Here is a 54864-nt window from a genome sequence, read left to right as displayed (position 1 = left end):
CTCCTCCATTTGCTTGATATATTGGTTGGCGAACCACATATATCGTAGCATCACGAAGGAGTTTTTTTCATACCTCGCTGGAAGCTTTCCGGAACCCTAGGCCTAGCCTAGGGTTTTCTTTTTACAACAAAAGAAGATGCCTCAAAAAGGCTTTATCACCTTTTTGAGGCATCTTCCGCAGTAATCGGCCAAACCCGCCGAGCATGTCCATTTTTTCTTCTAGCTGCTATTCGCTTTCAATTAGCTTTTGCTTTAACAGCTTGTTTCTCAGCTCATATTGCGCAAAAAGTTCGGTCAGCAATTGACTGATTTGTTCTTCATCCCGTTTCTTCACCGCTTCAAGAAACGACTTCTGCAGCTTCTCATGTTGAGCCGCCCATTCTTTTTGCTTTGATTCGGCGAGGAGCTCCCGCTTTTGCGCTTCATTGATCGCTTTCAGCAAAAGATCGCGCTCTTTTTTGATATTCTGCCAGCGCTCCACCTCATGCGGCCGATTTTTTTCAGCAAGCAGCTCATAATAATAATCGATATGATCATTGATTCCTTCCGCACATGGCCACGGTCTCTCTTCTTCATTCTGTGCTTTCTCCGCCTCAGCCTGAACGAAACCGGACAAGCTTACAACGGTCAGTGCTGCGGTGATGCCGACTATTTGCAGCACGAGAAACAGCCTCCAAAAATGTTTCACAGATGATCATTCCTTCCACCTTTTAGTAGTAGAATAACCATCATTGTGCAAAACATGCATCTATTCTAGGCGTTCCCGTCCGCATCGCCGTTAATAAAGCGAGAGTGTCGCGCTATTCATCTGCTCAAGTCTTTGCTTCACACTTGCCAGAAATCTGCCGCATACTAAGCCGTCAAGGATCCGGTGATCAAGGGACAGGCAGAGATTAACCATGCTTCTGATCGCGATCATATCTCCACTATCTGTTTCGATCACGACAGGGCGTTTAACGATCGATTCAACGGATAAAATCGCGGCTTGCGGATGGTTAATGATCGGCGTAGATAAAATCGAACCGAATGAGCCGGTGTTATTAATTGTAAATGTACCACCCTGCATATCGCTCTGCGCCAGCTTGCCGGAACGGACCTTTGCGGCCAGCTGATTCACCTCACGCGCCAGGCCTTTAATCGACTTTTCATCAGCATGCTTAATTACCGGCACAAATAACGCATCCTCCGTCGCCACGGCCAAAGAAATATTGATATCCTTTTTCTGAATAATTTTATCCTCAGCCCACATCGCATTCAGCTGTGGATATTCCTTCAAAGCTTCCACTGCTGCTTTAATAAAGAACGGGAGAAAGGTCAGGTTATGCCCTTCCTTTTCTTTGAATGCCGCTTTGTGCTGGTCACGATAACGGACTAGATCTGTCACATCGACTTCGACCGTCATCCAGGCGTGTGGCATCTCCCGCTTGCTTTTCACCATGTTGGCCGCGATCGCCCGGCGCACTCCGGAAATCGGGATCTCAAGATCACCTTCGACACTGCGGGCCGGCTCCGTCATCCGCTGCTTCGGTGCAGAATCAGTCTCTGCCTGAAGCGCAGCTTCCGCCTTCGCCGCCGGCGCCGGGATCGTCCCTTCATCAATCAGCTTCTGGATATCTTTCCGGGTAATCCGGCCACCTTTACCGGAGCCTGTTACTTGACTCAGATCAATTCCGTGCTCCTGCGACATTTTTAACACAGCAGGTGAATAACGGTGCTCCTTCTGCGATGGCGCAGCCGGCTCGCTTTCCGTTTTTTTCGTCTCGGGCTGCGAGATGTCAGCGCTTTGCTGTTCGGCCTTTGGCTCTGTGCCTTCGACGTCAATTGTGCAGATGACGACGCCAACCTCCACCGTTTCATCCTCCTGAACAAGCAGTTCTTTAATGACCCCTGCGTAGGAGGAAGGTACTTCAGCATTGACTTTATCGGTCATCACTTCAGCAATGGGATCATACTTGTTCACATGGTCTCCCGGGCTAACCAGCCACTTGCTGATCGTCCCTTCCGTTACACTTTCCCCAAGCTGAGGCATTTTCATTTCAGTTGCCACGTCTCTCACCTCATTTCTAAAATTCAGCCAGTTCACGCATTGCTTTTTCTACTTTGTCCGGATTAATCATGAAAAATTTCTCCATTGTCGGAGCATATGGCATCGCCGGAATATCCGGGCCTGCTAATCGCTGAATCGGCGCATCAAGCTCGAACAAACAATGCTCGGCAATGACCGCGGCCACCTCGCTCATGATGCTGCCTTCTTTATTAGCCTCTGTCACAAGCAGTACTTTCCCGGTCTTGCGCGCCGCCTCAATAATCGCTTCCTGATCAAGCGGGTAGACGGTGCGCAAATCAAGAATATGGGCCTGAATCCCGTCTTTTTCAAGCCGTTCCGCCGCCTGCAGGGCAAAGTGAACCGCCAGGCCGTACGTAATGACGGTAATATCGTCCCCTTCCCGCTTTACATCGGCTTTTCCAATCGGCAGCGTGTATTCCTCAGACGGAACTTCGCCTTTAATCAGGCGGTAAGCCCGTTTATGCTCAAAAAACAGAACCGGATCATCAGAGCGAATCGCCGCCTTCAGCAGTCCTTTCACGTCATAAGGAGTCGACGGCATGACAATTTTCAAACCCGGTACATTGGCAAAAATCGCTTCGACTGATTGCGAATGATAGAGGGCGCCATGGACACCGCCTCCATATGGAGCGCGGATCGTGATTGGACATTGCCAATCATTATTGGAGCGGTAACGGATTTTAGCCGCTTCTGAAATAATCTGATTCACCGCCGGCATAATAAAATCGGCAAATTGCATTTCGGCAACCGGACGCATCCCGTACATCGCCGCGCCGACCCCGACGCCGGCGATCGCTGATTCGGCAAGCGGCGTATCAATTACCCGCTCTTCGCCAAACTGTTCGTATAAGCCATTCGTTGCCCGGAAAACACCGCCGCGTGCACCGACATCCTCCCCTAAAATGAATACATCCTGATCGCGTTCCATCTCCTCGCGGAGAGCTTGCGTCACTGCTTCGATATATGAAATTACTGGCATTGCCTCGTTTCCCCCTTCCTAATCTGCATAGACATAGCGCAGCGCATCCTCCGGATCAGCATACGGCGCCTGTTCGGCATACTCTGTCGCCTCATCAATCACCTTAATCATCCGCGCCTCCATGTCGTTCATCAGTTCATCTGTCAGCAGGCCGACCTCGCGCAAATAAGTCGCAAAGGTAAAAATGGAATCAAGCTTCTTCGCTTCTTCGACTTCCTCCCGTGTACGGTAGGCGCGGTCGTCATCATCGCTGGAATGAGGCGTCAACCGATAGGAAACGGTCTCGATCAATGTCGGTCCTTCACCATTTCTTGCCCGGTCAGCTGCCGCTTTGACAGCTTCATAGACTGCTAATGGATCATTCCCGTCGACTGTGAAACCAGGCATCCCGTAGCCAATCGCACGGTCCGATACCTGTTTGCAGGCAAGCTGCTTTTCAATCGGCACGGAGATCGCATATTTATTATTTTCACACATAAAGATCACAGGCAGCTTGTGAACACCGGCAAAGTTCGCTCCTTCATGAAAATCTCCCTGATTGGATGAGCCTTCCCCAAAGGTGGTGAAAGTGATAAAATCCTCGCCTTTCATTTTTCCGGCAAGCGCGATGCCAACCGCGTGAGGGACTTGCGTCGTCACCGGTGAGGAGCCTGTTACAATCCGGTTTTTTCTTTGGCCAAAATGCCCTGGCATTTGCCTTCCGCCCGAATTCGGGTCCTCCGCTTTAGCAAAGCCTGACAGCATTAAATCACGGGCCGTCATACCGAATGTCAATACGACGCCGATATCACGGTAATACGGCAAAATATAATCCTTCTCGCGATTGAGCGCAAAGGCGGCTCCGACCTGGGCCGCTTCCTGTCCTTGACATGAAATAACGAAAGGAATCTTGCCGGCGCGGTTTAAGAGCCACATCCGCTCATCAATGCGGCGTGCCAGCAGCATTGTTTCAAACATTTCCAGTACCTTATCATCGCTAAGTCCTAAAGCTTTATGGCGATTATCAGTCATGCTTGCGTCCTCCTTTTTCTTGCTTATCCTTGAACTGCTTTTCCACGTTATAAATGAATCGCCTTTCCTTCAACAGCGAGCGCCGCTTCGCCTATAATTTCAGAAAGCGTCGGATGAGGATGAATCGTATCGGCGATTTCAAGATGAGACGCATCGACGACCTTCGCCAATGCCGCCTCCGAAATCATGTCAGTGACATGAGGGCCAATCATATGAATCCCCAGCACATCGTCATTAGACGCATCGACGATCATTTTCGCAAAGCCGTCTGTTTCGCCGTAGACGAGCGCTTTTCCAATCGCTTTAAACGGAAACGATGCTGTTTTGACCGAGAAGCCTTGCCGCACCGCTTCGGCTTCTGTGAAGCCGACACTCGCCATTTCAGGCTGACTGTAAATACATTTGGCAACGGTCTGATAGTTCAGTGGCGCCGGCTGCTTTCCCGCCAGATGATCGACGGCGATGATGCCTTCATGCGAGGCAACATGGGCGAGCTGCAAGCCGCCAATAACATCACCAATCGCATAAATATGTGACTCTTTCGTTTGATACCATTCATTGACGGCAATCACCCCATCTTCCACGGCGATTTCAGTGTTCTCGAGTCCGATATCTTTCACATTTGCCGCTCGCCCGATTGAGACAAGCAGCTGATCGGCTGTCAAACTTAGCTCCTTGCCCTGATGATCTGCCTTTATTTGAACGCCTGCGTCTTTTTTCAAGGTTTCCGGCATGATCTTCGCGTTTGTGTAAAGCTTAATCCCCTTTTTTTGCAGCAGTCTCGCCGCTTCGTTAGCAATATCAGCGTCCTCGGTCGGCAGGATTTTGGCGGCAAATTCGACGACTGTCACCTCGACTCCGAAATCATGCAAAAGTGAGGCCCACTCGATTCCAATCACTCCGCCACCGACAATGATGATCGAGGAAGGCAGCTCCGTCAACGCGAGCGCTTCATCTGAAGTGAGGACATATTTTCCGTCCGGTTCGAGTCCGGGTAATGTTTTTGGAGCGGAGCCGGTCGCAATGATCACGTTTTTCGGAATAAGCATCGTATTTTCCTGTCCGTCGCTCCGTTCGACTGAAATTGTCCCCGGGGTCGGCGAGAAGATCGAAGGACCGAGAATCCGGCCTTTTCCTTCATAGACGGCAATCTTCCCTTTTTTCATCAAATGCTGGACGCCACGGTAAAGCTGATCGACAATTTGCTCCTTGCGCTTCTGGACCTTCGCAAAGTTAAATGTCACTTCACCTGTTTCTACGCCAAACTCATCCGCTCTTTTAGCGGTAGTAAGCACTTCTGCGCTTCTTAGCAGCGCTTTGCTTGGAATACAGCCTTTATGAAGGCATGTGCCACCCAGCTTTTCTTTTTCGACAACAGCGACTTTCAAGCCGTACTGCGCCGCTCTGATCGCCGCCACATAGCCTCCCGTACCTGCTCCTAACACGACAAGATCATATTCTTCAGCCACTTGCTTCCCCTCCTGCTCCTAATCACGTCTTGATAAAATATGGCGCTCCCTCTGCAAAAATTGTCTGCGCGACCGTCTCAGCCGGGCGATTCGCTCTTCAGCCATCCGGTCGGCCGCCTGATACGTTGGAATTGCATCGCGGTTTGAAATCTCAAATACCTTCGCAACATTTTGGTAAATACCTTCAACTTTTTTTAAAGCGCGGTCACGGTTATAGCCGTTCAGTTCATCAGCGACATTAATAACCCCGCCAGCATTTATGACATAATCGGGCACATATAAAATACCCATTTCCTGAACAACATTCCCGTGCCGGTCTTCTTTAAGCTGATTATTGGCGGCACCAGCAATGACCTTTGCCTTTAGCTGCGGAATCGTCTGATCATTGATCACTGCGCCAAGGGCACACGGGGCAAAAATGTCACAGTCCACCCCGTAGATCTCATCAATGTCCACAGCCCGTGCGCCAAATTCGCTGACCGCCCGCTGGACCGCTTCACGATTAAGATCGGTGACGATCAGCTGCGCCCCCTCTTCATGAAGATGCCTGCACAAATGATAGGCAACATTTCCAACTCCTTGGACAGCGACTGTTTTACCGTGCAGCTGATCAGAGCCAAACGCTTCCTTCGCCGCTGCCTTTATCCCGACATACACGCCATACGCCGTGACGGGGGAGGGATTTCCTGAAGCTCCGAATGCCGGTGAGATGCCGGTCACATAGTCTGTCTCCTCATGAATCGTATCCATATCCTCAACGGTTGTGCCGACGTCCTCGGCCGTAATGTAGCGGCCATTCAGCCCCTCGATATAGCGACCAAAAGCGCGAAACATTTCTTCGTTCTTATCTGTTCGCGGGTCGCCGATGATGACCGTCTTCCCCCCGCCGAGATTCAACCCGGCGGCGGCGTTTTTATACGTCATTCCTTTCGCCAGGCGCAACGCATCTTCCAAGGCCTCCTCCTCGCTCTGATAGTTCCACATCCGCGTTCCACCGAGCGCCGGGCCGAGCGTCGTATCATGTATCGCAATGATTGCTTTCAATCCGGATAATTGGTCCTGACAAATGATAACTTGCTCATAATCATATTTTTCCATATAAGAGAATAGCTTCATGCTCTTTCCTCCTTAGTTCTCCGTGAAGAACCTTAGTTGCTACTATTCACGCAAGTTCTATGCCAATCCAATATCCGCTAGAGAAATTGCCATTTCTTCACATTTACCGTCTTTATCTCCGTTATCCATACTGCAAAAATATGCATACCACGCAACTAATTGCATGCAAATTTATGCAAGGTCATATTTGTGAAGCTTATAATATAAGGTCCGTAACGAAATCCCTAGCTCCTTCGCCGTCTTTGTCCGGTTGCCATTAAACTGCTTTAACGAGTGCAGAAGAATTTGCTTTTCATGCTGTGCCATTTTCTCCTCAAGATTCATCCCGTCCGTGCTGACGTTCATCCGGCTTGCCGCTTCCAACGGTCTCTCATAGAGCGGCGGGAGATCCTTTCGCTCAATGACTTTTCGCGATGGTTCCATATAAATCATCGTTCTGCCAAGCACATTCTCAAGCTCCCGAACATTTCCCGGCCAATGATACGCCTTCCATTCATCAAGCGCTTCATCCGAGACGGATTGAACAAAGCGGCCGTAATCGTGATTAAGCTTTGTCAGCAAATGGGCGACAAGCTGCTCCAGATCCTCCATCCGCTCCCGCAAAGGCGGAATATGGATTGGCATCTTATTAATGCGATAATACAAGTCTTCACGAAAACGCTGCTCGGCAACCGCTTTTTCTACATTCATATTTGTCGCGGCGATCACTCGGACATCAATCGCGATCGGCTTCGTCCCGCCGACTCTCACAATTTCCTGTTCTTGCAGCACGCGGAGCAGCTTGGCCTGCATCGCCGCAGACAGCTCACCGAGTTCATCCAGAAAAATGCTGCCTTGATCGGCTTCTTCAAACAATCCCCGCTTTCCGCCCCGTTTTGCTCCTGAAAACGCCCCTTCTTCATAGCCGAACAGCTCACTTTCAAGCAGCTGCTCCGATAAGGCCGCACAGTTGACCCTGACAAAAGAATGCCCTCTTCTCTGACTCTGATTATGTATCGCGTGGGCAAAAAGCTCCTTGCCCGTGCCGGACTCCCCGCGCAGCAAAATCGTCACGGGGGTAGCTGCTGCCAGCTTTGCCTGCTCAATTGCCAGCTGCATTTCCGCGGACGTGCCGACAATATCGGCAAAGGAATATTTCGCTTCCAGCGAGCGGATACGCCGTTTCGCTTTTTCGAGCTGAACATGCAAGGAATTCAGCTCGGAAACATCATGAATGACGCCGACACTCCCGCGTGTTTTTTGATCAACGATGATCGGAGCGACATTGACGATTACATCTCTTTTTTTCGGGCCAACCTTTAAAGGCACCCCTCTTACCGGCTTGCCTGTTTTTAGCACCTGGAAATGCATGCTCTCCCCTTCAGAAATGTCCGCAGTCGCCGGATGACCGATGACTTCCTCCGGCAAAAGTCCGGTTAAACGCGTATATGCCGGATTAATCATTAAGCCGTTCCCATTCTCATCGACGACCGAAATCGCATCATCCGAGGACTGAATAATCGCTTCAAGCATCGTCTGAATTTCTTTCAAATTGCTCACCTGATCCGTCATTGCTACAAGATCGGTGACATCCTTGAATACGCCGAGGGCGCCGATACAATGCGAGCCTTCAAATAACGGAACGCGGGTCGTCACGATGACCGTGCCGTTGCTCAGCTGCTGGCGCCGGTTATATTCCACCTCCATCGTCTGTACCACCCGCGGCAGGCCACTTGAAGGAAGCACGGTAGTGACCGGCTTGCCGATCGCCTGCTCCGCGTCGAAGCCGACAATTTTTGCCGCGGCCTGATTAAAAATCAAAATCCGTTCATTACGGTCAATCGCGATCATTCCGTCATGAGTCGCATTTAGGATCGTTTCTTGAAGGGAGGTTTGCTGATTCAATTGCTGAATCAATCTATCCTTTTCCCTCAATAGCGAGAAAAACAAACGCGACAGTTCAGATGGAACGATAAGTGTCCGACCGGCAAAGTCAGCCTGTAGGGAAGCAGCAACGTCTGGATCGCCCGTCACTTCGAAAATAAAATCAAACCGCTCCCCGCGTAATCCGTGCCACGTCGCCGCGGTCACAAGCTGATGCTCTCGGGCCAGCACCAGCCCGGGCGCGTCAGGATCACGGTCAACAACAGCTACGACGTGAATATGCTCCATCTTCATCAGCATTTGAAAGAGCGCCACGCCTCCTTGTCCTCCGCCAACAATCATTGCTCGCTGCATGAAAAGAATCCCCTCCTAAAAAATTAAGACCGGGTCCTAATTGCTGCTAATAATTTTCTCTATCTTCACTATTACGCAAATGTCACAAAGATGCAACTCCTAAGATTGTACATCAGTAAAAAATTCCGCTAAACTTATAAATAAACAAGAAAAAAAGCAATGATAATTTTTATTTTTGCAAACTGGTACAGAAGGACAACCGGGAAGGAATTTATACATGAAAGAGGAATGAAAATGGGACGCTTTATCGCATTGATGATTATGATCATCCCGATCATTGTCGCCGGCTACGGCATTAAACAGATGAGGGATACAATTTTTCAAATTAGCAACTCGCCTTATCCTAATTTAACGTTACAATTCGCGGCGGGATTTGTTCTTTTTCTCGCAGGACTCAGCTTTATCGGCGGATTTATCTTTTACCGTGATCGCAAAAACGGCAAAATTGCTCCGCGCTTTCAAAAAAGAAGCAAGCCATCCCCTGAGCGCGAGTAACTGCCGCAAAAGCCCTCTTCGTCATACCGGCTGTAAGCCAGGACAAACCGCTCCTGGCTTATTTTAGTTTTTGCAGCGCTTCTGGCTATTCTCCTACTTTTTTGACACCCCGAGCTGGTCAAGCCGCTTCAGCACGGACCAGCGCTCAATGACCCCCGATAGCGAGATTTTCTCAGACAAAACAATAATCGCCAACACAAAAAGCAGGATTCCGAATTGCAGCGTGACTTCACTATGATGAATCAAAATAACAGCGAAAATGGCGCCTGTGACAGTTGCTCCATTATCGCCGAGCATCACTTTCCGGTGCCCTTCCAGCACGAACGAAATATAGAAGACAGCCAGCACCGTTACGACAAATAAAAGCGGAGGTAAAGGAAGAAGGTAAAATAAAAGAACGGTGAAGCAAAGCGCCACTTTCCAGACGCGCAACGGCCTTGTATCAAACAAATTCATCACATGCGGCAGACCAGTCAGCAAAAAAAACGCCAGCAGATTTTGCACGAAGGTCATCGGCTGCTTTGACCAGAGGTAAAGCAGGGCAACCATGATCGTTCCTCCCGCTTTTAACAGCCCTGTCGTTACTTTGCGGTGCTTCCTCGCGAATGCGAGATGACCTTTTAACCCTTTTGGATAGCTAGTGCCAAGACGGTCATCAATGAAGCCAAGCAACCAGATACTAAAAATAAAAAGAAAGGCCTGAAAAGAAAAGATTTCATCAGGAAAAGGAGGAAAGGAATACAAGACACAGTAGCTGTAAAAAATCACGACCCCGAGACTGTAAGGGACAAGCTGACATTGGTAATTTCGCACCGCGAGCTGCATCGATTGAAAGGCGATCATACTCAAATAGGCGATCAGCGGCAGCGTGGCTAATAAAATAATCATTGGTGCTGAACCTCTCGCAGCTGCCGTTCGATTTCAAGCCATTGCTTCAGGCGGTGGAGAAATCCCCGCATATTTTTCCCCATTTCCCGGTGGGTCATCTGCGTCGTAATTTCCGCGCATGTTGCTCCGGCCCGAAGCAAATCGAGCGTCATTTGCGCCTCTACCCCAAAGCGTTTATAGTCCTTTTCCAGCAAAACAGGGAGCCATTTTCTCCGAAAAACCCGCTGACCTGAAAGCGGCGATGCAAGCTTTACTCCCGTCTCGCGGTAAATAATCGCTTGAACCCTTCGTTTCACCAGGCCGAAGCCGGCCCGCTTCCCCGGCTTCATCACTGAAATGACAAGGTCGGCCTCTTCCCTTTCGAGCGTAGCGATCAACAATTCAATCTCCCGGGCGCTTTCCCCAAGGTCGGCGTCGAGGCAAATGATGACCTCTCCTCTTGCTGCTCGCCAGCCTGCCTGAAGCGCAAAGCCTTTTCCTTTGTTTTCGGCAAAGCTGATCAGCTTGTCTGCGTATTGCCCGGCAATTATTTTCGTGTTGTCATCGCTACCGTCATCGATGACAATGATTTCTGCTTGGTCCGTCAATTGCTGAACAGCAAGAAGTGTCCTCTCGAGGTAGTTCTCTTCATTGTATGCAGGAATGACAAAAGAGCGTTTAATCATGATGAAGAGCCTCCTTCTTTTTCCATTCGTTGATCCGCTCTTGAAGCATGTGATACAAGCTCCTGCCGTATGTTTGCAGCTTTGCCTGTAACGCATTCGGGAAAGCGCGCACAGGGTTGTCATATAAAGTATGAATCCCTTTTAAGTCTGTAATTTTCTCTCCGGCCTGAATGCGCGCCAGCCAGGTTGACCCCATTCCCGCTCGTCCTTTTTCAAGAAATTCAACCATTCCGATTCGACAGCCGATCAAATACATATGCTCGGCTCCGGCCCAGAAGGCAGCAGAAATGGCGACATCCTCACTAGTGCCGACAAAGCAAATCGTCTCCGCCTGTAATCCTAAGGCTTCAACGCGTAATTTCCCCGGCGAATGACCGTCCGGATGCTGATGACAGAGCAAGGCCGCGCCACAGGTTAACGCCTGGCCACTAACTGAATCCATATCACCAATAATAAAATGCGGACACACACCTTGCCGCAGCAAACCGTCTGCCGCCCCGTCAACAGCCATGACGATCGATGATTTCTTCAGCAATTTGGAGCGGATGACGCGCAAATCCTTCTCATAATTTGTATTTCGGGCGACGATGAAGACGTTCTTTCCCTTTATTGACTGAAGACTGCCCGGCAGGCAGAATGCGGATTGAAACCAGTCGCTTTCTCGTTCAGCATAATGAAGGGTGTTTTTGACAAACCCGGCAAATGTAGCGGAGAAATGGCCATCTGCCTGCTCCAGCTTATCCTCAAGCATTTGCTGATTGTAACGAAGCAGCTTAGCTGCCAGCACCGGACGGGTATCTGCCGCTGTAAATAACTCATCGCCGACAATCGCCGCCATTTCTCCGTTGAACGGAGACGCTCTTTTTTCATGCCACAGCACGTCAAATACGACGATCCCGGCGGCCAGCAGTGTCATGACGTGCTTTTGCCGGTACTTCCCACTCATCGACGGCTTGCCGTTAATGACCGCTTTTACGTTCGCTTTCACCAGGCTGTCAGCGGCGACGCCATCCAAATCCTCATGCCACAAAAAAACGATCGCCTGCTTTGGAACATATTGGAGCAGCTCTTTTGTTTTTTCATGCTCATAAATCGGCCCTTTAATGATTTCTGCCATCGCGATCCCTCTCTACATCGTTTGTTCATAATATAAGCAGTTTCAGCAGAATTATTAGCCGATAAGAAAACATGAGCGCTTCTTGGCGGCAATTTTTGCAGCTGATCAAGGCTGACCGCTGACGAAGAATCCAGAGTTTAGAAATCAAGACAAAAAGATCCTTGCAAATCCAAGGATCCCTGTGACATGATTCATTTACCCGGCTACCTTTGTTACGTTTAAGCGTCCAAAATGGCCACTGCTGCGATCTATTACGCTTAGCATGCTGGCTGATTTTTCGTCCTGTGGTCGTTGCTCTGATGTACACGGAAACCAATCTCTCCAGCCAAAAGTCGGAGACGCTCGTACGGTTTCTCTCCAACGGGAGCGTTGCGCCAATAGCAAGCACTGGTTTCCTCAGTTCTCTATACGCCGACTAATTTCTACTCGATTATGACCGCCCGGGCCGGGGCCCCTTCAAATCCTTCGAGCTTCAGCGGCAGACAAATAAACTGAACACGCTGCTTCGTCACTTGTGAAAGATTGCACAAATATTCGATTAAGAGAATGCCGTTCTTCAAAAGCAGTTCATGTGTCGGCATATCCTTCACTTGAAACGGATTTTCACTGTCTATCAGCTTCAACGGATAGTCCTGTGGGAAATCAAATGCCACGGCTTCCGGCTTTTTCTCATGCAGCCATTGAGCCGCTTCCATTGTCACATAAGGAGCCTTTGACCAGAATTCGCGCGTATCATAGCCTCAAGTGGTATTTCCCTTCTCGCGTGTCGGCTTTATACTCATCAATCGCAATCACAGGAGGAAGGTGGTTCACCTCTTTGACAAGCGGAGCTGCTAGGTCATCGAAGCGACGCATCGCTGTTGGGGGAGACGTGTGACATTGCCTGGCGGTATCCCGGAAATTCTTCCCCTCAATCAACCGCATCCGCAGGGCCTGGTTCCATTCCACCGTTTGCCTTTGGTACCTCTCCACAAACGTCACCTTTTCCGCAAACCGCTTTCCACACGGGCACGCATAACGGCGCTTGCGATAAAAAAGCGTCACCTTGCGCTCAAACCACTTCAAATGCTGGATCTTCTGCATCCGGTAATCATGGACACGGTCCGTCTTTTTCCCACATGCGGGGCACGAATGTCGCTCTTTTGGCATTTCCACATGAAGGGCAATTCCACTCTCTCGTTCCTCTATCTTTGTCACGCAAACCTCTTTTAATCCTGGGATTTTCATGATAGACTTTTGTTGCACGCAGCTCCATCCTTTCTTTGTTTCTCATCAATTCAAGGATAACAGGATCAAAGGAGCTTGCGTGTCTTTTTTTGTCCTCATTGGGCGAATACCCCAACATTTATTTTAGAGCCGGAAAAATAAAAAGCACCTTCTATTTAGAGGGAAGTCCCTAAAATAGAAGATGCTGCTCGCTTCCTGGTTAAGACACTTTATGTTCTATCCGCAGCTTGTCAGCCACCATCGCAATGAATTCACTGTTTGTCGGCTTCGCCTTCGAATGGCTCACCGTGTAGCCGAACAGGCTTGAAATCGAGTCAATATTCCCGCGGCTCCATGCGACTTCGATCGCATGCCGAATAGCCCTTTCCACCCGACTCGCAGTAGTGTTGAATTTCTTCGCAATATCCGGATAAAGAATTTTTGTAATGGAGCCGAGTAATTCAATATTGTTATACACCATCGTGATTGCTTCGCGTAAGTACATATACCCTTTAATATGCGCCGGAACGCCAATTTCGTGAATGATACTCGTAATGCTTGCATCCAAATTAAAGGAGCCGCCTCGATTTTCCGTTGCCATTTGGGAATGGACAGAAGATGAGGAATGCTGATTTTGGATAAAGGTCCGTTTTTGTCCGCTGATGTCACGAATATTCGTAATCAGCACTTCCATATCAAACGGCTTTAACACATAGTACGAAGCCCCTAAATCAACTGCCCGCTTTGTGACATCCTCCTGACCAAATGCCGTCAGCATTATAATATTCGGCTTTTTGCTCATTTTCATTTGGCCCATTCTTTCTAAAACAGCCAAGCCATCTAAATGAGGCATAATAATATCCAAAATTAAGACATCGGGCTCTTTTTCCTCAATTAAGCTCAGACATTCCTGCCCGTTAAAAGCTGTACCAATGACTTGCATGTCATTTTGAGCCGAGATGTATTCATTCAGTAAATTTACTAACTCCCGATTATCGTCCGCTATACAAACATTAACTTTTTGCACAAAAAAGTCCTCCTTGTTCCCTGTAATATGGCATAGTGTACGAATTCGACAGTGGCATGTAAATTCCTTCTAATTATTTGAATTTATTTGTTTTTTTCACATTTCCTAATGAATTCAACGATTTACTTCGATTTTCGACTTGATTCGATATTTGACAATCTCCATTGAACAACCTTTGTCGAATTTTCTTTATTATACCATAAAAAGACGACTGAAAAAGCCAAAGCGACTAACTCGCTTTGGCTTTTTCAGTCGATAATTCCGTAATTCCGGCTTCTTCCAGCATCCAGCTGATATGACAACCATAGCCTGATGTTGGATCGTTAACAAATACATGCGTGACAGCCCCGATGATTTTTCCATCTTGAATAATCGGGCTTCCGCTCATCCCCTGAACAATTCCTCCTGTCTCTTCCAACAGCTTAGGGTCTGTGACCTTAATGACCATTCCCTTAGTCGCCGGCTGTTTTTGAGGTACGGAGCTCACAATTTCGATATCAAATTCTTCCACATCTTCTCCATTAACGACCGTCAAAATCTTGGCCGGTCCCTCTTTCACATGCGTTGATAAAGCGACAGGCATTTTTTCATCATGATGATGGTTTTTTAAGTTCGTCTTTTTCAATGTCCCAAAAATACCGAAAGAGCTGTTTTTCTCAATATCGCCTAAAATATCACGCTGCCCGGTGAAACTGGCCAGCTTCTCGCCCGGGTCCCCATTGCTGCCCTTTTCAATGGAAGTCACCGAGGAACGAATAATGTGACCGTCATGGACAACAATCGGCTGATGAGTATCTACATCAGAAATGACATGTCCCAGCGCCCCGTACTTTTTCGATTCAGGTTCATAAAATGTCAATGTTCCAACTCCGGCGGCCGAATCGCGAATATAAAGGCCCATTCGATAAAAATGCTCCCCATCGGCCTTGAGCGGCTTTAGCTCTTTGTGAATCGTTTGCTTATCTCTTTTTATTTCGAGCTTTACATGACGACCAGCTTCCCCGGCGGCCTGAACATATTCCCCAACCTCGCTCATTCTCTGGATCGGTTGGTCGTCAATTTTCGTAATCATGTCACCGACTTCGATGCCGGCCTCTTCACCAGGCGATTGTTCACCTTGCCCGGTCTTAATAAGATGATGGCCGACAATGAGGACACCCTCTGTATTCAGCTTTACTCCGATTGACTGCCCTCCTGGAACGACTTCTATTTTTGGCAGCACCGAGACATCAATCGTTTTAACTGGAAATCCTGCTACTTCTAAGGATATCTGCTTGTCAGATCCGGCATCCATTCCATCCGAATTCGGCTTCGTTTCCGTCATCGTGGCCGCAGTGACCACTTCAAATGACTCGACAGCGTCTAAAATTGGGCCGTCATCCCCTTCAAACACAACCATGCTGGTGGGAATACTGATCCATTCGCGTACGCCGACAGAGAAGCCCAAGCCTACGACAACCGTTAGAAGGATTACACCTATTGTCTTTCTTACCACTTCACCTTTCACTCACTTCACTCTCCTAGCTCCTTGCCCACACCTCCATAATTGGCTGTAATACTAATGTTGCCTTGCAGCGTTACATTTATAACCGCGACAACAGAAAAAAGCTAACCACTATTGGCTAGCTTTTCAAACTCGCTTATGCTGCCGCGCTAATTCCAACAGCTCTTTTGCATGCTCTTTCGTCAGGTCCGTCACTTCGACTCCGGAAATCATCCTGGCGATTTCTTCAACCTGCTCGTCTGTTGTTAACGGTGTGACAGACGTCACCACTCTTTGGTTTGTTTCATGCTTTTCAATAAACAAATGCGTGTCCGCCATCGCGGCAACCTGCGGCAGATGAGTGATGCAAAGAACTTGCGAGCCGCTTGAAATGCCGTGAATTTTCTCGGCGATCGCCTGGGCGACACGGCCGCTTACTCCAGTATCCACCTCATCAAAAATAACCGACGTAATGCCCTGCTGGTCAGAAAAAATCGATTTCAGCGCAAGCATAATTCTGGAAATCTCACCACCTGAAGCGATTTTCGCCAATGGCTTCATCGGCTCTCCCGGGTTGGTCGATATGTAGAATTCCACCGCATCCGCTCCATCCGGTCCGAATGCCATTTCCTCCCCTTGAATGACAGCTGTATTTTTACTGCTTTCAAGCGGATCAATTTGAACCGCAAAAGATGTTTTCTCCATGTAGAGAGAGCGCAATTCATGATGAATCGCCTCCGTTAAAGCAAGTGCCGCTTCTTTCCGAATCGACCGTAACGCCTTTGCCTCGACATATAAATCATTCCAGATCGTCTGCAGCTGCTCCTGCAGCTTGATCAGGCGGTCATCCTTATGAATAATTGAGTCAAGCTCCTCTTCAATTTTCGCCGCATATTCTAATATTTCATCAACCGTCGAGCCGTACTTCCGCTTCAGCTGCTGAATATCATGAAGCCGGCTTTCAATGTATTCAAGCCGGTTTGGATCAAATTCGATTTTTTCAAGATAATCCCTCAATGAAAATGCAGCCTCTTCAAGCAAGTAGTAACTGTTGCTGACCGTTTCCTGAACGTCTTTCAGCTCTTTGTCAATCGTCGCTGCTTCCTCAAGATGTGAGACCGTATTGCTCAGAAAATCAAGCCCGCTCCCTTCCCCATACAGGCTGCGGTAGCTGTTCTCCAATAAGGAGAACAGCCGTTCAAGATGCGCAAGCTTATGACGCTCCTCGCCCAGCTCCACATCCTCATTTGGCTTAAGATCCGCTTTTTCAATTTCCTCAAGCTGATATTTAAACAGGTCGATCTTCTGCGCCATTTCCTGCTCATTTTCGCTTAAGCTGCGCACCTGTTTCTGAAGCTGCATCGCCCGGCGGTAGAGCGCCTGATATTCAAGCTGGGTCTGGCGAAGCTCCTGATGGGCGAAGCCGTCAAGCATCCCGAGGTGCTGCTCGGACTGGAGCAATGACTGATGCTCATGCTGACCGTGAATATCGACGAGTGCCTGTCCAATTTCCCGCAGGACAGCGATCGTGACGAGCTTGCCGTTAATTCGGCAAATGCTTTTCCCTTGTGACGTTATGTCACGCCGTAAAATAAACATTGAATCCCGTCCGTCAATGCCAAGCTCTTCCGCCTTCTTCATTACCGGATGATCGTCCTCGACGATAAACAGCCCCTCGATTTCCGCGCGCTTTTCCCCATATCTGACGTATTCGGCTGAGCCCCGGCCGCCTAATAAAAGTCCAATTGCGTCAATAATAATCGATTTACCGGCTCCGGTCTCTCCAGTCAGAACAGTTAAGCCTTTCTCAAATGGAATTGTCAGCTCTTCGATAATCGCGAAATGTTTGATCGATAATTCGATTAGCATATACCCTCCACCTTTATAGCATCTCTAAAAAACGATCCGTTATTTTCGGACCAGCTTCCTTCGTGCGGCAAATAATCAAAATTGTATCGTCTCCGCAGATCGTCCCAATGACATCCTCCCAGTCGAGGTTGTCAATTAAGACCGCAATCGCGTTCCCGTTTCCCGGCAATGTTTTGATCACGACAAGATTTTCTGCACAGTCAATGCTAACAAAGCTGTCCATCAAGGCCCGCTTTAATTTTTGCAATGGATTAAAGCGCTGGTCGGCAGGCAGACTGTATTTATAGCGGCCGTCGAGCATCGGCACTTTCACTAAATGAAGCTCCTTAATATCCCGTGAAACGGTCGCTTGCGTGACATTATAGCCGGAGCGGCGCAGCTGCTCAACGAGCTCGTCCTGCGTTTCCACCTCATGATTGGAAATAATTTCGCGAATTTTAATATGTCGTTGTCCCTTATTCATACCTTTCCACCCATTCCTCGCTTATCTTACCTACTATTATCTACATATTCGTTTCCTAATACAACTACGAAAAATAAGAAAACCGCCACGCGGTTTTCTTAGAAGCGGCGTGCAGAGCCGTTACAATCTTTGAAGGTGTCCGAAAACAGGCATTTTTCAGCGATCCGCATGAGCGCGAAGCTGTCGCCCTTCCCGCATCATTTCGATAATGTTTCCACTTTCTTGTCTGTTTTAAAAAAAGACTTTCCTGAAATGATTGCTTCACTTTCAAGAAAGCCTTGTCTTCATGTCAACTCACTGTGGGCCTGCTCGACAAGCTCGGTAAATGAGTTCTTTTCCAGCAGCCGTCCTTCGCCATCCCGCTGTTGCAAACGCAAATGCATCAAAAACTCGATATTCCCCTCTCCACCGGTAATCGGAGAATAGCTAAGGGCACACACATCGAACCCTTCTTTGAGAGCGAAGTCGGAAATGTGTTCAAGAACGCCAAGATGGACCTTCTTATCACGGACAATTCCTTTCTTGCCAACCTGCTCCCGCCCTGCTTCAAACTGCGGTTTCACAAGGGCGAGCACCTCGCCGCCTTCGACGAGAATCGTCTTCAGCACCGGCAAAATCAGCTTTAGCGAAATAAAGGAAACATCAATTGTCGCAAACTGGGGCAAGCCGTTAACAAAGTCAGCAGGTTTGACATAGCGGAAATTCGTCCGCTCCATCACGACGACCCGCTCGTCCTGTCTCAGCTTCCAGGCGAGCTGGTTATAGCCGACATCAAGCGCATAAACCGTTGACGCGCCATTTTGCAAGGAGCAGTCGGTAAATCCGCCGGTCGAAGCGCCGATATCAAGCACGACTTTATCAGTAAGGTCCAGGTCAAATTGCTGCAGCGCTTTTTCAAGCTTCAAGCCGCCGCGGCTGACATAGGGCAGCGGGTTTCCTTTAATCTCGAGCGGGAGATCCCGCTCGACCTTCAGACCCGGCTTGTCTATTCTCTCCGTTCCTGTAAAAACGAGTCCGGCCATAATCGAGCGCTTCGCCTTCTCACGTGTCTCCGCCAGACCCCGTTCCACAAGCAGTACATCAATCCGTTCTTTCTTTGCCATCGTTGTTACGCCCTCTGTCTTTTTTGCGGAAGCATCGACCGCATCTGCTCAGTAATCGCCGCTGAAGTCAAGCCAATCTCTTCCAATAGCTGGGAGACATTACCATGCTCGATAAATTCATCCGGAATCCCCATCCGCTTTATTTCCATATGGTGATAATCGTGATCGTGGAAAAATTCGAGTACGGCACTGCCGAAACCGCCTTGTAAAGCAGCTTCTTCAATCGTCAGAACCGGAATCTGTTCCTTCGCAAGGCTATGGAGCAGGTCTTCATCAAGCGGTTTTGCCGAGTTCGCGTTGACGAGACGAATCGAATAGCCTTGGGTCCGAAGCTGAGCGATCGCCTCTTCGGCGACCGGCAGCATCGTTCCAAACGTCAGGATGCAGGCATCGGTTCCTTCCTCAAGCTGCTCCCATTTGCCGATTGGCAACCGTTGCAGCTCTTCATCCATCTTAACGCCGTATCCATTTCCACGCGGGTAGCGGACAGCGATCGGACCATCATCATATTGCGTCGCCGTGAAAATCATATGCTGAAGCTCGTTTTCATCCTTCGGCATTAAAATTTTCATGTTTGGCAAATGGCGGAGATAGGCAATATCAAAGACACCTTGATGCGTCTCTCCATCCGCTCCGACCAATCCAGCGCGATCAATTGCAAACACAACGTTCAAATTTTGCCGGCACACATCATGGACAAGTTGGTCATAGCCGCGCTGCAAAAACGTCGAGTAAACAGCAAAGACAGGCTTCATCCCTTGCGTTGCTAGGCCACCAGCCATCGTCGTCGCATGCTGTTCGGCAATTCCGACATCAAACATCCGCTCCGGGAACTCCTTCGCGAAAACGTCCAGCTTTGTCCCGCCAGGCATCGCCGCTGTCAAAGCGACAATGCGCTTGTCCCCACGGGCGATTTTCTTGAGCGTCTCGGCAAAAACACCGCTGTAGCTCGGCGGTCCCGGCTTTTTCACCACTTCACCGGATTCAATTTTGTACGGTCCAAGACCATGCCATGTTCCTTTAGCATCATTTTCCGCCGGCTCGTAGCCCTTACCTTTTTTCGTCAAAACGTGAACGAGTACAGGCCCTTTCGTCTTCTTCGCAAAATTCAGGTTTTCCGTCAAATCATCCAGATCATGTCCATCAACCGGTCCTAAATAAGTAAAGCCAAGCTCTTCGAAGAAAATACCGGAAACGAGCAAGTATTTCAGGCTGTCCTTGACCCGCTCCGCTGTTGAGGCAATCTTGCCGCCGAAGGCCGGGATCTTCTTGATCAATTGCTCAAGCTCTTCCTTGGCCTTTTTATATTTTCCAGCCGTGCGCAGCCGCCCGAGAACATTATGCAATGCTCCGACATTTGGCGCGATCGACATTTCATTATCATTTAAGACGACGATTAAATTCGTCTGTTCATGACCAATATGGTTGAGCGCCTCCAAGGCCATTCCTCCGGTCAGTGCGCCATCGCCGATAATGGCCACGACGTGGTCGTCGGTCCCTTTTAAATCGCGCGCTGTCGCCATCCCCATCGCCGCGGAAAGCGACGTCGAGCTGTGTCCGGTTTCCCATACGTCATGCTCACTTTCATTACGCTTTGGAAAGCCGCACAATCCTTTATATTGCCGAAGCTTGTCAAACTGGTCAGCTCGTCCCGTTAAAATTTTGTGAACATAAGCCTGATGTCCGACATCCCAAATGAATTTATCCTTTGGACTGTCAAACAGCTGATGCAGAATCAGGGTTAGCTCCACAACTCCTAAATTAGGTCCAAGATGACCGCCAGTGACGGAGAGCTTTTCAATAAGAAAATGGCGTATTTCCTCGCCGAGCTCCTCCAATTGCTTCTTAGAATAGTTCTTCAGCTCGCCTGGGTCTTTCCAATCCTCTAGCTTCACGTGAGAACCCTCACTTTCGTGTCAATTTGTCTTTTTTCTTCCCTTTTCCATTTGTTGCAAACACTTTTATTTTCAAGTTTACCTCTAAAATGTACAATAATCTACCAACTTGATAAATGATTGAGGTGGAATAATGGATCGCAAACGTTTTTCCAAGCGCTTTTCCGCCAACCGTCAACGCAGCGACGACGCTTGTAAACAATACCGAGATCGCAAACTGCTGAACCGATGTTTCCCCATAGCCGAGCTGTAAAGAGAGCTGGAGCACGACATAAGCGGAAGCGGTTCCACTTACTATCCCTGAAATGTCGCCGATCACGTCATTACAGAAGTTCGCAAACCGGTCCGCGTTTCTCGTAATAAGAACCGCATGCTTTGCGCCATGAAGCCTCTCAGAAGCCATCGCATGAAAGGGCTTCTCATCGGCCGCAGTGGCTGCGACTCCTATTGTATCAAAAAACACCCCGATAAAAACAATCAGCAGAACGATGAGCATCCCGAGCGCCCATGTAACGCCGCTTAATATAAACGTTGAAATAACTGAAAAAATAGCCGCTAACACCAGAGTGATAACGGCAATTCCCAAGCTCCACTGTATTGATTTCTGAAGAGGTTTCATAAGCGCTTCTCTATCACCTTTTTTTATAAAGTCCCCGTACCTATGTAATGGAGTGGTCATTTAAAGAGTAAACTCTGTAGCTTAGGTCCAGTAGGATTTCCCAATTCAGCACCGCTGCGTCGCCGCAACGGCGGTTTCCCTTTATGCTGAATTTGGCGCTGTCGCCATACGCCAGACTGGATTACCACTTAGTCTACACTGTAATCCTCTTTAAATGTCGATCGAACAGTCTAGGAGATTTCCTCGGCGGTCCCGTGCCGTTCTTTTATCCTCTTTTGCAGAGTAGATTTCATACGGGTAAAATTCAGCAACAGTTGGCCGACTGCCGCCAAATCCTTTATCCATAATCCCCTCTAGCTCCACTCAAGGCAGGCTACGCTGCAGACAAGCTCCCTAGCTTGCCGTTGCAGGTTCATACCCTTTACCCTGGTAAAATACACGCGTATCCACCGGGTAAAAGGCCTCCACGGTAACAGGGTCATCGCCCACATGCCTTTGCGGATCGCCCTATTACCTTATCTCCCAGCTTCGACCCAAGGCTGGGCGCCTCAAGCCGAAACAAGGAGCTTCATCGATGTGCCCTTTGGCGGATTTTTAGCCCCGCCTTCAAGAACGGAGAACCGACTAGAATACTGCACCACTCTCGTTTACTATTCATTATAACATGAGCAGGGGTGTTGCTCAATGGAAAAGCCAGGTACTAGTGATCCCTGTCCGCGACATAATCCGTAAATGCCTCCAAAAGTCGGTGATCCATCCTCACATTATATAAATATTCCTTTGCTTTTTTCTTATGCGCTTCAATTTCCTGCTTTGCCCCGTCCATGCCGAGCAAACTTGGATAGGTGCTTTTATTATTGTCATGATCGCTTCCAACAGGCTTGCCGATCATCTCGGCATCGCCTTCGACATCAAGAATATCATCCTTGATTTGAAACAGCAGACCGAGTTCTTTTGCGAACAGGCGAAGATTTTCCGTATCTTCCCGGTCTGCTCCGGCAATAATCGCTCCAGAAACAATGGCACTCGTAAGCAGGTCCCCTGTCTTATGGTGGTGTATATAGGTTAGTTCCTCAAGTGTTAATTGCCGGTTTTCCCCTTCAATGTCGGCGATTTGTCCACCGACCATCCCCTCTGGACCTGAAGCTTTAGCTATTTCGGCGATAATCCGCAATTTCTGCTCAGCGGAAAGCTCTCCTTTTTCAGTGCCGGCAACAAGTTCAAAGCTGAACGTCAACAGGGCATCTCCGGCTAAAATTGCGGCAGCTTCCCCGTAAACCTTGTGATTGGTCGGCTTCCCCCTTCTCATATCATCATCATCCATTGCCGGAAGATCATCATGAATCAGGGAATAGGTGTGAATCATTTCAATCGCACAGGCAACGTCAAGACCCGCCTCGGTCGGTTTGCCAAAGCTGTGCAGCGTCGCTAATAAAAGCGCCGGTCGAATCCGTTTCCCTCCGGCATGCAAGGAGTAGAGCATCGACTTTTTTAACGTTTCAGGCGCTTGAAGTCGTTCAATGCAAGTTGGCAGCTTTTGTTCAATGACTTCCCTTTGCTTCTGTAAAAACTGATGTAGCTGTTTATCCACGGTTTACTCTTCCTCCCGGAATGTTAATTCTTCAATCTCTCCATCCGGGTGAAGAATCTGATCCATTTGCTTTTCAACTTTTATCAGCTTCTCATGGCATTGCTTGGAAAGCGCCATCCCCACCTGAAACATCGAGATCGCCTCTTCCAGCGGAACATCCCCTTCTTCGAGCTTCTCGACAACCTCTTCCAGCTCGTTCAGCGCCTCTTCAAAGCTGCGTTCTTTTTCCTCTGTCATTCCTTCTCCCCCCTGGCAATGAATTGTTTATCCTCGACGCGGCAGTTGACCTCTCCGTCCTGAAATTGAATCTGGACCGGCTGACCAAGCTCGACCTGCGCGACTGATTTAAGCAATTTGTTTTGTTCATCATACACAAGACTGTAACCACGATCCATTAAGCGCAACGGACTGAGTAGCTGCAATTCACCGAGCCTTTTCTGAAAAGCCTGCTGACCGCTCTTAAGCCGCGTCTGCATGCTTTTGATCAGAGCCTGCTCAAGCCGCTCCGTTCGTTCCTTCGCCAACATCAACTGTTGGTCGGGGTGAAGCCGCTTCAGGCGTCCGGTCGTGGTGTTTAGCCGGTTTACCGGTTCGGCGACTCGATATTTCATCGCCCGCTTCAGCCGCTCGATCAGACCGTCCAGCTCCTGTTCCTTCTGTCTCACCAGCTGACCTGGATAACGGAAAGCATAGGAGCGCTGAAGCCGGCTGAGCCGGCTCGTTTCTCTTTCAAGACGCTCCTTCATTCCACGGATAAGCTGCCGTTCCAGCGCGCTGATCATTCTTGTTAGCTCCTGTTGATCCGGCACTGCCAGCTCAGCGGCCGCAGTCGGAGTCGGTGCGCGCAAATCAGCGACAAAATCGCTGATCGTATAGTCGGTTTCATGGCCGACGGCCGATATCACGGGCACGGTTGCCGCGGCAATCGTCCTTGCCACCTGTTCATCATTGAAGGCCCAAAGCTCCTCAATCGAACCGCCGCCACGGCCGACAATCATCACATCGAAGCAACCAGCAGCCGAAGCCTGTTCAATCGCCGCAACAATGGACCCCGGCGCCTGCTCTCCTTGCACAAGGACTGGAAACAGCGTCAGCTGGGCCAGCTGATAACGCCGCTTCAGCGTCGTATAAATATCCTGAATCGCCGCTCCTGTTGGCGACGTAATAATCGCGATCCGCTTCGGATGAGCGGGAATTGCCCGCTTCCGTCCGGCGTCAAACAGCCCCTCAGCCTGCAGCTTTTCCTTCAGCTCTTCATAAGCAAGATAGAGACTGCCGATTCCATCAGGCTGCATTTCCTTTGCATAAAACTGGTACTGGCCATAAGGCTCGTACACATTGATTTCCCCGCGCAGAAGGACCTTCATGCCGTTCTCAGGCCTGAAGGCTAAGTAACGATTATGTCCGGCAAACATCACTGCCTGCATTCTGGATTGATCGTCTTTGATCGTGAAGTACAGATGACCCCGGCTATGCCATTTTACATTTGACAGCTCCCCACGCAGCCAAATGTCCTGAAGCAGCACATCCTCTTCCATCATAGCCTTTATGTATCTCGTCGCTTCTAAGATCGTATAGATGTCTTGCGCTTTCATCCAACCACCTATATCCGTTTGCGGGCGGATTGAACGGTATTTTCAAGCAGCATTGTAATCGTCATCGGACCAACCCCGCCCGGAACAGGAGTAAGATGCGAAGCTACCTCTTTAACTCCTTCAAAATCAACGTCTCCGCAAAGCTTTCCGTCGACACGGTTAATGCCGACATCGACAACGACAGCACCCGGCTTCACATCCGCGGCTTCAATAAAGTTCGGGCGACCGATCGCAACAATCAGGATATCAGCCTGCTTCGTCATCTCTCTTAAATTTTTCGTCCTTGAGTGACAGTAGGTAACGGTCGCATTCTCATTAAGCAGCAGCTGGCCAACCGGCTTTCCGACGATGTTGCTTCGACCGACGATCACGGCGTGCTTTCCGGCAATCTCGATTTTCGCTTCCTTTAACATTTCAATAACCCCATATGGCGTGCAAGGTAAAAATGTTTCTTCCCCGGTCATCATTTTCCCGATATTGATCGGATGAAAACCATCGACATCCTTATCCGGATGAATCCGCTCGATTACCGCCTGCTCGGAAATATGCTCTGGAATCGGCAGCTGCACGAGAATGCCGTCAATTTTCGGATCTTCATTCAGACGGTCAATTTCATTGAGCAGCTCTTCCTCTGAAATCGTATCATCCTTTTTGATCAACACCGAATAAATGCCGGCCTGTTCACAGGCCTTTTGCTTCGAACGGACATATGTTGTCGACGCCGGATCTTCCCCGACAAGAATCACAGCCAGTCCTGGCTGACGATGATGTTGCGTCAGTGCTTCAACGTCATGTTTCAACTGCTCTCTCTTTTTCTGAGCGAGTTCTTTACCATTCAATAACATTGCGGTCATGCTCTCCACTCCTTCACTTTTGCACATCTTCCTGAATTGTTTCCATCGCTTTCGACAGGACACCGTTAATAAAACGCCCCGACTCTTCCCCGCCAAATGCCTTGGCCAGTTCAATCCCTTCATTAAACGTAACGCTTAGAGGAACATCCTGAATGTATTTCATTTCATAAAAAGACATCCGTACAATCGCTCTGTCAACCAATCCCATTCTCTCGAGACTCCAGCCTTGCAGACTTGAAGAAATAACGGGATCAATTTCCGGCAGATGCTCAAGCGTGCCACGAATGAGTTCGTTCATAAACGGGCTTGGTTCTTCTCCCTCTTCAAGCACGCTTTCAATCGCTTCATCCACGGAGCTTTCTGCTAAATCAATTTGATAGAGCGCTTGAGCAGCTCTTAGTCTTGCTAGTCTTCGGTTCATTGTCAAACTCCTTTAAGCATGCGTTTTTTGCACAGTTATTATGTTGATAATAGCATAACATGTTTCATGAAAACAGAACAATTTAGTTTTCAATTGTGACAAAGCTTGGGCTTGCGCAGAACGGAACCGGGCCCTTCATGCAAGCCTTTCGATTTCTTCCAATAACCTAGTTTACCCAGAAAAAAGAGGATGTTTCCAAAGAAGAGTAAATTCTCTTCGGAAACATCCTCAAGCCGAATTACTGATTATTCATCGGCCTCTGCTTCAACGGACTCAAACTGGACACCGACAACATGGACATTGACAGCCTGAAGCTCAATCGCGGTCATTGTTTGCAGCGCCTGTTTAATGTTCGATTGAATAAACTTTGCCACCTCTGGTACGGCCACGCCGTATGTAATCACAACCGATACATCTACGGTAATGCCGTCCTCGCCAAGTTCCACTTTGACGCCTTTGCCGTGATTTTTACGGCCAAGCTTTTCAGCGACATCCGTCGCAAAGTTACCGCGCATCGTCGCGACGCCGTCCACTTCTGATGCGGCAATTCCAGCAATGACTTCAATTACTTCCGGTGAAATTTCAACTTTTCCCAGCTCTGACTTTTGCTCTTCAAGCTCTAAAATATGATTCTCGTTCATCATTATTCCTCCATTTTTGCACTGTTGGATTTTAGTTGGACGGACATCACATCATGCTGTTCAAGAAATTTCGTATTGAAATCGCCTGAGAGAAACGTATCATGATGCAGAAGACGGAGATGGAAAGGAATCGTCGTCTCTACCCCTTCAATTTCAAATTCCTCAAGCGCTCTTCTCATTTTCGCCACTGCCTCGTCACGCGTCGCCCCGTGCGTAATCACTTTGGCAACCATCGAATCGTAGAATGGCGAGATGACATAGCCGGGATATGCCGCAGAATCAACGCGAACTCCGTAGCCGCCCGGTGCTAAATAATTCGTGATCTTTCCCGGAGACGGCATGAAGTTTTTGCGCGGATTCTCAGCATTAATCCGGCACTCAATCGCCCAGCCTTGAAAGGTGACCTCCTCCTGCTTATGGGAGAGCACCTCTCCGCTAGCGACACGGAGCTGTTCTTTAATTAAATCGATTCCCGTCACCATTTCTGTTACAGGATGCTCAACTTGAATCCGTGTATTCATTTCCATAAAATAGAAGTTGCCATTTGTATGGTCGTAAATGAATTCAACTGTCCCTGCTCCTGAATAGTTGACGGCCTTCGCTGCGTTTACAGCTGCCAGACCCATTTCCGCCCGCTTTTCCGGTGTCAGTGCCGGAGAAGGCGTTTCTTCAACGAGCTTCTGCAGACGACGCTGAATACTGCAATCACGCTCACCTAAGTGAATGACATTCCCATGATTATCAGCAAGCACCTGAATTTCAACATGACGGAAGTCCTCGATGAATTTCTCAATGTATACACCAGGATTTCCGAATGCCGTCGCTGCCTCCTGCTGGGTCAGATTCATTCCTTTTTTCAGATCCTCTTCGGTGCGCGCTACACGAATTCCTTTTCCTCCGCCGCCGGCTGTCGCTTTTATAATGACCGGATAGCCGATCTCCTCGGCGACCTTTATCGCAGCATCGGTATCGGCGACAATCCCATCAGATCCAGGAACAATCGGTACGCCGGCCTTCTCCATCGTTTTCCGGGCAACGTCCTTCGTTCCCATTTGGTTAATCGCATAAGGACTCGGTCCGACAAACGTAATATTGCACGCTCCGCAAATTTCAGCGAAATCAGCATTCTCCGCTAAAAAGCCGTACCCCGGATGAATCGCGTCAACCTCTGTCAAAGTGGCGACGCTCATAATATTTGTGATATTAAGATAGCTCTTATTCGATGCTGTCGGCCCGATGCAATAAGCTTCGTCAGCCAGGCGGACGTGAAGTGAATCCTTATCTGCCTCTGAATAGATCGCGACTGTTTCGATATTAAGCTCCCGGCAGGCGCGGATAATCCGGACAGCAATTTCTCCTCGATTTGCAACTAATACCTTTTTTATCATCATATCTCTCCTAATTAGCTAAGCTCCACGACGAACAGAGGTTGTCCATACTCAACAAGCTCCCCGTTCTCAGCAAGAATATCGACGATTTTCCCATTGACTTCGGCTTCGATTTCATTCATTAGCTTCATTGCTTCGACGATACAGACAACGCTTTCTTCTTTGACTTGGTCCCCTGTAGCGACATACGGATCGGCATCCGGTGACGGTGCTGCATAAAATGTTCCGACCATCGGCGATGTAATCGTGTGCAGCTTGTCATCATTCGCCTTGCTTTCAGATACCGCTGCTTTTTCCGTAGTCGGTGCCGGTGTAGCGGACACTTCGCTTTCCACCTGTTTTACCGGCGGCTGGCTTACAGCAGCAGGAGCCGGTGCTGCAGCGGGTGCATGTACTTGTACAGGTACAGCCTGCTGCTTTTTCAAAACGAGCTTTGTTCCATCCTGCTCAAACTTCAGCTCATCTAAATCCGATTGATCAAGTGCTCTGATCAGTTCTTTTATTTCTTGGACTTTCAACATATATGTACACTCCTAATCTTATTTTTTCATATTATACCATACAATTCTACTGACCCTATTTATCTTCGTCAGGAATTTTCATTTCCCTTTTTTAGATTGATGATTCAGCCAAGAAAAAAATACAAAAGAAAGAAGGAGGTGCGTCAAAAGGGTTGAATCTCCTTTTAAACACACCTCTTCGGGACCGGATGCCCTGCTTTCGCAGGCTTCACTGTCCGCCTCCCACCTTCATCGTCACATTATTCTTCGCTGTCGGCTGTAATTTCTTTCTCTTCTTCTGTTTTTACGAGCGCATCCTTTTTATATTGGCGAAATACAGGAAACTCAGATAAGTTATCCGGGATCTTCCCATCCTCCAACAAAATAATTTTGACGATATTCTTATTGCGAGCCATATGGTATTTATCACCATATTCATTTTCCTGTGTGTAACGTTTTAGATTCTCATAATCCTCTTCTTGGATGGAAACCTTATAGGTGTCTTGATCTCCTGCTTCAAATTCCTGTTCGAATCCAATTTCGAATTCGACGATTTGAATATTATCATTTTTCATATTGCGTGTTTGCTCAAGTACCGCTTTCGCACCTTCAGTTAAATCCGTCCATTCCATGGCAATCTCTCCTCACGAGTAAGTTACGTTGCGTATTATATCACAGACAAATAAGGAGATGCACCTTCTGGCGAAAGATCACGATAAAAGAAGGCGTAAATGAACAAGCGGCTTCACGGTGGAAGCCTGCCACCGCAAAACCGCTTTTTTCACTATTCGCTTTATTACTGAGCCGGGGCCTGGTGCGTTACCGCCACATCCATTCCCGCTCCAAGCTGGTCAAAGGTCATATGATAAATTTCATTCGCTTCGGCCCGTGACAATTCGTCTGTCTGAACAATGACCCGGACTCTGTCTTCCTCCGTCATGACGAGAACATCCTCATAGCCTTTCGCCTTGATCAGCGTCTCTAAGGTTGCTTCATTTTGTGCCAGACGTTGAAGCTCCAGCCGCTTATCATGGGCTTCACTCTTCATCAGCGCCGAAGTATCAGCGGAAGCAACGATTTGCGTCAGCTCCTCGGCCATTCGGTCTCTTGATGCCTGAAGGTCCATCCGAATTGTCGAGAAGGTGTCATTGCCAGCCGCATTAGAGAGCGTTTCACTTGCTGCTTCTTCTTCATTTCCTGCTGCCTCTCCTTCTTCACTTGCCTCCTCCATTGCTTCTGCAAGCTCTTCCTCCATATCGACGACAGATCCCTGATCTTCATGTGGCATTTGCTCCAGTGTCATTTCACCGGTTTCTTCATCCCCCACATATGCGACCTCATCACCAGGAATTTGATTAGGAGATGTAACGTAATAGACAGACAGGACGACAATCAAGCTCAACATTGTTAACAACCAAACCGTTTGTTTCTTCAAGACCATTATGAATCCTCCCTTGTTTTTTTCGGCATGACCGATACTCGATGAGATGGAACATCCAGCACCCGACTAACAGCTTCTATCACCCAGCTTTTTATCTGAGCGTTTTCAACGCCTTTGGCGACGATTAGCACTCCGCGGACTTCTGGTTTTTCTTTTTGAATCAGGAGCGGTTCCTCTTTATCGCCATTTCGGATAATCACAACCTGCTCCTCCCTGCTGTGATCCTCCACCTGCCGTGTTCCCCCTTCACGATCCGTTTCATCGGTGTTTTGCACCTTTGTATTTGTATCCTTTTCATACACATAACGTTCTGTCTCAGCCAAGTTGATCATCACAGAAACATCCGACAAGCCAACCACCTGCTCAAGCGCCTCCTTCAGCTGATTCTCATATCGAATCTCATAATCTTCCATTGAATTCGGCTCGGCTGAGGCTCTTGATCCAAAAACGGCTTCATCCTCCTGATCTTCCTGATAGACGGGCAAGGATGGTTCTTCTTCATCTGTACTGTTTGTCAGAAGGTTGCCCGTGATCATCAGCGCGACTCCAATGCAGCCTACAAGCAGCACATAATGGAGAGGCCATTTCCGGCCCTTGCCGTTATCCGTCTTTTTGAATAACGTCGTCAGCCATTGGCGATCCTTCTGTTCATCCTGATTCATTCGGCTCGTTTCCCCCCTTCCCAGGCGATTGAAATCATTTCTTCAGGGATGTCCCAATATTCGGAGAGCAGCGGGACGATGTCGCTAAGCTCATCAGTCCGGCTCGAGGTTTGATCATCCACTGACAGAGAGGTGTCGATCCGGACAACCTCCACAGCATCAACTGCGTCGGACGGCTCAAGTTCATCTTCACGCTCAAGCTCCTGCACCTCGACATGGACCGCTTTGATCTGCTGTTCCATGAAAGGCTCATTGGCGTCCGCATCCTCCGCCAGTTCAACCTCGACTTGTGCAATGTTCACATGATGCTCCTCTTCCAGCATTTCTGCCACCTGACTCTCTAATTGGACAGCCACCTGTTCAGAAATATATGCACGCTGGCCGAGCTCTATTTCTCTTTTTTGCAAATTTATCGAATTCGTGACGTTCTGCTCGGCACGATTTGTCTCCTCGGTTGTTAAAGCAAAGAGCCAGCTGTCCACATCTTCCTGAAAAATGGAGAGAATCGGCTGGAGCATGACGACAAGAAGCATAAGGCCAACGACCATTTTGACATAGCGCTGCATCGCTGAATTCGGGATCATCAGCTCAAGAACAGTCGCAAACAAAATGAGCAAAATGATGGTCGTTAACCATTCCGTGATATATCCCATCTCCTTATCCTCCTCACCTGATCATTAACGAGACATTTCCCGCGGCAATCATAATCGTCACCGCCAGGAAGAACATCAGACAAACGACGGCCATCGCGCCAAAGACAAACATCATGGATTTGCCGATAATCGAAAGGCAATCAATAATCGGTCCTCCGCCAAGCGGCTGCAGCACCGCCGATGAAATCGAAAAAATCAAGGCGAGCGAGAGGACCTTCATCGCCGGAAAGGCGCAAAGCAATAAAAGGATCGCGAGTCCGGCGACGCCGATTGTATTTTTTAAGAGCAGTGAGGCGCTCAGCACCGTATCAGCGGCATCGGTGAACATTCGGCCGACGACAGGCACCAGATTTCCGGCAAGAAACTTAGCCGTCCGGACCGTGATGCCGTCCGTCACCGCTGTCGATGCTCCCTGCACCGATATGACCCCTAAAAATACCGTCAGAAAAACACCGAGAATGCCGACTGCCAAATTGCGGAGAAAAGTCGCCAGCTTTGTCACCTTGTAATGATCGGTCAGTGTGCTGACAATGCTCAGGATCGTTGACAAAAACAAAAGCGGCAGGACAAGGTGCTGAATAAGAAGGCCGCTCGTATTGACGAAAAAAATAATCAGCGGATGAAACAAAGCGGCCGACGTAATCGAGCCAACCGATGCCATGATCGCCAACAGCAAAGGAAGAAGGGCGATCATGAAATGAATCATGCTGCTGATCGCGTCAGAGGCGTAGCTGATCGCGACATGAAAGCTGTTCAACGCAATAATCATCAGCACGAGATAAGTGACCGCATAGGCGACTTTACTGATCGTATGCTGTTCAAAGGCGTTTTGCAGCGACTGAAGGATCATGCAGAACACCGTCAGCAAAATAAGCGAACCGAGTAGCTTGCCGCTGACTAACAGCTCATGCAGCAAAAATTTAACGGCGCCGATGCCCCACTCCTTCGGTGAGAATGTCTTTTCACCGCGAACGAATTCCAGAAATGAACCCTTTTGGCCTTCCGGCAAAAAACCACCATATTCGTTTGAAATTTTCTCCCAGTAGCTCCTTACTTCGTCAAGTTGAAGCTGCTCGAGCTGCTGCTCGACAAAGCCATGCTCGTCCATTCTCTCTTCCTCGGCCGACGCCGGCTGACATACGGCAAGGAGCAGGAGCGCAAAGCCGAGTATAAATATGACTTTCTTCATTTTGATCTCACTTCCATTCCACGTACGAAGGTGGTCATCGAGTACATCGCTAAGGAGCTTCAATTCGGAATCAAGGTAAGTACGACTTCGATCACCGCTGTCAGAATCGGAATCGCCATCACAAGAATTAAAATTTTCCCTGCCAGTTCAATCTTTGAAGCAATGGCGGCTTGTCCCGCATCCTTTGCAATTTGCGCCCCGAATTCTGCAATATAGGCAATTCCGATGATTTTCAAAATTGTTTGCAAGTACATCATGTTCATATTCGCCTGCTCGGCAATACCGGAAAGCATCTCGATAATTTTTGTAATTTCATCAATTAAAAAGAGAAAAATCAAAACGCCGACAAAGACCGTTAACATGAAAGCAAATATCGGTTTTTGCTCTTTGACAACAAGGGCTAGGAAGGTCGCAATCAGCCCTAACCCGACAATTTGAATGATGTCAATCGCAACCCACTCCTTCACCCCTGGAACAAAAAAACACCCCTGATTTTTTGAAATAAGTCATCGACCATTGTCGCCACCATGTAAAGTACAATGATAAAACCGATCAATGTCACCCAATGCGCCCAATCTTCTTTTCCCATCTGTTTTAAAACCGTATGGATCATCGCGACAACAATTCCGATTCCGGCAATTTGGAAAATCGTGTTCACATCGTACATCACAACCTCTCCTCCTTTGTCCGCCTACAACATCAGTACAACAATCAATAAGCCGCTGAGAAAGCCAAGGCTCTTGATCATCCGTTCATACCGTGTTTGTCTGTCCTTCGCCTCCAGCTCTTCTCTTTCTAAATGAGCAAGGGTCAACTTAATTTGCTTCTGCTGCTGTTCACGATCATGCTGGCCAAGCGTCGTGCCGAATTGCAGCATAATTTCCCGTTCACTGTCCAATAAAGACGTTCGCTGCCATGTTTCGTTCACGCTTTCCTTCCACGCGTCAAACGCCGTCTGCTCGTAATGGGAAAGCCGCTCCGAGAAGCTCATGAAAAAGAGTGAAAGCGGCTTTTGCAGCTGTTCAGCAATATGTCTGCTCGCCTCGGCCAACGGCGTTAGGCCATACATCATTTCAGCCTCCAATGATTGAATCGCCACCCTCAGCTGACGCAGCTGACGCGGCCGTTCGCTCAGCCGCTTCGCATATTCAAAGCCGATGCTTGTCGTCGCTAACAAAATGAAGATTGCGCCAAGCAGCTTCATCGGATGATCACATCATTTCGCTTTTGCTGATGAATCCGCTTGACGATTCCAGGCTTCGTCCGCCTTGTCAGCTCAATTTGCCGTTCAAATGCTCCCTGGGCAATCAGTTCCTGAAGCGCCGGTCTCCGCTTCACATCTTCAACGGAAAAACCGTGCGCTGTTGTCATGACGTTGACCCCGGCATGGAGCGCCTCCTGAACGGCGATGACGTCCTCTTTTCTCCCAATTTCATCAACGATGAGGACATCCGGGCTCATCGAACGAATCATCATCATCATTCCTTCGGCCTTCGGACAACCATCAAGCACGTCGACCCGGCCGCCGAGCTGAAGCTGGGGAACGCCTTTCATACTGGCGGCAATTTCAGAACGTTCATCGACAATCCCGACCTTCAATGATGGAATCTGACGCTCTGGCACCCCTTCGCTGATCAGCCGTGCCAGATCACGCAATAACGTTGTTTTTCCGGACTGGGGCGGTCCGATAATCAGCGTATTGAGCCACCTGCCCTGATAGAGTTCGGACACCAGCCGGTTCGCTGCGCCAATCGTTTCCCGCGCAATCCGGATGTTGAACGAGCTAATATCGCGCAATGTTTTAACTTGTCCTTTATCGAGGACGACCTTTCCGGCGAGACCGACCCGATGCCCTCCTTTTATCGTGATAAAGCCTCTCCGCAATTCCTCTTCGAAGGCATAAATCGAATATTGACTAAGCTGACTTAGCAAAAAAGCGGCATCATCACCTTTGACTTGATAGACACCGGCAGCACCGGAAGGATAATAGGGCTTGCCGGCAACCATAACTTCCAGTGGCCTTGAGACGCGGACCCGGATTTCTTCGATTTTATTCTGTAAAGCAGGTTCCAGGTTTTTCAGCAATTGGCGTATCGTTTCCGGCAAGATTCGCAGCACATCCTCAAGCATAGCCCTCTCTCCTTTTCCTTACTTTCTGATCCCGATTAAAATAAGCAGGACACCAGCGCCAATAAAAGCAAATTTTGAAATCGATAAACGATCCGACATCCCGATCAGGCCAACAGCAATTGATGTAATAAAGATAGTCGGACCGATAATGACAAGCATCGCATTTAAGCCAATTGCTTTTTCAACACTATTAAAACGAAGCATTAAACCGGCCGCGGTCAGTTCAATTAAGCCCGAAAGAACACGTAGCCCGACCATGACCAACAGCGTCATTTCCACCGCGTGAAACCATGTCTTCATTCCTTCACCTCGACATTCTTTCTTTGTACAACCTATGAGCGGTCAGCCTGGATTTAGAACTATAAAAAAGAGCTTAAGAAAAAAGGTTGATTTTCACCTTTTTTCTTAAGCTCACAGCAGCGCCCGAAGGCTGCCCCCGATTTGATCCAGCTTAGCAAAGCCACCGCCCTCTCCACGGTTCCCCTGCTTCCTGCTTCAGCCGCGCAAACAAAGAAAGAGGATGAGGCTGGGAAAAAAGGTTGTTTTTTAAACCTTTTGCCCAGCCTCTAAGCAATGAGCGGAACCGCCACGATCTTTTAAAGCCCGTTGTGAGTGGGTTTCTCACAACGGGCTTGTGGCGTGTGAAGCCATTGCCAGTAGGTCCAAAGCTAGTTTTGTCTCAAGCTCATCCTGTAACGCTAACTACTAGACTATATCATTTTATGCGCGTGATACGTAAGCGCCGCTGCGCGTATCAATAATGAGGACATCGCCCTGATTGATAAAGAAAGGAACCTGAACGGTTAACCCTGTTTCAAGCGTGGCCGGCTTCGTACCGCCAGACGCTGTATCCCCTTTAATACCAGGCTCCGTTTCTGTCACTTCAAGCTGTACCGTGTTCGGAACCTCAACGCCAAGAGTTTCGCCTTCATACGTAATAATTTGAACTTCCATGTTTTCTTTTAAAAATTTCAATTCCCGCTCAATTTGCCCGCCTGGCAGTTCAATTTGCTCATAAGATTCGTTATCCATAAATGTGTGCGTATCACCGCTGGCATACAAATATTGCATGCGGCGATTTTCGATATGAGCCTTCGACACCTTCTCGCCAGCGCGGAATGTTTTTTCCTGGATGGCTCCCGTTCTAAGGTTGCGCAGCTTTGAACGAACGAAGGCTGCCCCTTTACCCGGTTTTACATGTTGGAATTCGATAACCTGCCAAATCCCTCCATCCACTTCAATCGTTAAACCTGTTTTAAAGTCGTTTACTGAAATCATATTCGTTTCCTCCATCTTCCATCTGCATCACCAGATGTTCACTCACAACCATTACTATACCACAGCTTTGAAAAAGTTTCCTTCCCTATTTCGTGTCGCGGTTAAATGAATTATCCGCCGACGACAAGCAGTTCCTTCGGCGAGCGGGTGAATGAGGAGTTGCCATTCTCTGTAATGAGAATATCATCCTCAATTCGCGTTCCGCCGACCCCGGCAATATAAATACCCGGTTCGACCGTAACGATCATCCCTGGCTCAAGCACGGTGTCAGAGCGCGTTGACAGCGTCGGTCCTTCATGAATTTCCAGGCCTAACCCGTGTCCAGTTGAATGACCAAAGTACTCCCCATAGCCTTTTTCCGTAATATAATCACGTGTCAGCGCATCGGCTTCCCTGCCGGTCATTCCTGCCTTGATTCCCGCCATGCCACGAAGCTGAGCCTCGAGCACCGTATGGTAAATCGCGTGAAGCTCGTCACTGATTTGTCCGACCGCCACCGTGCGGGTAATGTCAGAACAGTAGCCCTTATAATAGGCTCCGAAATCAAGCGTGACAAGCTCTCCCGTCTGAATCACTTTTTCGCTGGCGACCCCATGTGGTAGAGCTGATCGATAGCCTGATGCGACGATAATATCAAAGGAGGAGCTTTGCGCCCCCTGCTTTCTCATAAAAAATTCGAGCTCATTGGCGACCTCAAGTTCTGCCACACCCGGCCGGATAAACGACGTAATATGGGCGAAAGCCGCGTCGGCAATATCTGCCGCCTCCTGGATGATTTTGACTTCCTCATCATCCTTCCGCAACCGGATCTCCTCGACAAGTCCGCCAACCGGGATGAGCTCTGCCGTTTTTATGACATTATTGTAAATCGAGTGTGCCTCGTATGTAAGCTGCGCCTGCTCAAAGCCGAGCTTCGTGATGCCAAGCCGCTCGACCTGTCTGGCGACTTCTTCATAAATTGGCCCGGTGTGCTGGACGATTGTAAAACCTTCCGCCTGTTCTTTCGCCTGCTCTACATAACGGAAGTCGGTAATAAACACCGCTTCCTTCGACGAAATAAGCACAACCCCTGCCGTTCCTGTGAACCGGGCGATGTAGCGGCGGTTGTAGCTGCTTGTAATTAAAAGACCTTCAATCTGATAGGTGGCGAACTGCTCTCTAAGCTTCGTTAATCGATCCATCTTCATCACTCCTCCTCAAGTAAAGCACGTAAAGCAAGGGCATAACCGTTGAAGCCGAAGCCGACAATCTGCCCCTTCGTGACTGCTGCTGTTACAGATTGATGACGAAACGGTTCACGGGCATGAACATTTGAAAGGTGGATTTCAATCACCGGAACGGTAACGCTGGATATTGCTTCGCGAATCGCGTAGCTGTAATGCGTAAAAGCTGCCGGGTTAAGCAGAATCCCGGCAGCCTGCTCATCCTCCGCCTGGTGAATCCAATTCACAATCTCTCCTTCAATATTGGATTGAAAGCACGTTACCTTGCAGCCTAAAGCCTCAGCCTCTGCTGAAACATAAGCTTCCAAATCCTCAAGCGTTTCTTTTCCGTAAACAGTCGGCTCTCTTTTTCCTAAGCGGTTTAGATTCACCCCATTAATCACATAGAAATGCTTCAATTCGTTTCCCCTCTTTCCATCATTTGTACGCTTTCATTGTAGCACAAACCAAACCGCTGATTGAATTAGTTTCGGCGCTGCTGCTCATATTCATAGGAAATCGAATAGCCGATAAACACGCCGTATAGCACATACAGGCAAAGCGACGTAATCAGCGTATTCGCGTCCAGCTGTCCGACCGGTTTAAGGCCCGGAAAAATTGGATTAAGAACATAGAACACGAGCCCCCAGAGAACAAGGCCAAAAACGGCACCAACCCACATCTTTTGCTGCTTTTGCAAGAGCAGCTTATAAACAAACGCCACCCCGATTGATAAAACAGCAATCACTGCCACTCCGACAAACTGGCCGATATACGTGTCCTTCCAGTCGCCCAATGCAAATGGCATCAATGCCAAAGCAGGTCCGACACGAATGAAATTAAAAAAGAAGGCAAAATAGCCTAAAAGCGACCAAATGATCCCACCAAATATTCCGATCAACGCCACCTTAGCCGGAAATGACATTTGCATTTCCTGCTCATTCTGTTCCAGATGCTGTTTTTCCAATCATCTCACCTCCACGGTTTAGTATGTCCGCCCGAGGGGATTTCCATAGCCTTTTATTGGCAGGCTGTTTTCTCAAAAAGTTGTCACAGCCTGCAAAAAGGATTTTTCTCCTGTTTTAGCGAAATACTATACAAACTCCGCGAATAGGATTCCCTTTTCGTCATAAAGCATATATATTATAATGAAGGGATTCTCTGTTTAAACTGTATAGAAGTTGGGAATTTACTAAGAAGAAACATGCTCTAACACAGGTGGTAACGCATCTATTTTCTACGGAGGTGGGCACATGCGTTCATTTATGAAATATATCATTCCGGTCGTTTTTCTGTTTGCTCTGCTTGGTCTTGGGTATCAGCTCATGTTTAATGCTGCCGGTTTTCTGATTAACTTGCTTGTCATTGCCGGGTTTGCCGGACTGATTTTTCTCGTGATCCGCTGGGTGATGGCTCGACGTTACGGCACCAGTCTGTTCCCCGCTCGAACGGGACCGACCCGGGCTCAGCTCCGTAAGGCGAAGCGAACGAGCTCAAAAAAAGCAGAGACCGCGCCCCCGTCCTTTCTCTCACGCGGGGCAAAAACAGCGCAAGCACCCAAATCAAAGCCAGCTCGGCTTTCGAAGCATAAAACAGCTAACCCTCATTTAACCGTCATCGAGGGAAAGAAAAATAAAAAAAAGAACCGGGCCTTGTTTTAATTGCTCCCGGTCTTTTTGTGTTAATAACTCCATTTTTTCATAAAGTCCTCCGTCTCTGTTCTCCCAAGAGTAATAAGCTGTTTCTTTTGCTCCTCGGACAGCTCAAAATCCGTCGCCTTCACATCCAGAATCGGGATAAAGACAATATTTTTCGCATGATCGGCGACAATGTACCGTGTGTCATGGGCCGAGCTCATCGTCTCAAAAAGCGCCCGATACATCGAAATCGCGTTTTTGATATCATTCGTCGGCATTTCCTTCAATTCGGGGGTCAGCTGAAAGCCGATTACCGGCCGTTTTCCTTTTCTCTTTTTCCCGTCCATGAAGAGCCACATCGGAAAGTTGCTCAGTACGCCGCCATCGACAATATAAGAACCTTTTCCGCCATCCATCCGGTTATACATTTTTACCGGTTCAAAGAAAAACGGGATGCTACAGCTCATCCGGACAGCCCGCGCCACAGGAAACTTCTCCGGAATGACGCCGTACTCTTTCAAGTCATCGGGCAGCACAAGCAACCTTCCTCTTGATAAATCCGAAGCAATAATGCGAAGCGAGCCGTGCGGCAAATCAGCAAATGTTCTGATTCCTTTTGCATCCAGCAGCTGTTTCATCCATGCTTCAAGGCGCTCCCCTCTGTATAAGCCTAATTTGAAATAGAGATGAATCCATTTCATCATCGGTAATGGCAAATAAGACATCCGCTCATCTTTTAACGATTCGACATCAAGTTCGTCTAATAGGGTGTAAAGCTCGCCGCTCTGATAGCCGGCTTTTATCAACGCAGCAATGATTGAGCCGGCACTCGTTCCGGCCAAACGTTCAAAGGCATAGCCCTTTTCTTCCATCACCTGCAGCGCACCGACAAAGGCAAATGCTTTCACCCCGCCTCCCGCAAACACTCCATCAACCTTCATGTGTACACACCTCCTTCTCCATCCTATGTAAGAGGAGATGGGAACCAAGCCTATGTTTTTTGCTTGGTTGTTATGTACTGTTCATGATGTAAGGCAGTGCCATAAGGAAACAACTCTCCCTTTTGACACTGCCTTATTTTAATGGGCTTCATTTCTTTTTTGAATTTCACGCAGCTGTTTGACCCGTCCTTCACTTTCCTGAAAGTATTGGACAAGATCACCGATCCGGTCAATCGCATCCCAGCTCAAATGATGCTCAATCCCTTCGACGTCACGATAAATATGAGTGTTGTCCACTCCGATCAAACGTAAGAAATCCTCAAGAAGCTCGTGGCGATAGACTAATCTTTTCCCGACCTTCTTCCCTTTCGCTGTCAGAATCAGACCTCTGTACCGCTCATATATTAAATAATCACTTTTATCAAGCTTCTGAACCATTTTCGTAACCGATGAAGGATGGACTTCTAATGCCTCAGCGATATCGGAGACACGGGCATAGCCTTTCTCCTCTATTAAAATATAAATACGTTCTAAATAATCTTCCATACTAGGTGTTGGCATAAGTCTCCTCCATTTTGCAGCCATTCATCGTACTCGTACGTTTTTCTTTCTGCATAAGCACTTTTATTTTACTACAAAGTATAGGAGCAGGACAATGTCGCTGTGGGAATTCATGTAAAGTATTCTTGCCGAGCGATTAAAGCTTCCTCAAGAAAACAAGGATGCTTCAGCAAGTCGCTTCGACCTGTTGAAACATCCTTGTTGTTAAAGCAGCCTGCTACTTATAGTCCACACTTCAGCTGAGCGCCACAGCTCGTACAAGTGTTGCAGCCGCCTAAGTCCTCAACTGTTCCTTCACGGCAGACCGGGCATGTATTGCCGACCTCTGAGCCGATCGTCACATTCGTTGATCTCAGATCAGCGACCGTATTGACAAGAACGACCTTTTGCTCCTTCGCGGGAGTTTGCGTTTCTTCCTCTTCATCAAAGCGGTTGTCTTCCGCCTTTAAGGAAAGCACCTGTGCGTCACGGCTTCCATCGACATAAACCGTTCCGCCTTTGGCGCCGCCGCGGTACAGACGCTCATAAACGGCTTGAACCTGTTCCACCGTATAGCCTCTTGGCGCGTTGACCGTCTTCGATAAGGAACTGTCTACCCAGCGCTGAATAATGCACTGAACATCGGCATGAGCTTCCGGCGCCAATTCCATCGTCGAGATGAACCACTCAGGTAAATGATTTGGATCAGCATCCGGATTCGCCTTCAAATACTCTTCAACAATCTCCGCTTTCACCTCGATGAATTTACCGAGACGACCGCTGCGGAAATAGGAGAAGGAGAAATATGGTTCCAGGCCGGTAGAGACGCCGACCATCGTCCCTGTACTTCCTGTCGGGGCAACCGTTAAGAGATGGGAATTGCGGATGCCGTGCTCCAACACGCCCTGACGAATATCCTCAGGCATCTCCTTCATGTAGCCTGTGTTGATAAAAGCGTGACGCAGCTGTTGTGTTTCTTCTTCCGTCTTGCCCACCAAGAACGGGAAGCTGCCTTTTTCCTTTGCCAGCTCAATGCTTGTCCGGTAAGCTGTTGTCGCAATCGCCTCAAACACTTGATCAACAAGCTTGTTTCCTTCCTCCGAGCCATAGACCGTTTCACAATAGATCAGCAGGTCGTGCAGCCCCATCACGCCAAGGCCGACGCGACGCTCGCCTTTCGCCTGCTTCGTATTCTGCTCAAGGAAGTAAGGTGTCGCATCAATGACATTGTCCTGCATCCGCACGCCGACTTCAACGGTGCGCTTCAATTTCGCAAAATCAATCCGCTTCGTCTTCTTATCAGCCATTTCAGCGAGGTTGATCGCGGCGAGATTACAAACAGAGTAAGGCGCGAGCGGCTGCTCCCCGCAAGGATTCGTCGCGACAACGCTTTGCCCGTATGCTTTCGCATTCGTTTTGTCATTGGCATTATCAATAAAGAAGATTCCCGGCTCCGCACTGTATGTCGCACAAATATTAATCAAGTTCCATAATTCCTTGGCGCGAATCGTCCGGTACGTACGAACGGCATAGCCGCGCGCCTCCCATTCACGGACATCGCCGATCGTATGCCACTGCTCATTATAGGCGCGCATTTCAGCCTCGTCGTAATTTTCTACATCCGGGAAGCGAAGCTGGTATTCCTCGTCCTTCTCAACGGCTTCCATGAATTCCTTCGTCAAACAGACAGAAATATTCGCCCCGGTCAGAAACTCCGGATTGTTGACCGAATAATGGCCGCCAATGCGCAGCTTTTCTTCGGCATCCTTAATCACCTTCGGATCAAAGCCGCCCTGCCCCTCGATCGTTTTATAGTTGACAATCCCCTGATACATCGATTCCTCAACCGGAGTCAGCGGTGTAAAAGCAAGCTTGTCCTTGACGAGCTTTTTGATCTGATCATCGGCCGTCTGCTCAAGCAGGAAGCGTAAAATCCGCGGATTCTGCATCTTGGAAATAATGAATTCCAGCACATCCGGATGCCAGTCAGCGAGCATGATCATTTGCGCCCCGCGTCTTGAGCCGCCCTGTTCGACAAGATGCGTCAGCTTGGCGATATCATCAAGCCAGGAAACAGAGCCTGATGATTTCCCGTTTACTCCTCGTGCCAGCGTGTTGCGTGGACGGAGCGTCGAACCGTTTGTACCGACACCGCCACCGCGACTCATAATTTCCATCACCTGCTTGCGGTGTTCCGAAATTCCTTCGCGCGAGTCCTGAACGAAAGGCATCACATAGCAGTTAAAATACGTAACGTCCGTTTCCGCCCCTGCTCCATAGAGCACTCTTCCCGCCGGGATAAAGTTCATCGCCACAAGCTGCTCATAAAATTGCTCAAAAGCTTCCTGACGCTTTTCCGGGGTCGTTTCAACCGACGCCAGCCCTGTGGCATTCCGCTTGGCAATTTGCTCGTAATACAATTCAAGCGGCTTCTCAATCGTATCGAGAGAACGAACGACGATTCCGCTTTCCGCTTCCTCGCCCTCAAGCGAGCCGCGGAAATCTTCATCGACCAGAACCTTTGCCTGATTGTGCGCACGGTCCAATTCAATCACGAAGCCATAGCCTCTCGCTGGAAATTTAGGATCTGCCTTCACCGTCAGAACGACGAAGTCCCCTTCCTTGAGTGTCTTTTTCTCGGTATCTTTAAAGGTATACCGATCGAGCATCACCAATCTCGAAACACCTTTTTTCGTAATATGCATATCTTCTGTGATCGGATGCACCTGCGCAAATTGGGCGATATCTTCATTTAAACGTGTAACATTAACACGCATTGCGTTCGACATCGTCATCGCCATTTCGCCTCTCCTCCTCTTTCATTCGCTATTCCTTACCTGTTCAGTAGTTCATTGCGTCTTTTCTTGTAGTTTTTAATGTCATGGGTAAGCTTACCACATATCTCTACCCCGATTCAATATATTGTACTCCCTTTTTTATGAATCACACTATATATAGTAATCATTTTGATCCAAGCGTAAATTGTCAACTGAGAAAAGGGATAAAAAAAGCAGAAAAAATGAGTTTCCGAAAAAAAAACCGATATTTTTAAGCTAAATTGAACCATTTTGTCTCTTGCCAGAATATCAATGGTTTCCAACTGGCTGTCCTTGGCTTCATTGCCCAATTTCAGCAAAAGCATTGACAAAATTTTTTTCTAATGTTCATATGTTCTTATCCTGATTTAGATGGGGGAATAGACATGACTTACATTCTGCAAAATGCTGATTTAGTTCAAAAAGAAACGGCACATCTACATATTGATGACCGCGGCTATTACTTCGGTGACGGGATTTATGAAGTGGTCCGTGTGTATGACGGCGTGCCCTTTGCCAAGGAAGCGCATCTTACCCGTCTCGAGGAAAGCAGCGCGAAAATTGATATGACACTGCCTTATTCCGGAGAGGACTTGATTGACTTGCTCGATAAACTGCTCGAGGCTAACGAGCTCGTTAATGGCCTTGTTTACTTACAGGTGACCCGAGGCGTAGAACCACGAAATCATCTTTATACCAAAAATTGCAAGCCGGTCCTTACCGCCTTTACCCAGCCGTTGCCGAAAAAAACGGCTCCCCAAACCGCAGCGGTCAGTGTCTGGCTTACGGACGATATTCGCTGGCTTCGCTGCGATATTAAAACGATCAACCTCCTTGGGAATATTATCGCCAAAAAGGAGGCCGCTGATCAGCAATGCCAGGAAGCCATCATGCAGCGAGACGGTCTTATCACCGAAGGCTCTTCCTCTAATCTCTTTCTCGTAAAAGACCAGGTTCTCTATACCCACCCGGCGACAAACCTGATCCTAAACGGGATCACGCGCCAAGTCGTCATTGACCTTGCCAAGCAAAGCGGCTATGAAGTTGTGGAAGAGCCGTTTCCTGTTGATGTGCTCGAGCATGCCGATGAAGCGTTTTTGACAAGTACGACAATGGAAATCGCCGCGATCAGGCAAATCAAAGGACAGATGGACACCTCCTATGAACCAGGACCTGTAACAAAAGACCTACAGGAGAAGTTTCAGCAACTCCTGGCGCAAAAATAGAAAGAAATGTGCCAAAAGCCTTAGAAGAAGGAGCTTGAGACAAAACTAGCTTTGAGCCTACTGGCAATGGCTTCACACGCCACAAGCCCGTTGTGAGAAACCCACTCACAACGAGGCCACTGAAAAACTTCCTTTTTTGTAATTCGAAGAAGAGTAATGGCTCCGCGCGTTGCGCGCCTTGCTTCGAGGAACCCACTCGTAGCAAGGCTTTCAAAATCAGGCAACGGCTACGCTCATTACGAAAAAGCTGTTGAAAAAGTGAAAATTGTACTTTTTCAGCAGCTTCATCACAACGGGCTTTAAAAGATCGTGGCAGTTCCGCTCATTGCTTAGAGACTGGGCAAAAGGTAAAAAACAACCTTTTGTCCGAGCCTCCTTCACTTTCTGAAGTTCCATTCATCTTGTTCATAGCGGTTCCGCGCGATTTGTCTGACTTCCTCATCTTCTTCCTTCGATAATGTGTAAGGCTCAAGCGTAATATTTAATCCTTTCTCAAAGCCCTTCCGAAAAGCCAGCTTCGCTTCATCCATCGTCAACGGCTCACGGCGCAGCGCATTAATCGCCACCGCTTTATTACGGAAGTTCCGCTGCATTCTTTCCCGGACCCGCTCGCTCGGATATTTAAAAAGATCAAACAGTTTATCCTCGTCAATATCTAAAATGATCGAGCCATGCTGCAAAATGACACCTTTTTGTCTCGTTTGCGCGCTGCCCGCCACTTTCCGTCCTTCCACGACGAGCTCATACCATGACGGTGCATCAAAACAGACGGCTGAGCGCGGGTTTTTCAATGAGCTCAGCTCCTCTTCAGTTCGCGGAATTGAAAAATATGCCTCAAGCCCGACATCGGTAAAGCCTTCCAATATCCCTTGCGAAATAACGCGATACGCTTCTGTGACCGTCGCCGGCATATCCGGGTGCTCTTCTGAGACGATCACACTGTATGTAAGCTCCTGGTCGTGGAGTACGGCGCGGCCTCCCGTCGGTCTGCGGACAAAGCCGAGTCCGTACTCGCGTACTTTATCTAAATGAATCTCCTTTGCCACCTTCTGAAAATAGCCCACTGATAACGTCGCCGGATCCCAGCCGTAAAACCGGATCGTCGGCGGAATCCGCCCTTCGCTGTGCCATGTCAGCAATGCTTCGTCCAAAGCCATATTGTAAGCTGGTGAACATGCGCCAGAGTCAATAAAACGCCATACTTCCTTCATTATGCATCGCTTCTTTCCATCTGAATGTCAACTTCATCATTTTAACAAAGACAGCGGCCATCGCCAAGCAGCTTGCCTGTACACAATTGATTGCAGAATTGGCTTATCCCCATTATAATGAACAAAGGAAAAACCGACCGAGAGAAAGCTGCAGTTGATCCGCTTTTTTCTGGCAACATGGAAAATCAGTAAAGGGGTGTAGAGAGAAATTGGAAATTTTATGGTTGATTCTTTTAGGTATTTTGGCGGCCCTTCTGTTCCGGCGTTTCGTCAAACCTAAATATTTAAAAACCCTTACGCAGGAGGAATTCATTAAAGGATACCGCAAAGCCCAATTAATTGATGTCCGCGAACCACGGGAATATGATGGCGGTCATATACTTGGAGCAAGAAATATCCCGATGTCTCAGCTTAAGCAGCGGATGAATGAAGTCCGCACCGACCAACCTGTTTATTTGTATTGCCAATCAGGGGCAAGAAGCCAGCAGGCCGCCCAGATTCTGAAAAAGAAACGCGGCGTTGAAGACCTCTACCAGCTTAAAGGCGGCTTCAAAAAATGGACGGGCAAAATCAAGAAAAAATAAAGGAGATGTCTCAGAAGGTCTTTTTTCAGCCTTTTGAGCCATCTCCTTTTCTTGTTCATTTCCGTTACGTGTTACTCACCGCTATACTTGGCCGTTGCTTCATAGCGGAGGATCGGCTTTCGCGCCGCTCTCGTTTCATCGAGGCGGGAGATCACCGTTTCGTGCGGGGCCTCCTGGACGATTTCAGGATTTTCTTCTGTTTCCTTGGCGATTTGAATCATTGCTTCGATAAATTCATCCAGCGTTTCCTTTGCTTCCGTTTCCGTCGGCTCAATCATCATACACTCTTCCACATTAAGCGGGAAATAAATCGTTGGCGGATGATAGCCGAAATCAAGTAGCCGCTTCGCAATATCCAGCGTCCGGACGCCCAGCTTTTTCTGGCGCTTTCCTGACAGAACAAATTCATGCTTGCAATGCTGGGTATAAGGAAGATCATAGTACGGCTCTAACCGTCGCATCATATAGTTGGCATTTAAGACAGCATACTCAGACACCTTGCGCAAACCTTCCGGCCCCATCGTCCGGATGTAGGTGTAGGCGCGGACGTTAATGCCGTAATTGCCATAGTATGGCTTCACCCGGCCAATCGATTGCGGACGGTCATAATCAAGGGCGAACGCATCACCGCGTTTTACGATCAGCGGCTTCGGCAAAAATGGAATCAAATCCTTTTTGACGCCGACCGGACCAGAGCCCGGACCACCGCCGCCGTGCGGACCTGTGAACGTTTTATGAAGGTTTAAATGAACGACGTCAAAGCCCATGTCTCCCGGCCGGGTAATCCCGAGAATCGCGTTAGAATTCGCCCCGTCATAATAGAGCTTTCCACCGGCACCATGAATAATCGCCGCCATTTCTTCAATATAGGTTTCAAACAGCCCAAGCGTATTCGGATTGGTCAGCATTAAAGCTGCTGTATCGGCGCCGGCCACTTCCCGCAAATGCTCCAGGTCAACGAGACCGTTCTCGTCCGTGCGAACCGTGACAGATTCAAAGCCGGCGACCGTCGCCGAAGCAGGGTTCGTCCCGTGGGCCGAGTCCGGTACAATGACCTTCGTCCGGTCAAAGTCGCCGTTCGCCTCGTGAAAAGCACGGATCATCATCAGCCCGGTCCACTCTCCATGAGCACCAGCGGCCGGCTGAAGCGTGACCTGATCCATGCCGGTAATTTCCTCAAGCGCGGTTTGCAGCTCAAACAACAGCTCAAGGGAGCCCTGAACTTGATATGCCGGCTGATACGGATGAACGTGTGCCAGTCCCTCGATCCGCGCGACATCCTCATTGACCTTCGGATTATATTTCATCGTACATGACCCGAGCGGATAGAAGCCCGAATCAACACCGTGATTGCGCTTCGATAAGGCGGTGTAGTGCCGCATGATTTCCAGCTCAGACACTTCCGGCAGCTCCGGCTCCTCCGTACGGAGATACTCGTTTGGCAGCAGATCAGCAAGCGGCTGTTCCGGCACATCAAGATCAGGCAGGCTGTGACCGATTCGTCCAGGTTTGCTTCTTTCAAAAAGTAATGGCTGATCCTTTCGCTTCATTATAATGCCCCCATTTCTTGTGCAAATGCTTCAATTTCCGCTTTTGTCCGTACTTCTGTGACGGCAACCAGCATATGGCCGGCTAATTCCGGATAATCCTGACCAAGATCGTAGCCGCCGATGATTCCTTTTTCAAACAGCTTTTCATTCACTTCTTTCACGGACCCGTTCACCTCTATGACAAATTCATGGAAGCTCGGTTGGGCAAAAGCCAGCTTCACGCCATGCTTTTTAAGCTGCGTTCGGGCGTAGGCCGCCTTTTGCACATTTTGATAAGCCATTTCACGGACACCCTTTTTCCCAAGCGCCGCCATCGCGACAGACGCTGCCAGAGCATTTAATGCCTGATTCGAGCAAATATTCGACGTCGCCTTCTCCCGCCGGATATGCTGCTCGCGCGCCTGTAGCGTCAGCACAAAGCCGCGCTGGCCATGCTCATCCTGTGTCTGGCCGACAAGCCGGCCCGGTACCTTCCGCATCAGCTGCTTCGTCGTGGCGAAGAAGCCGCAGTGCGGACCGCCAAACTGCGGCGCAATTCCAAACGGCTGGGCATCGCCGACGACAATATCAGCGCCGAACTGTCCCGGTGGTGCGAGGATCCCCAACGAGAGCGGGTTGCTCGAGACGACAAGAAGAGCTTTCTGCTGATGGGTAATCGCTTCAAGCTCGGCAAGCGGCTCAAGCGCGCCAAAGAAATTCGGATGCTGCACGACCACACATGCCGTGTCATCCCCGTACGCTTCCTTTAGCTGCTCAAGATCCGTCACCCCGTCCTTCGCCTCTATTTCGATAACGTTCAAGCGCTGACCGGTCGCGTTCGTTTGCAGTACTGCCCTCGCTTCCGGATGGACCGTTTTTGAGACGAGAATTGTTTTCTTTTTTGTATGACCGGCACTGAGCATCGCTGCTTCCGCCAGCGCCGTCGGTCCATCATACATTGATGAATTGGCAAGATCCATTCCTGTCAGCTCACAAATCATCGTCTGAAACTCAAAGATCGCCTGCAGCTCCCCCTGCGAAATTTCCGGCTGATACGGGGTGTATGCCGTGTAAAACTCGGAACGGGAGATGACATGATCGACAATCGACGGGATGTAATGCTGATACACTCCAGCCCCTAAAAATGATGGATACTGCTTCAGTGAGACATTTTTTTCTGCCAGCTTGTCAAAATAGTGCAAAAGCTCCGGTTCCTTTAATGCTTCCTTCACATTCAGCTTTCCTTTAAAGCGGATCGAAGCGGGAATATCAGAAAACAGTTCTTCAATCGACTGAACGCCAATCGTGTCAAGCATTGCTTGCTCATCAGCGGCTGTCATCGGTAAATAACGGTGGTTCATCCTTGTTCCTCCTCATACTGTGTAATAAACATGTCAGCAGAATTCTTTTGCGGCGCCGGTTAGTCCTTTTTCTTATAAAATGGCGTGGCGATCACATGCGCTTTCAGACGCTTTTTTCTAATTTGAACGGTAACTTCCGTGCCAAGCTCGGTATAAGCATGATCAAGCAGCGCCAGGCCGATATTTTTTTGCAGGCTCGGTGACTGCGTGCCTGTTGTGACAAAGCCAACCTGCTTGTCAGCGACAAACACTTCGTACCCGGTCCGGGGAATGCCTTTTTCAAGCATTTCAAGGCCGACGAGCTTTCGCCGCAGTCCTTCTTCCTTCTGCCTGGTCAGCGCTTCTTTACCGATAAAATCAGCTTCCTTCTTCAGCTTCACCGCAAAGCCAATTCCGGCTTCAAGCGGACTGATTTGCGCACTCAGCTCCTGACCGTACAATGGCAGGCGCGCTTCAAAGCGCAGCGTGTCACGTGCGCCAAGACCGCATGGTACTAAGCCGTCATCCTTTCCGGCTTCGAGGATGCTCTCCCACAGAACAGCCGCATCGCCGGTAGCACAATACAGTTCAAAGCCGTCCTCGCCCGTATAGCCGGTGCGTGAAACGAGCGCCTTGACACCGGCGATATCAAGCCCATTGACAAAATGGAAAAAGCGAATCGCTGAAAGATCGTCCTTTGTAAGACGCTGCAATATGCGCTCGGCCAGCGGTCCCTGGAGCGCGAGCTGGGCGATCTCCTCTGAAACATTGGTAATTGTCACACCATCCCGCTTATGACGTTGCATCCATTCAACGTCCTTCTCGATGTTCGCCGCATTGATCACAAGCAAAAAATCATCGGCCGCTTTGCGGTAGATCAGCAAATCATCGACGGTGCCGCCGTCCTCATAGCACATCGCCGTATACTGCGCCTGGCCGTCCTTCAGCTTTGCGACATCGTTTGTGACGAGATATTGCAAATAGGCCAGTGCCTGCTCCCCTTTTACTTCGACCTCGCCCATATGCGAAACATCGAATAAACCGGCGCGGTTTCTGACGGCTTCGTGCTCCTCCTTAATACTCGAAAATTGCACCGGAAGCTCCCAGCCGCCAAAATCAATCGTTTTCGCCCCGCTTTTCTCATATTGCGGAAATAACGGTGTTCGTTTTCCCTTTGCCATTTTTCACCCTCCTTATTATGTAGAAAACCGCGCAGCGGCTTTACTTATACAACAGGTACAAAAAAAGGACAGAGTTATACACGAAAATAAACGTGTATAACTCTGTCCTTTGACCAGAAAGTTTCCTTTATCCGCAAATAAAGTGTCTTCGTAGGTGGCTCAATTGAGCACTCTCCAGAGCTGCGTCAAATAAGAGTCTTTTTGCCTGAGAGATTCACACATCCAGCGATGCTGGCGCTTGCTCCTTCGGCGCTGCCGTCAATCCGCAGTCTCTCCCCTTATTCTCATCCGCCAATAATAGAATGATTTCCTGCAATTGGTACATACTAAAAAGCAGGAATCAAGGTATTCAGCTATGTTCGGAATTTATAGTAATATCCTATCAAGATCCGGGCCCTTATGCAATAACATATTTCCAAAATTCATATATTTATTTAGCATGACGAAGTTACATTCGGATTTTATTCAATAGAAGGAGGATCAGCAATGGTTGACATCCATTTTGATCAAACTTGGAATAACGAATTTCTGGAACGATTAGATCAGGATGGACCGTGGTCGAATTGGGAGCTTTTCACCTTAGCTTACGAAGCGGAAAACCATCAGGCCATCCCTGACTTTCACGGTCTTTTAGCACCTAAATACTTACCAAAGCTCAGTCCTTTTCCGCATCAAATTGAGGTCGCCAACACCGTCATTGAACAGATGAACGGCAAAGCGATTCTCGCCGATGAAGTCGGCCTCGGAAAAACGATTGAAGCCGGCTTGATTTTAAAAGAATACATGATTCGCGGCCTCGTAAAAAAGGTGCTTATTCTCGTTCCTGCTTCCCTTGTCTCGCAGTGGGCGATCGAATTAAACACGAAGTTCCACATTCCGGCGATTCCGCAGAAAAAAACGTATGTATGGGAGCAGTGTGACGTTGTCGTCGCTTCGATTGATACGGCCAAACGTCAGCCTCATCGCGACCTGGTGCTCGCGCAGCCCTATGATCTCGTCATTATTGATGAAGCGCATAAGCTCAAAAATCCAAAAACGAAAAACTATGAATTCATCCGGCTGTTGAAAAAGAAGTTTTGCCTGCTGTTAACAGCAACGCCCGTGCAAAATAAGCTCGAGGAAATTTTTAATCTCGTCTCTTTATTGAAGCCCGGTCATTTAGGCGATATCCAGTCATTTGAAAAGGAATACCGTTCCTCGAAGCGGTCGCCGAAAAACCAGGAAAAATTAAAGGAGCTGATCAATAAAGTCATGGTGCGTAACCGGCGGGCCGAAACAGGAATCACCTGGACGAAGCGGATCGTTGAAACCGTGCCAATTACGTTCAGCGAAAGCGAGAGAGCCTTTTATGAAGAAATTGAACAGCTCGGCGATGACACGAACCACTTTGCGCTGCTCACCTTGAAGCGGGAGCTGTGCAGTAGCCGGGAAGCGGCGTTTATGACATTGAAAAACATCGTTGAACGCGCTCATAAAGAAGGAAGGTCCGCGCCCCGGGCTGAAGCGCTGCTCGCCAACATTCAGCATGTAACCGGTCATGCCAAAGCCGAAAAAGCACTTGAGCTAATTCAAAACATCAATGACAAAGTGATTATTTTCACCGAATACCGCGCGACCCAGCTTTATTTGCAATGGTTCCTGAAACAAAATAGCATTTCCTCCGTACCGTTTCGCGGTGGGTTTAAGCGCGGAAAAAAAGATTGGATGCGCGAGCTTTTCAGCAATCACGCCCAGGTGCTGATCGCCACTGAAGCAGGCGGGGAAGGGATCAACCTTCAGTTTTGCAGTCATATTATCAATTATGACCTTCCGTGGAACCCGATGCGGATCGAGCAGCGGATTGGCCGGATTCACCGCCTCGGTCAGAAAAACGATGTCCACATTTATAATTTCGCCGTCGAGGATACGGTTGAACAGCATATTTTGACGTTATTATATGAGAAAATCCATTTATTTGAAGCGGTAGTCGGCGAGCTTGATGACATTTTAACCAACCTTGAGTTTTCAGGCATCGAAGATCATGTGCAGGAAATTCTGCTTGAATCCGAATCGGAGGGAGAAATGCGGATCAAATTTGATCATTTGACGGCGATTATGAACGAAGCAGCAAGTGAAGTGCAGGCGAAGGAGAAGGAGGGAAACATCGATGCAACAGTCTCAGGTTCATAATTTTTTGGAGCGGTATTTTTCGGCAAATGACAGCCCGATCCTCGAGAACGGTCCCGGGCATCTGACCGTTCAGCTTTCGATTGAGCTGGACAAACTCCTAATGAACCGGCCATTTTACTGGCATTACCTTGAAAAAACAGGCGGCCTCCCGCAGCCGATGCAAGTGACGTTTATCACCGAGCAGCATGCTGCGCCAGAAGGAATCAAAGGGGAACAGATCCACTTTGGTTCTCCACGGCTTCGCCAATTATTTCATTCGACACGTGAGCTCGGCGGCTTTATCCGGCTTTACGAACAGGTGCAGGCTACCGGTCAGACATCGATTCCCCTCCACCCGTGGCTCTGCATCAACGCCAAAGTATCGTTTCAATGTGACCGCAAGAAAGACGTCCTGCTCTCCCTCGGTCTGAATCTGATTCACGGGCAAATTGTCCAGAATTTTTTTGAACGGGTCTCACAAAAGAATCTGACACCGAAAATACCCGATTTTTGCTTCACCTTATCACCGCTGATCAAAGTCCGGAGCGGCTTGCTCCGCATGCAGAAAATGGTGCGGACCTATGCCGAAAACGAAGACGATACGTGGGCGAGAGAAGCCATCGCCCGGATGGAAAATGATTTGGCCTTACTTGAGAGCTTCTATGAAGGACAAACGGAAAAGCCGGAAAGCTACACGGTGGAAAAGCAGGCATTAATCGAGCAATATGAACCACAGATTCACGTCTCGATCATCAATGGAGGAATGTTTTATTTACAGCAGCAAGTGTTTGAGTCTGAATAAGAAAACAGCGCTTTTTAAAGGGAAAGAGGGTGAGACAAAACTAGCTTTGGAGCTGCTGGCAATGGCTTCAAACGCCACAAGCCCGTTGTGAGAAACCCACTCACAACGGGCTTTAAAAGATCGTGGCGGTTCCGCTCATTGCTTAGAGGCTGGGCAAAAGGTTTAAAAAACAACCTTTTTTCCCAGCCTCTTTGCAATTAATACGCGACAGGTGCGCCTCCACCAGTCGTTAAAATGCTGACGATTGTAGCAATTGAAAAGGCTCCAAAGACAACGAAAGAAATCGCTGCAAATCCAACAGCAAAAAAGTTCTTTCTACGAAGCTCACGCGCGATCGCAACCGCACTCAAGATCGCGACAAGTAATAGTGTAATGGATAAGAACATCTTGACTTCGCCTCCTTATGTAATTCTGCACCCAGCTTAACAGTCTTATTATAAACAAAATTGGAGATCATGGCAGCTTATCATTTTGACAATGCTGGTACATTTCTTCTCACTTTATAGGTTGGGCATTTTGGTTTCATTTTACTCTCTTTTTTCACGTTTGTCGAGAACGATTTCGTGTTGTATCATTAGGCTATCCTATCTTGCTTGGAGGTTTTTTAATGAAATGGACACAAATTCCACTCGGTCCCCTGCAAACGAATGCCTATATTATTGAAAATGAAAAAAAGGAAGCCGTTGTCATCGACCCCGGCTCACAGGGCGATGAGCTTGTAAAGTGGCTGCAAAATCAAGGCTTGACCCCGTTAGCGATTTTGCTGACTCATGCCCATTTTGACCATATTGGCGCCGTCGATGCAGTCAGGGAAACTTTCGCTTGTCCTGTTTATCTTCATGTCGCCGAAAAGGATTGGCTCCTGGACCCGGCCAAAAACGGCTCTGCCCGTTTTACAGGAAATGAACCAATCGTGGCAAAGGCTGCCGAAAAGCTAATTGATAAGGAAGAACAATTGACGATTGGCCCATTCCAATTCTCGATCCTTGAAACACCGGGACACTCGCCTGGCAGTGTCTCCTACTATCAGGAAGAAGCGGAAATTGTCTTTTCCGGGGATGCACTGTTTGCCGGCAGCATCGGTCGCACCGATTTACCGGGCGGAAACCATTCCCAGCTGCTGCAAAGCATTCATAACAAGCTGCTGGAGCTGCCGGAAAGCACCGTTGTCGCCTGCGGTCACGGTCAGACGACGACTATCGGTCAGGAAATGGACAGCAACCCTTTTCTCTCCGGTTTTTAACAGTCAGCCTTTACAGCCTTTGCCGATATGGCAAAGGCTGTTTGTCCGAAGTTTCCTTTCAACAAAAAAAAGGTCTCCACTAGCTGGAGACCCCAAGGGGAGTAAATCTTATTGATGCATGAACAATGAGGGGGAGGGGGACTCCCAATCAATGTTAAAGAGCTATCAACGTCTTTTATTTTATAAAGAGTTTATCACTATGTCAATAGTAATAACCAACTAATAAGAAGGGTCTTAACAACAGGAAGAAAATACCTTTTATTAAATCCGCCTGTAACATAAAAAAGACTGACAGTTGTCAGTCTTCAGACTGTTGAGAAAGTCTTCTCAACAGTCTTTTTTTGTAGATATTAATCCGATTATTCGGGTAAATATAGTATAATATAGGTAGATTAATTGTGAGGTGAGTTGTGTATGTTACGCCCTGTCCG

Annotated in this window: 55 protein-coding genes, 1 pseudogene and 1 riboswitch; of the genes and pseudogenes, 7 read left to right on the top strand and 49 right to left on the bottom strand. The window is 48.5% G+C overall.

The features are described 5' to 3' along the window. Positions 1-226: 226 nt before the first annotated feature. From M3212_RS18690 to M3212_RS18660, 7 genes are all read right to left on the bottom strand, one after another. A complete protein-coding gene (locus M3212_RS18690) occupies positions 227-688 on the bottom strand; it encodes a hypothetical protein (RefSeq protein ID WP_251195478.1) in 462 nt (153 codons plus the stop codon). A gap of 90 nt (positions 689-778) precedes the next feature. Continuing rightward, complete coding sequence (locus tag M3212_RS18685) at positions 779-2047, bottom strand: dihydrolipoamide acetyltransferase family protein (protein ID WP_251195477.1); 1269 nt, start codon at positions 2045-2047, stop codon at positions 779-781. Between the two features lie 16 nt (positions 2048-2063). Next, a complete protein-coding gene (locus M3212_RS18680; RefSeq protein ID WP_251195476.1) occupies positions 2064-3047 on the bottom strand; it encodes an alpha-ketoacid dehydrogenase subunit beta in 984 nt (327 codons plus the stop codon). Positions 3048-3065: 18 nt separating this feature from the next. Next, positions 3066-4058 (bottom strand): thiamine pyrophosphate-dependent dehydrogenase E1 component subunit alpha, encoded by a 993-nt coding sequence (locus tag M3212_RS18675; protein WP_251195475.1) that lies wholly within the window; start codon positions 4056-4058, stop codon positions 3066-3068. A gap of 47 nt (positions 4059-4105) precedes the next feature. Continuing rightward, a complete protein-coding gene (gene lpdA / locus M3212_RS18670) occupies positions 4106-5527 on the bottom strand; it encodes a dihydrolipoyl dehydrogenase (protein WP_251195474.1) in 1422 nt (473 codons plus the stop codon). 18 nt (positions 5528-5545) lie between these two features. Continuing rightward, the gene (gene bcd / locus M3212_RS18665) at positions 5546-6643 is read right to left on the bottom strand and encodes a branched-chain amino acid dehydrogenase (protein ID WP_251195473.1); all 1098 of its coding nucleotides are present in this window, start codon (positions 6641-6643) and stop codon (positions 5546-5548) included. A gap of 171 nt (positions 6644-6814) precedes the next feature. Next, entirely contained in the window at positions 6815-8860 is a 2046-nt protein-coding gene (locus tag M3212_RS18660) for a sigma 54-interacting transcriptional regulator (RefSeq protein WP_251195472.1), read from the bottom strand. A gap of 234 nt (positions 8861-9094) precedes the next feature. Between M3212_RS18660 and M3212_RS18655 the strand changes: the two genes are divergently transcribed. After that, a complete protein-coding gene (locus M3212_RS18655) occupies positions 9095-9355 on the top strand; it encodes a DUF2627 domain-containing protein (protein WP_251195471.1) in 261 nt (86 codons plus the stop codon). Between the two features lie 93 nt (positions 9356-9448). Here the strand turns inward: M3212_RS18655 and M3212_RS18650 are convergent, their stop codons facing one another. The 34 genes and pseudogenes from M3212_RS18650 to M3212_RS18485 all read right to left on the bottom strand — a co-directional run bounded on the left by M3212_RS18650 (position 9449) and on the right by M3212_RS18485 (position 38202). Beyond that, positions 9449-10243 (bottom strand): hypothetical protein, encoded by a 795-nt coding sequence (locus M3212_RS18650; RefSeq protein WP_251195470.1) that lies wholly within the window; start codon positions 10241-10243, stop codon positions 9449-9451. Further along, positions 10240-10908 (bottom strand): glycosyltransferase family 2 protein, encoded by a 669-nt coding sequence (locus M3212_RS18645; RefSeq protein WP_251195469.1) that lies wholly within the window; start codon positions 10906-10908, stop codon positions 10240-10242. The genes M3212_RS18650 and M3212_RS18645 overlap by 4 nt, the downstream gene beginning before the upstream one ends. Then, positions 10901-12025: a putative cytokinetic ring protein SteA gene (gene steA, locus M3212_RS18640; RefSeq protein WP_251195468.1), complete on the bottom strand. Its 1125-nt coding sequence runs from the start codon at positions 12023-12025 to the stop codon at positions 10901-10903. Before steA ends, M3212_RS18645 begins: the two co-directional genes overlap by 8 nt. Positions 12026-12447: 422 nt before the next feature. After that, complete coding sequence (locus M3212_RS18635; RefSeq protein WP_251195467.1) at positions 12448-12726, bottom strand: cyclase family protein; 279 nt, start codon at positions 12724-12726, stop codon at positions 12448-12450. Between the two features lie 40 nt (positions 12727-12766). Further along, positions 12767-13252 (bottom strand): annotated as a pseudogene (locus tag M3212_RS18630) (transposase family protein); the annotation flags it as partial. A 199-nt stretch (positions 13253-13451) separates the two neighbouring features. After that, complete coding sequence (spo0A, locus tag M3212_RS18625; protein ID WP_251195466.1) at positions 13452-14258, bottom strand: sporulation transcription factor Spo0A; 807 nt, start codon at positions 14256-14258, stop codon at positions 13452-13454. A gap of 229 nt (positions 14259-14487) precedes the next feature. After that, complete coding sequence (gene spoIVB / locus M3212_RS18620) at positions 14488-15765, bottom strand: SpoIVB peptidase (protein WP_251195465.1); 1278 nt, start codon at positions 15763-15765, stop codon at positions 14488-14490. 123 nt (positions 15766-15888) lie between these two features. Beyond that, positions 15889-17610, bottom strand: coding sequence for a DNA repair protein RecN (gene recN / locus M3212_RS18615; protein ID WP_251195464.1), 1722 nt, complete (start codon positions 17608-17610; stop codon positions 15889-15891). A gap of 13 nt (positions 17611-17623) precedes the next feature. Then, on the bottom strand, positions 17624-18073 hold the full coding sequence (ahrC, locus tag M3212_RS18610) for a transcriptional regulator AhrC/ArgR (RefSeq protein WP_251195463.1): 450 nt from the start codon (positions 18071-18073) through the stop codon (positions 17624-17626). 284 nt (positions 18074-18357) lie between these two features. Then, positions 18358-19176: a TlyA family RNA methyltransferase gene (locus M3212_RS18605; protein ID WP_251195462.1), complete on the bottom strand. Its 819-nt coding sequence runs from the start codon at positions 19174-19176 to the stop codon at positions 18358-18360. A 5-nt stretch (positions 19177-19181) separates the two neighbouring features. Next, on the bottom strand, positions 19182-21071 hold the full coding sequence (gene dxs, locus M3212_RS18600) for a 1-deoxy-D-xylulose-5-phosphate synthase (RefSeq protein ID WP_251195461.1): 1890 nt from the start codon (positions 21069-21071) through the stop codon (positions 19182-19184). A 10-nt stretch (positions 21072-21081) separates the two neighbouring features. Beyond that, positions 21082-21690 carry a hypothetical protein gene (locus M3212_RS18595; protein WP_251195460.1) on the bottom strand — a complete coding sequence of 203 codons (609 nt, stop codon included), beginning with the start codon at positions 21688-21690 and terminating at the stop codon, positions 21082-21084. Positions 21691-22390: 700 nt separating this feature from the next. Continuing rightward, the gene (locus M3212_RS18590) at positions 22391-23281 is read right to left on the bottom strand and encodes a polyprenyl synthetase family protein (protein ID WP_251195459.1); all 891 of its coding nucleotides are present in this window, start codon (positions 23279-23281) and stop codon (positions 22391-22393) included. A gap of 3 nt (positions 23282-23284) precedes the next feature. Beyond that, positions 23285-23518 carry an exodeoxyribonuclease VII small subunit gene (gene xseB / locus M3212_RS18585; RefSeq protein WP_251195458.1) on the bottom strand — a complete coding sequence of 78 codons (234 nt, stop codon included), beginning with the start codon at positions 23516-23518 and terminating at the stop codon, positions 23285-23287. Further along, positions 23515-24876 carry an exodeoxyribonuclease VII large subunit gene (gene xseA / locus M3212_RS18580; RefSeq protein ID WP_251195457.1) on the bottom strand — a complete coding sequence of 454 codons (1362 nt, stop codon included), beginning with the start codon at positions 24874-24876 and terminating at the stop codon, positions 23515-23517. Before xseA ends, xseB begins: the two co-directional genes overlap by 4 nt. Before the next feature lie 8 nt (positions 24877-24884). Further along, positions 24885-25730: a bifunctional methylenetetrahydrofolate dehydrogenase/methenyltetrahydrofolate cyclohydrolase FolD gene (folD, locus tag M3212_RS18575; protein ID WP_251195456.1), complete on the bottom strand. Its 846-nt coding sequence runs from the start codon at positions 25728-25730 to the stop codon at positions 24885-24887. A 13-nt stretch (positions 25731-25743) separates the two neighbouring features. Then, positions 25744-26151, bottom strand: a complete 408-nt coding sequence (nusB, locus tag M3212_RS18570) for a transcription antitermination factor NusB (protein ID WP_251195455.1) — start codon at positions 26149-26151, stop codon at positions 25744-25746. A 245-nt stretch (positions 26152-26396) separates the two neighbouring features. Continuing rightward, positions 26397-26792 carry an Asp23/Gls24 family envelope stress response protein gene (locus M3212_RS18565; RefSeq protein WP_251195454.1) on the bottom strand — a complete coding sequence of 132 codons (396 nt, stop codon included), beginning with the start codon at positions 26790-26792 and terminating at the stop codon, positions 26397-26399. Positions 26793-26794: 2 nt separating this feature from the next. Then, positions 26795-28180, bottom strand: a complete 1386-nt coding sequence (gene accC / locus M3212_RS18560) for an acetyl-CoA carboxylase biotin carboxylase subunit (protein WP_251195453.1) — start codon at positions 28178-28180, stop codon at positions 26795-26797. A 14-nt stretch (positions 28181-28194) separates the two neighbouring features. Then, positions 28195-28701, bottom strand: coding sequence for an acetyl-CoA carboxylase biotin carboxyl carrier protein (gene accB, locus M3212_RS18555; RefSeq protein ID WP_251195452.1), 507 nt, complete (start codon positions 28699-28701; stop codon positions 28195-28197). Positions 28702-28940: 239 nt separating this feature from the next. Then, positions 28941-29312, bottom strand: coding sequence for a hypothetical protein (locus tag M3212_RS18550; RefSeq protein WP_251195451.1), 372 nt, complete (start codon positions 29310-29312; stop codon positions 28941-28943). A 164-nt stretch (positions 29313-29476) separates the two neighbouring features. Continuing rightward, positions 29477-30121 carry a SpoIIIAH-like family protein gene (locus M3212_RS18545; RefSeq protein ID WP_251195450.1) on the bottom strand — a complete coding sequence of 215 codons (645 nt, stop codon included), beginning with the start codon at positions 30119-30121 and terminating at the stop codon, positions 29477-29479. After that, a complete protein-coding gene (gene spoIIIAG, locus M3212_RS18540) occupies positions 30121-30783 on the bottom strand; it encodes a stage III sporulation protein AG (RefSeq protein ID WP_251195449.1) in 663 nt (220 codons plus the stop codon). Before spoIIIAG ends, M3212_RS18545 begins: the two co-directional genes overlap by 1 nt. Then, complete coding sequence (spoIIIAF, locus tag M3212_RS18535) at positions 30780-31436, bottom strand: stage III sporulation protein AF (protein ID WP_251195448.1); 657 nt, start codon at positions 31434-31436, stop codon at positions 30780-30782. Before spoIIIAF ends, spoIIIAG begins: the two co-directional genes overlap by 4 nt. 13 nt (positions 31437-31449) lie before the next feature. Then, entirely contained in the window at positions 31450-32625 is a 1176-nt protein-coding gene (spoIIIAE, locus tag M3212_RS18530) for a stage III sporulation protein AE (RefSeq protein WP_251195447.1), read from the bottom strand. A gap of 59 nt (positions 32626-32684) precedes the next feature. Further along, complete coding sequence (spoIIIAD, locus tag M3212_RS18525; RefSeq protein WP_349774208.1) at positions 32685-33074, bottom strand: stage III sporulation protein AD; 390 nt, start codon at positions 33072-33074, stop codon at positions 32685-32687. A 14-nt stretch (positions 33075-33088) separates the two neighbouring features. Further along, a complete protein-coding gene (spoIIIAC, locus tag M3212_RS18520; protein ID WP_251195445.1) occupies positions 33089-33295 on the bottom strand; it encodes a stage III sporulation protein AC in 207 nt (68 codons plus the stop codon). Positions 33296-33316: 21 nt separating this feature from the next. Further along, positions 33317-33829, bottom strand: a complete 513-nt coding sequence (gene spoIIIAB, locus M3212_RS18515) for a stage III sporulation protein SpoIIIAB (protein WP_251195444.1) — start codon at positions 33827-33829, stop codon at positions 33317-33319. Further along, positions 33826-34755: a stage III sporulation protein AA gene (spoIIIAA, locus tag M3212_RS18510; protein WP_251195443.1), complete on the bottom strand. Its 930-nt coding sequence runs from the start codon at positions 34753-34755 to the stop codon at positions 33826-33828. The genes spoIIIAB and spoIIIAA overlap by 4 nt, the downstream gene beginning before the upstream one ends. Before the next feature lie 18 nt (positions 34756-34773). Then, positions 34774-35055 carry a YqhV family protein gene (locus M3212_RS18505; RefSeq protein ID WP_251195442.1) on the bottom strand — a complete coding sequence of 94 codons (282 nt, stop codon included), beginning with the start codon at positions 35053-35055 and terminating at the stop codon, positions 34774-34776. A gap of 420 nt (positions 35056-35475) precedes the next feature. Next, positions 35476-36033: an elongation factor P gene (efp, locus tag M3212_RS18500; protein WP_251195441.1), complete on the bottom strand. Its 558-nt coding sequence runs from the start codon at positions 36031-36033 to the stop codon at positions 35476-35478. Positions 36034-36143: 110 nt separating this feature from the next. Next, positions 36144-37214, bottom strand: coding sequence for a M24 family metallopeptidase (locus M3212_RS18495; RefSeq protein WP_251195440.1), 1071 nt, complete (start codon positions 37212-37214; stop codon positions 36144-36146). A gap of 5 nt (positions 37215-37219) precedes the next feature. Further along, the gene (gene aroQ, locus M3212_RS18490) at positions 37220-37654 is read right to left on the bottom strand and encodes a type II 3-dehydroquinate dehydratase (protein WP_251195439.1); all 435 of its coding nucleotides are present in this window, start codon (positions 37652-37654) and stop codon (positions 37220-37222) included. Between the two features lie 65 nt (positions 37655-37719). Further along, entirely contained in the window at positions 37720-38202 is a 483-nt protein-coding gene (locus M3212_RS18485; protein ID WP_251195438.1) for a YqhR family membrane protein, read from the bottom strand. A gap of 286 nt (positions 38203-38488) precedes the next feature. Here M3212_RS18485 and M3212_RS18480 point away from each other — a divergent pair, with 286 nt between their 5' ends. Continuing rightward, positions 38489-38896: a SoxR reducing system RseC family protein gene (locus M3212_RS18480; protein ID WP_251195437.1), complete on the top strand. Its 408-nt coding sequence runs from the start codon at positions 38489-38491 to the stop codon at positions 38894-38896. Between the two features lie 20 nt (positions 38897-38916). Here the strand turns inward: M3212_RS18480 and M3212_RS18475 are convergent, their stop codons facing one another. From M3212_RS18475 to M3212_RS18465, 3 genes are all read right to left on the bottom strand, one after another. Continuing rightward, positions 38917-39813 (bottom strand): patatin-like phospholipase family protein, encoded by an 897-nt coding sequence (locus M3212_RS18475; RefSeq protein ID WP_251195436.1) that lies wholly within the window; start codon positions 39811-39813, stop codon positions 38917-38919. Positions 39814-39951: 138 nt separating this feature from the next. Continuing rightward, positions 39952-40374 carry a transcriptional regulator MntR gene (mntR, locus tag M3212_RS18470; RefSeq protein WP_251195435.1) on the bottom strand — a complete coding sequence of 141 codons (423 nt, stop codon included), beginning with the start codon at positions 40372-40374 and terminating at the stop codon, positions 39952-39954. Positions 40375-40595: 221 nt separating this feature from the next. Continuing rightward, entirely contained in the window at positions 40596-43154 is a 2559-nt protein-coding gene (locus M3212_RS18465; RefSeq protein ID WP_251195434.1) for a vitamin B12-dependent ribonucleotide reductase, read from the bottom strand. A 401-nt stretch (positions 43155-43555) separates the two neighbouring features. Here M3212_RS18465 and dat point away from each other — a divergent pair, with 401 nt between their 5' ends. Next, positions 43556-44395: a D-amino-acid transaminase gene (gene dat, locus M3212_RS18460; RefSeq protein ID WP_251195433.1), complete on the top strand. Its 840-nt coding sequence runs from the start codon at positions 43556-43558 to the stop codon at positions 44393-44395. 377 nt (positions 44396-44772) lie between these two features. Here dat and M3212_RS18455 read toward each other — a convergent pair whose 3' ends face one another. After that, on the bottom strand, positions 44773-45609 hold the full coding sequence (locus M3212_RS18455; RefSeq protein ID WP_251195479.1) for a lipoate--protein ligase family protein: 837 nt from the start codon (positions 45607-45609) through the stop codon (positions 44773-44775). A gap of 206 nt (positions 45610-45815) precedes the next feature. Between M3212_RS18455 and M3212_RS18450 the strand changes: the two genes are divergently transcribed. After that, the gene (locus M3212_RS18450) at positions 45816-46190 is read left to right on the top strand and encodes a rhodanese-like domain-containing protein (protein ID WP_251195432.1); all 375 of its coding nucleotides are present in this window, start codon (positions 45816-45818) and stop codon (positions 46188-46190) included. 71 nt (positions 46191-46261) lie between these two features. Here M3212_RS18450 and gcvPB read toward each other — a convergent pair whose 3' ends face one another. From gcvPB to gcvT, 3 genes are read right to left on the bottom strand one after another with little or no spacing between them, the layout of a single operon-like run. Then, positions 46262-47740, bottom strand: a complete 1479-nt coding sequence (gene gcvPB, locus M3212_RS18445; protein ID WP_251195431.1) for an aminomethyl-transferring glycine dehydrogenase subunit GcvPB — start codon at positions 47738-47740, stop codon at positions 46262-46264. Next, complete coding sequence (gcvPA, locus tag M3212_RS18440) at positions 47740-49080, bottom strand: aminomethyl-transferring glycine dehydrogenase subunit GcvPA (protein ID WP_251195430.1); 1341 nt, start codon at positions 49078-49080, stop codon at positions 47740-47742. The genes gcvPB and gcvPA overlap by 1 nt, the downstream gene beginning before the upstream one ends. Before the next feature lie 59 nt (positions 49081-49139). Next, positions 49140-50240: a glycine cleavage system aminomethyltransferase GcvT gene (gcvT, locus tag M3212_RS18435; RefSeq protein ID WP_251195429.1), complete on the bottom strand. Its 1101-nt coding sequence runs from the start codon at positions 50238-50240 to the stop codon at positions 49140-49142. Positions 50241-50423: 183 nt separating this feature from the next. After that, positions 50424-50528, bottom strand: a riboswitch (glycine riboswitch). Between the two features lie 198 nt (positions 50529-50726). Here gcvT and M3212_RS18430 point away from each other — a divergent pair. Both M3212_RS18430 and M3212_RS18425 read left to right on the top strand, forming a co-directional pair. Next, positions 50727-52409: a DEAD/DEAH box helicase gene (locus tag M3212_RS18430; RefSeq protein ID WP_251195428.1), complete on the top strand. Its 1683-nt coding sequence runs from the start codon at positions 50727-50729 to the stop codon at positions 52407-52409. After that, a complete protein-coding gene (locus M3212_RS18425; protein WP_251195427.1) occupies positions 52387-53190 on the top strand; it encodes a YqhG family protein in 804 nt (267 codons plus the stop codon). The genes M3212_RS18430 and M3212_RS18425 overlap by 23 nt, the downstream gene beginning before the upstream one ends. A gap of 197 nt (positions 53191-53387) precedes the next feature. On the opposite strand, the gene M3212_RS18420 is transcribed toward M3212_RS18425, so the two are convergent. Then, positions 53388-53576, bottom strand: a complete 189-nt coding sequence (locus M3212_RS18420; protein WP_251195426.1) for a DUF2759 family protein — start codon at positions 53574-53576, stop codon at positions 53388-53390. A 221-nt stretch (positions 53577-53797) separates the two neighbouring features. Here M3212_RS18420 and M3212_RS18415 point away from each other — a divergent pair, with 221 nt between their 5' ends. Further along, on the top strand, positions 53798-54433 hold the full coding sequence (locus tag M3212_RS18415) for an MBL fold metallo-hydrolase (protein ID WP_251195425.1): 636 nt from the start codon (positions 53798-53800) through the stop codon (positions 54431-54433). Positions 54434-54864 lie beyond the last annotated feature (431 nt).

Origin of the sequence: Halalkalibacter oceani, assembly GCF_023715705.1 — a bacterium.
GTDB classification, from domain to species: domain Bacteria; phylum Bacillota; class Bacilli; order Bacillales; family Bacillaceae_D; genus Halalkalibacter; species Halalkalibacter oceani_A.
The sequence above is the reverse complement of the archived record's forward strand: the minus strand, read 5'-3'. Positions and strand labels throughout refer to the sequence as shown.

Coding starts and splice junctions, on each gene's coding strand:
- M3212_RS18680 (WP_251195476.1), bottom strand. CDS start 3,047: ATGCCAGTAATTTCATATATCGAAGCAGTGACGCAAGCTCTCCGCGAG.
- M3212_RS18675 (WP_251195475.1), bottom strand. CDS start 4,058: ATGACTGATAATCGCCATAAAGCTTTAGGACTTAGCGATGATAAGGTA.
- bcd (WP_251195473.1), bottom strand. CDS start 6,643: ATGAAGCTATTCTCTTATATGGAAAAATATGATTATGAGCAAGTTATC.
- M3212_RS18660 (WP_251195472.1), bottom strand. CDS start 8,860: ATGCAGCGAGCAATGATTGTTGGCGGAGGACAAGGAGGCGTGGCGCTC.
- M3212_RS18655 (WP_251195471.1), top strand. CDS start 9,095: ATGGGACGCTTTATCGCATTGATGATTATGATCATCCCGATCATTGTC.
- M3212_RS18650 (WP_251195470.1), bottom strand. CDS start 10,243: ATGATTATTTTATTAGCCACGCTGCCGCTGATCGCCTATTTGAGTATG.
- M3212_RS18645 (WP_251195469.1), bottom strand. CDS start 10,908: ATGATTAAACGCTCTTTTGTCATTCCTGCATACAATGAAGAGAACTAC.
- steA (WP_251195468.1), bottom strand. CDS start 12,025: ATGGCAGAAATCATTAAAGGGCCGATTTATGAGCATGAAAAAACAAAA.
- recN (WP_251195464.1), bottom strand. CDS start 17,610: ATGCTAATCGAATTATCGATCAAACATTTCGCGATTATCGAAGAGCTG.
- ahrC (WP_251195463.1), bottom strand. CDS start 18,073: ATGAATAAGGGACAACGACATATTAAAATTCGCGAAATTATTTCCAAT.
- M3212_RS18605 (WP_251195462.1), bottom strand. CDS start 19,176: ATGGCAAAGAAAGAACGGATTGATGTACTGCTTGTGGAACGGGGTCTG.
- M3212_RS18595 (WP_251195460.1), bottom strand. CDS start 21,690: ATGAAACCTCTTCAGAAATCAATACAGTGGAGCTTGGGAATTGCCGTT.
- xseB (WP_251195458.1), bottom strand. CDS start 23,518: ATGACAGAGGAAAAAGAACGCAGCTTTGAAGAGGCGCTGAACGAGCTG.
- xseA (WP_251195457.1), bottom strand. CDS start 24,876: ATGAAAGCGCAAGACATCTATACGATCTTAGAAGCGACGAGATACATA.
- folD (WP_251195456.1), bottom strand. CDS start 25,730: ATGACCGCAATGTTATTGAATGGTAAAGAACTCGCTCAGAAAAAGAGA.
- nusB (WP_251195455.1), bottom strand. CDS start 26,151: ATGAACCGAAGACTAGCAAGACTAAGAGCTGCTCAAGCGCTCTATCAA.
- M3212_RS18565 (WP_251195454.1), bottom strand. CDS start 26,792: ATGAACGAGAATCATATTTTAGAGCTTGAAGAGCAAAAGTCAGAGCTG.
- accC (WP_251195453.1), bottom strand. CDS start 28,180: ATGATAAAAAAGGTATTAGTTGCAAATCGAGGAGAAATTGCTGTCCGG.
- accB (WP_251195452.1), bottom strand. CDS start 28,701: ATGTTGAAAGTCCAAGAAATAAAAGAACTGATCAGAGCACTTGATCAA.
- M3212_RS18550 (WP_251195451.1), bottom strand. CDS start 29,312: ATGGAATGGACGGATTTAACTGAAGGTGCGAAAGCGGTACTTGAGCAA.
- M3212_RS18545 (WP_251195450.1), bottom strand. CDS start 30,121: ATGGTCTTGAAGAAACAAACGGTTTGGTTGTTAACAATGTTGAGCTTG.
- spoIIIAG (WP_251195449.1), bottom strand. CDS start 30,783: ATGAATCAGGATGAACAGAAGGATCGCCAATGGCTGACGACGTTATTC.
- spoIIIAF (WP_251195448.1), bottom strand. CDS start 31,436: ATGGGATATATCACGGAATGGTTAACGACCATCATTTTGCTCATTTTG.
- spoIIIAE (WP_251195447.1), bottom strand. CDS start 32,625: ATGAAGAAAGTCATATTTATACTCGGCTTTGCGCTCCTGCTCCTTGCC.
- spoIIIAB (WP_251195444.1), bottom strand. CDS start 33,829: ATGAAGCTGCTTGGCGCAATCTTCATTTTGTTAGCGACGACAAGCATC.
- spoIIIAA (WP_251195443.1), bottom strand. CDS start 34,755: ATGCTTGAGGATGTGCTGCGAATCTTGCCGGAAACGATACGCCAATTG.
- M3212_RS18505 (WP_251195442.1), bottom strand. CDS start 35,055: ATGAAGACATGGTTTCACGCGGTGGAAATGACGCTGTTGGTCATGGTC.
- efp (WP_251195441.1), bottom strand. CDS start 36,033: ATGATTTCAGTAAACGACTTTAAAACAGGTTTAACGATTGAAGTGGAT.
- M3212_RS18495 (WP_251195440.1), bottom strand. CDS start 37,214: ATGGATCGATTAACGAAGCTTAGAGAGCAGTTCGCCACCTATCAGATT.
- M3212_RS18480 (WP_251195437.1), top strand. CDS start 38,489: ATGCGTTCATTTATGAAATATATCATTCCGGTCGTTTTTCTGTTTGCT.
- M3212_RS18475 (WP_251195436.1), bottom strand. CDS start 39,813: ATGAAGGTTGATGGAGTGTTTGCGGGAGGCGGGGTGAAAGCATTTGCC.
- mntR (WP_251195435.1), bottom strand. CDS start 40,374: ATGCCAACACCTAGTATGGAAGATTATTTAGAACGTATTTATATTTTA.
- M3212_RS18465 (WP_251195434.1), bottom strand. CDS start 43,154: ATGGCGATGACGATGTCGAACGCAATGCGTGTTAATGTTACACGTTTA.
- dat (WP_251195433.1), top strand. CDS start 43,556: ATGACTTACATTCTGCAAAATGCTGATTTAGTTCAAAAAGAAACGGCA.
- gcvPB (WP_251195431.1), bottom strand. CDS start 47,740: ATGAAGCGAAAGGATCAGCCATTACTTTTTGAAAGAAGCAAACCTGGA.
- gcvPA (WP_251195430.1), bottom strand. CDS start 49,080: ATGAACCACCGTTATTTACCGATGACAGCCGCTGATGAGCAAGCAATG.
- gcvT (WP_251195429.1), bottom strand. CDS start 50,240: ATGGCAAAGGGAAAACGAACACCGTTATTTCCGCAATATGAGAAAAGC.
- M3212_RS18430 (WP_251195428.1), top strand. CDS start 50,727: ATGGTTGACATCCATTTTGATCAAACTTGGAATAACGAATTTCTGGAA.
- M3212_RS18425 (WP_251195427.1), top strand. CDS start 52,387: ATGCAACAGTCTCAGGTTCATAATTTTTTGGAGCGGTATTTTTCGGCA.
- M3212_RS18420 (WP_251195426.1), bottom strand. CDS start 53,576: ATGTTCTTATCCATTACACTATTACTTGTCGCGATCTTGAGTGCGGTT.
- M3212_RS18415 (WP_251195425.1), top strand. CDS start 53,798: ATGAAATGGACACAAATTCCACTCGGTCCCCTGCAAACGAATGCCTAT.